General features: G+C 38.7%; 40 protein-coding genes, 1 pseudogene, 1 riboswitch and 1 other annotated feature (1 of these 43 running past the window's edge). Of the genes and pseudogenes, 35 read left to right on the plus strand and 6 right to left on the minus strand.

Annotated elements, in window-relative coordinates; all coding sequences use genetic code 11:
- Positions 1–294: IS200/IS605 family transposase (tnpA, locus tag LMB57_RS06770; protein WP_229278044.1), on the plus strand; the 294-nt coding region annotated here is incomplete at its 5' end.
- A 145-nt stretch (positions 295–439) separates the two neighbouring features.
- Here tnpA and hflX read toward each other — a convergent pair.
- From hflX to LMB57_RS06785, 3 genes are all read right to left on the minus strand, one after another.
- Positions 440–1,717 carry a GTPase HflX gene (gene hflX, locus LMB57_RS06775; RefSeq protein WP_229271347.1) on the minus strand — a complete coding sequence of 426 codons (1,278 nt, stop codon included), beginning with the start codon at positions 1,715–1,717 and terminating at the stop codon, positions 440–442.
- Between the two features lie 29 nt (positions 1,718–1,746).
- Positions 1,747–2,400, minus strand: a complete 654-nt coding sequence (locus tag LMB57_RS06780; RefSeq protein ID WP_229271346.1) for a histidine phosphatase family protein — start codon at positions 2,398–2,400, stop codon at positions 1,747–1,749.
- 72 nt (positions 2,401–2,472) lie between these two features.
- On the minus strand, positions 2,473–3,123 hold the full coding sequence (locus tag LMB57_RS06785) for a DedA family protein (protein ID WP_229278144.1): 651 nt from the start codon (positions 3,121–3,123) through the stop codon (positions 2,473–2,475).
- 219 nt (positions 3,124–3,342) lie between these two features.
- Between LMB57_RS06785 and helD the strand changes: the two genes are divergently transcribed.
- The 3 genes from helD (at position 3,343) to LMB57_RS06800 (ending at position 8,539) form a co-directional block, all read left to right on the plus strand.
- Positions 3,343–5,649, plus strand: a complete 2,307-nt coding sequence (gene helD / locus LMB57_RS06790) for an RNA polymerase recycling motor HelD (RefSeq protein ID WP_267493884.1) — start codon at positions 3,343–3,345, stop codon at positions 5,647–5,649.
- Between the two features lie 93 nt (positions 5,650–5,742).
- Positions 5,743–7,086 (plus strand): FAD-dependent oxidoreductase, encoded by a 1,344-nt coding sequence (locus LMB57_RS06795; protein ID WP_229271343.1) that lies wholly within the window; start codon positions 5,743–5,745, stop codon positions 7,084–7,086.
- A gap of 94 nt (positions 7,087–7,180) precedes the next feature.
- The gene (locus LMB57_RS06800; protein WP_229271342.1) at positions 7,181–8,539 is read left to right on the plus strand and encodes an FAD-dependent oxidoreductase; all 1,359 of its coding nucleotides are present in this window, start codon (positions 7,181–7,183) and stop codon (positions 8,537–8,539) included.
- 39 nt (positions 8,540–8,578) lie between these two features.
- On the opposite strand, the pseudogene LMB57_RS06805 reads toward LMB57_RS06800, so the two are convergent.
- A pseudogene (locus LMB57_RS06805) lies at positions 8,579–9,448 on the minus strand (DMT family transporter).
- A 210-nt stretch (positions 9,449–9,658) separates the two neighbouring features.
- Between LMB57_RS06805 and LMB57_RS06810 the strand changes: the two are divergent.
- Complete coding sequence (locus LMB57_RS06810) at positions 9,659–11,755, plus strand: LTA synthase family protein (RefSeq protein ID WP_229271341.1); 2,097 nt, start codon at positions 9,659–9,661, stop codon at positions 11,753–11,755.
- Between the two features lie 191 nt (positions 11,756–11,946).
- Positions 11,947–12,870 (plus strand): type I pantothenate kinase, encoded by a 924-nt coding sequence (gene coaA / locus LMB57_RS06815; protein ID WP_229271340.1) that lies wholly within the window; start codon positions 11,947–11,949, stop codon positions 12,868–12,870.
- On the opposite strand, the gene LMB57_RS06820 is transcribed toward coaA, so the two are convergent.
- Positions 12,852–14,057, minus strand: a complete 1,206-nt coding sequence (locus LMB57_RS06820; RefSeq protein WP_229278225.1) for an ATP-binding protein — start codon at positions 14,055–14,057, stop codon at positions 12,852–12,854. The genes coaA and LMB57_RS06820 overlap by 19 nt on opposite strands.
- A gap of 515 nt (positions 14,058–14,572) precedes the next feature.
- Between LMB57_RS06820 and guaA the strand changes: the two genes are divergently transcribed.
- The 15 genes from guaA to LMB57_RS06890 all read left to right on the plus strand — a co-directional run bounded on the left by guaA (position 14,573) and on the right by LMB57_RS06890 (position 30,848).
- Entirely contained in the window at positions 14,573–16,126 is a 1,554-nt protein-coding gene (gene guaA / locus LMB57_RS06825) for a glutamine-hydrolyzing GMP synthase (RefSeq protein WP_086879130.1), read from the plus strand.
- Between the two features lie 259 nt (positions 16,127–16,385).
- On the plus strand, positions 16,386–20,459 hold the full coding sequence (locus tag LMB57_RS06830; protein WP_229278147.1) for a type ISP restriction/modification enzyme: 4,074 nt from the start codon (positions 16,386–16,388) through the stop codon (positions 20,457–20,459).
- A 397-nt stretch (positions 20,460–20,856) separates the two neighbouring features.
- Complete coding sequence (locus LMB57_RS06835; RefSeq protein ID WP_229271337.1) at positions 20,857–21,207, plus strand: hypothetical protein; 351 nt, start codon at positions 20,857–20,859, stop codon at positions 21,205–21,207.
- Positions 21,204–21,773 carry a hypothetical protein gene (locus LMB57_RS06840; RefSeq protein WP_229271336.1) on the plus strand — a complete coding sequence of 190 codons (570 nt, stop codon included), beginning with the start codon at positions 21,204–21,206 and terminating at the stop codon, positions 21,771–21,773. Before LMB57_RS06835 ends, LMB57_RS06840 begins: the two co-directional genes overlap by 4 nt.
- A 242-nt stretch (positions 21,774–22,015) precedes the next feature.
- Positions 22,016–22,636, plus strand: coding sequence for a cell division protein FtsK (locus tag LMB57_RS06845; protein WP_229278148.1), 621 nt, complete (start codon positions 22,016–22,018; stop codon positions 22,634–22,636).
- A 103-nt stretch (positions 22,637–22,739) separates the two neighbouring features.
- Positions 22,740–23,609, plus strand: coding sequence for a rolling circle replication-associated protein (locus LMB57_RS06850; protein ID WP_229278149.1), 870 nt, complete (start codon positions 22,740–22,742; stop codon positions 23,607–23,609).
- Positions 23,587–23,802: a DUF3173 family protein gene (locus LMB57_RS06855; protein ID WP_229271333.1), complete on the plus strand. Its 216-nt coding sequence runs from the start codon at positions 23,587–23,589 to the stop codon at positions 23,800–23,802. The genes LMB57_RS06850 and LMB57_RS06855 overlap by 23 nt, the downstream gene beginning before the upstream one ends.
- Positions 23,789–24,943, plus strand: a complete 1,155-nt coding sequence (locus tag LMB57_RS06860) for a tyrosine-type recombinase/integrase (RefSeq protein ID WP_229271332.1) — start codon at positions 23,789–23,791, stop codon at positions 24,941–24,943. The genes LMB57_RS06855 and LMB57_RS06860 overlap by 14 nt, the downstream gene beginning before the upstream one ends.
- 338 nt (positions 24,944–25,281) lie before the next feature.
- On the plus strand, positions 25,282–25,413 hold the full coding sequence (locus tag LMB57_RS09820; RefSeq protein ID WP_267493885.1) for a hypothetical protein: 132 nt from the start codon (positions 25,282–25,284) through the stop codon (positions 25,411–25,413).
- A 70-nt stretch (positions 25,414–25,483) separates the two neighbouring features.
- Complete coding sequence (locus LMB57_RS06865; RefSeq protein WP_229271331.1) at positions 25,484–26,356, plus strand: TrmH family RNA methyltransferase; 873 nt, start codon at positions 25,484–25,486, stop codon at positions 26,354–26,356.
- A 416-nt stretch (positions 26,357–26,772) separates the two neighbouring features.
- Complete coding sequence (locus tag LMB57_RS06870; RefSeq protein WP_229271330.1) at positions 26,773–27,069, plus strand: hypothetical protein; 297 nt, start codon at positions 26,773–26,775, stop codon at positions 27,067–27,069.
- A 438-nt stretch (positions 27,070–27,507) separates the two neighbouring features.
- The gene (locus LMB57_RS06875) at positions 27,508–28,182 is read left to right on the plus strand and encodes a Crp/Fnr family transcriptional regulator (protein ID WP_229271217.1); all 675 of its coding nucleotides are present in this window, start codon (positions 27,508–27,510) and stop codon (positions 28,180–28,182) included.
- A gap of 5 nt (positions 28,183–28,187) precedes the next feature.
- Positions 28,188–28,922 (plus strand): nucleoside phosphorylase, encoded by a 735-nt coding sequence (locus LMB57_RS06880; protein ID WP_229271235.1) that lies wholly within the window; start codon positions 28,188–28,190, stop codon positions 28,920–28,922.
- Between the two features lies 1 nt (position 28,923).
- Entirely contained in the window at positions 28,924–29,649 is a 726-nt protein-coding gene (gene pnuC / locus LMB57_RS06885; RefSeq protein WP_229271218.1) for a nicotinamide riboside transporter PnuC, read from the plus strand.
- Positions 29,649–30,848 carry a phosphopentomutase gene (locus LMB57_RS06890; RefSeq protein ID WP_229278150.1) on the plus strand — a complete coding sequence of 400 codons (1,200 nt, stop codon included), beginning with the start codon at positions 29,649–29,651 and terminating at the stop codon, positions 30,846–30,848. The genes pnuC and LMB57_RS06890 overlap by 1 nt, the downstream gene beginning before the upstream one ends.
- A 125-nt stretch (positions 30,849–30,973) precedes the next feature.
- Here the strand turns inward: LMB57_RS06890 and LMB57_RS06895 are convergent, their stop codons facing one another.
- Complete coding sequence (locus LMB57_RS06895) at positions 30,974–31,552, minus strand: TIGR01440 family protein (protein WP_229271220.1); 579 nt, start codon at positions 31,550–31,552, stop codon at positions 30,974–30,976.
- Between the two features lie 383 nt (positions 31,553–31,935).
- Between LMB57_RS06895 and LMB57_RS06900 the strand changes: the two genes are divergently transcribed.
- The 14 genes from LMB57_RS06900 to LMB57_RS06955 form a co-directional block, all read left to right on the plus strand.
- Positions 31,936–33,096, plus strand: a complete 1,161-nt coding sequence (locus LMB57_RS06900) for an MFS transporter (RefSeq protein ID WP_229271221.1) — start codon at positions 31,936–31,938, stop codon at positions 33,094–33,096.
- Between the two features lie 91 nt (positions 33,097–33,187).
- Positions 33,188–34,252 (plus strand): LysM peptidoglycan-binding domain-containing protein, encoded by a 1,065-nt coding sequence (locus tag LMB57_RS06905; RefSeq protein ID WP_229271222.1) that lies wholly within the window; start codon positions 33,188–33,190, stop codon positions 34,250–34,252.
- A gap of 12 nt (positions 34,253–34,264) precedes the next feature.
- Complete coding sequence (locus LMB57_RS06910) at positions 34,265–34,729, plus strand: hypothetical protein (RefSeq protein ID WP_229271224.1); 465 nt, start codon at positions 34,265–34,267, stop codon at positions 34,727–34,729.
- 215 nt (positions 34,730–34,944) lie between these two features.
- Positions 34,945–35,466: a GNAT family N-acetyltransferase gene (locus tag LMB57_RS06915; RefSeq protein ID WP_229271226.1), complete on the plus strand. Its 522-nt coding sequence runs from the start codon at positions 34,945–34,947 to the stop codon at positions 35,464–35,466.
- A gap of 360 nt (positions 35,467–35,826) precedes the next feature.
- A riboswitch (TPP riboswitch) is annotated at positions 35,827–35,935 on the minus strand.
- A gap of 311 nt (positions 35,936–36,246) precedes the next feature.
- Positions 36,247–36,828 (plus strand): DUF4767 domain-containing protein, encoded by a 582-nt coding sequence (locus LMB57_RS06920; RefSeq protein WP_229271236.1) that lies wholly within the window; start codon positions 36,247–36,249, stop codon positions 36,826–36,828.
- A gap of 93 nt (positions 36,829–36,921) precedes the next feature.
- Positions 36,922–37,047 carry a hypothetical protein gene (locus tag LMB57_RS09825; protein ID WP_267493886.1) on the plus strand — a complete coding sequence of 42 codons (126 nt, stop codon included), beginning with the start codon at positions 36,922–36,924 and terminating at the stop codon, positions 37,045–37,047.
- A 212-nt stretch (positions 37,048–37,259) separates the two neighbouring features.
- The gene (locus tag LMB57_RS06925; RefSeq protein WP_229271228.1) at positions 37,260–38,315 is read left to right on the plus strand and encodes a zinc-dependent alcohol dehydrogenase family protein; all 1,056 of its coding nucleotides are present in this window, start codon (positions 37,260–37,262) and stop codon (positions 38,313–38,315) included.
- A 315-nt stretch (positions 38,316–38,630) separates the two neighbouring features.
- Positions 38,631–39,245, plus strand: coding sequence for a DUF6198 family protein (locus tag LMB57_RS06930; RefSeq protein ID WP_229271229.1), 615 nt, complete (start codon positions 38,631–38,633; stop codon positions 39,243–39,245).
- 23 nt (positions 39,246–39,268) lie between these two features.
- Positions 39,269–39,955, plus strand: a complete 687-nt coding sequence (locus tag LMB57_RS06935; RefSeq protein ID WP_229271230.1) for a matrixin family metalloprotease — start codon at positions 39,269–39,271, stop codon at positions 39,953–39,955.
- Positions 39,956–40,014: 59 nt separating this feature from the next.
- Positions 40,015–40,264, plus strand: a binding site (T-box leader).
- 78 nt (positions 40,265–40,342) lie between these two features.
- The gene (locus tag LMB57_RS06940; RefSeq protein WP_229271231.1) at positions 40,343–40,819 is read left to right on the plus strand and encodes an S-ribosylhomocysteine lyase; all 477 of its coding nucleotides are present in this window, start codon (positions 40,343–40,345) and stop codon (positions 40,817–40,819) included.
- Between the two features lie 114 nt (positions 40,820–40,933).
- The gene (locus LMB57_RS06945) at positions 40,934–41,797 is read left to right on the plus strand and encodes a MetQ/NlpA family ABC transporter substrate-binding protein (protein ID WP_229271232.1); all 864 of its coding nucleotides are present in this window, start codon (positions 40,934–40,936) and stop codon (positions 41,795–41,797) included.
- Positions 41,798–42,049: 252 nt separating this feature from the next.
- The gene (locus LMB57_RS09830) at positions 42,050–42,175 is read left to right on the plus strand and encodes a hypothetical protein (RefSeq protein ID WP_267493660.1); all 126 of its coding nucleotides are present in this window, start codon (positions 42,050–42,052) and stop codon (positions 42,173–42,175) included.
- A 192-nt stretch (positions 42,176–42,367) separates the two neighbouring features.
- On the plus strand, positions 42,368–56,377 hold the full coding sequence (locus LMB57_RS06950; RefSeq protein WP_229271233.1) for an MBG domain-containing protein: 14,010 nt from the start codon (positions 42,368–42,370) through the stop codon (positions 56,375–56,377).
- Between the two features lie 445 nt (positions 56,378–56,822).
- Positions 56,823–57,671: the beginning of a mucin-binding protein gene (locus tag LMB57_RS06955; RefSeq protein WP_267493661.1), read on the plus strand. 14,034 nt of this gene lie beyond the right edge of the window; only the first 849 of its 14,883 coding nucleotides appear in the window; its start codon is at positions 56,823–56,825; its stop codon lies off the right edge, out of view.

Genomic DNA, 57,671 nt, shown 5'->3' on the forward strand with positions numbered 1-57,671 from the left:
GGTCATATGATGCCAGATCATGTGCACTTGTTAGTAAGTATTCCGCCGAAGCTAAGTGTATCGCAGTTTATGGGATACTTAAAAGGGAAAAGTGCATTAATGATGTTTGATCGACATGCAAACTTAAAATACAAATATGGGAACCGACATTTTTGGGCTGAAGGCTACTACGTAAGTACAGTTGGATTGAATGAATCCACGATAAAGAAGTATATCCGAGATCAAGAGAAACATGATATAGCAATGGATAAGCTAACAAGTGTGGAATATTCGGACCCTTTTAAGGGTAAGTGAAGTAGTACAAACACCGCTTAAAGCGGTGGCAAAGTAGTCAGAGCATTTTGGCTTGAGCAAAGCGAAAGCCAGCGCCTTGAGACGCCGGCTTTTATTATCGGCTTATAGCCGATGTGCAAACCACCCGTTTGACGGGTGGTTATGATTAGTTTTTCTCATATTTTCCAAACCGTTGATAATCTTGAACTGACATTTCTACCGTTAATAATGTCCCATTACTTTCATAAGTAGTATCTAAAATATTAGTGTGTTCATTAAGGTAAGAAACAACATGACCATCAGTAAATGGAATTAGAAGAGTAGTAGTGACATAGTCCTTAAATAAGTGTTTCTTAATAACTTCAACAAGAAGGTCTAATGAAGCATCTTGTTTAGCTGAAATCACAACTTGATCGTCACCTTCAAGAATAGGAAATTCAATTTCAGTTTTATCTGCTTTGTTAAATACGTTGATCATTGGAATATCAGTAATCCCAATTTGTTTTAAGGTTTCGTTAGTTGTTTCCATCATTTCCTTGTAATGTGGATCAGAATAATCAATAACTTGGATTAGTAAGTCAGCATTAGCGGCTTCTGCAAGTGTTGATTTAAATGATTCAACAAGGTGAGTAGGTAATTTACTAACGAACCCAACCGTATCACTTAGTAAGAAACGTTTTTGATCTGGAAGTGTTAGCTGCCGGACACTTGTATCAAGAGTGGCGAATAACATATTCTTTTCAAAAACGGTTTTTTCTTCAGCAGCTCCATATCTTCTTACAAGGCCATTCATAATAGTTGATTTACCAGCATTGGTATAGCCAACGAGAGCCGCTGTTGGAATGGCACTTTTTACGCGTTGTTTCCGCTTGGTTTGTTCGGATTTATCAATATCTGCCAATTCTTGACGAAGATGGGAAATTTGGTGTTGGATAGTTCGCCGATCCATTTCAAGTTTGGTTTCCCCGGCACCCCGGTTAGTAAAACCACTTCCTCCACCAGTTTGTTGATCTAACCGCTCACTTGCAGTAGTTTGCAAGCGTGGTAAACGGTATTGCAGTTCAGCGATCTGTACTTGAAGTTTGGCTTCTTTAGATTGAGCGCGGGTTGCGAAAATCTCTAAAATAAGAGCGGTTCGATCTAGAATACGACATCCAGTTCCTTCTTCAAGATTACGCAATTGGCTTGGTGATAATTCATCATTAGTAATAACAGTAGGAACGTGATTAGCATCAGCCACCTTACGAATTTCTTCGACTTTGCCTTTTCCAAAGTAGGTAGCAGGATTAGGACGATCGATGACTTGATCAATCCGATCGATAACTTCCATGTGATTTGCTTGTGCTAATTCAGCCAGTTCAACCATTGAGTAGTCAAAGTCTTCTTGACCGGTATTTAAACCAGTGATAATTACTGGTTCTGTAGTTTGTATGTTAGTCTCCATTGAAGAATAGTGTTCCCCCTTGATGGATATTATTCTGGTAATTCAAGTTTATTGTAAAAATCAACACTAGTATTATTCTTATCTAAAGTCAATTTAGTAATGCTTCCGTTACGTGGTGAGTCACCTGGATCGTAAGCGTCAGAATAGCGTTGGACGATAGAGCGAATAGTGGCTCCATGCGAAACTACTAGTACATCTGATCCGTCTGGTAATGCTCGTAAGCGATCAAAACCTTTATCCACCCGTTTCCAGAAAGCAACATGGTCTTCGGCAGTACCATAATTGTCCGCTGCTGCAATCTTATCTTTTAATTTATCTGGTCCCCAACCAGCAACCATTTCTGCAAAACTGTGATAACCATCTGGGCCGCCAAGGAAGTCAGCGAAATGTTGACCATCTTCTCCTTCAAAGTAGCCAAAGAATTCTTCGCGAAATGCTGGCTCTGGAATTGGCTTTGAATTATTACCAGGGTGTTCAGCAAGTAAGAAACGGGTAGTTGAAACTGTTCGTGCAAGGTCGCTGCAAAATACATAATCAAATTGAATAGGAGCAAGCGCCCGTCCTACTCGTTTGGCGTCTTCTTCACCCTTTGGCGTTAGCGGACCATCAGCCCAACCTTGCATCCGATTGTAGAGATTAAGATAGGTTTGTCCGTGGCGTACAAAATAAACATTGATTGCCATAGTTACAGCACTCCTTTATGCGAAATAAAATACTTATTATATTTTAACATGATTTTGCTGAAGAAGAAGCAATTATAGCATTCGGTTTCGCTTAATAATTCGTTGACGAATCGCTTTGATAAGTGCTAACAGGCCAACTCCTAACAGTGAGCATACAACAAATGCTAAGATGATAAGTGAGAAGTGCTGACGAACAAACGGAATTGTTCCAAAGTAATATCCGCATCCAGCACCAATTGCTACCCATAATGTAACGCCAATAATATTACCAACGGTGAATCGCTGGAACGGAAACTGCATTGTTCCAGCAATGAGGGGGACGAACGTTCGAATGAGTGGAACAAATCGTCCTAACGCAACAGCTTTAATTCCATGATGTGTTAAAAAATCTTGTGCTTTCTCAAAACGCGGGCCGCCCATTCTTTTTTTGAGCCATTGCCAATGAGAAAGGGAGTGACCGATATAATAATTAACTGTATCACCGATTAACGCTGCAAAGAAAAAGACGGGAATAACGATTTCCATTTTTAAGATTGGGTTAAAAGCAATGAAAGAACAAGTTAAAAAGACGAGTGATTCACCTGGAAGCCAAGGAAAAATCACTAATCCGGTTTCCATAAAAATTAGGATAAAAAGGAGAACATAGCTCCAAGCGCCCATCCGCTCAAACATTGGAATGATTGTTTCCGCAATATGAGTTAGAAGATAAAAAATATGGCTCATTGTTGTTTTCCTCCTCCTGTAGCATGGTTTCAATATATTGTAGCGTTATTATTAGTTATTTTGATGATCTTAGGATTAAAATTAAGCGACACTTAATAATTGAAAAAATAGAAGGTGGAAAATTAACAGACTAATTGGCGAAAATGATATAATAATTGGATAATTTTAAGATAGATTATTAAGTAAGTCGACCTGAAGATGAAAGGTAGGGAGTATGGAATGTCTACAAAAACTGAAAAAGAACTAGAACAAAAGTACCTTGATAATGTGATTGATAAAGTAAAACAGGCCGAACAAAAAGCGGAAAAAAAGATTAAAACGGCTCAACATGATATTAAGGGCATCAATAAGCAAATTGATGATATCCACTTAAATACCACTACTTATTCAGGCATGATGGATACGGCCATGTCTTTTCGTGCCCAACAGCAGATGTTAGATGAACGTCAAAATAGTTGGCAACATGCGGCAGATCGGCTAGCGACTTTGCAACGACTTGAAAAAAAACCTTACTTTGCTCGCATTGATTTTCGTGAAAAAGGAGCCGATGAAGCTGAAAGGGTATATATCGGGCTTGCATCCTTTACCGATAAGCCAGATCACTTTCTTGTTTATGACTGGCGAGCACCGATTTCGTCTGTTTACTATGAAGGAAAGCTTGGGAAAGTTAAGTACCAGACTCCAGTAGGTGAACAAGAGGTTGACCTTACTCTTAAGCGCCAATTTCAAATTAAAGATGGGGTGATTGTAACCATCTTTGATACCGACGAACAAGTAGGTGACCAGATGCTCCTTGATGCTCTTGGCAACCATTCAAGCACCAAAATGAAGAGCATTGTAACGACGATTCAACGGAAACAAAATGAAATTATTCGTGACACGAAAAATGAATTGTTGTTTGTTCAGGGGGCTGCTGGATCAGGTAAGACAGCGGCAGTTCTCCAACGGGTTGCCTGGCTCCTTTACCGTTACCGGGGTAATTTGACATCTTCACAAGTTGTTTTATTTTCGCCTAACCAATTATTTAATGACTACATTGACCAAGTCTTGCCAGAATTGGGTGAGCATAATATGGTCCAGATGACTTACTTCCAGTTTGCTAATCGCCGGGTACCAAAACTGCACGTTCAGAACTTAGAACAACGGTTTGAAAGTCACCAAGATGAAACGGCTAAGAATGCACAACAACTATTAACAAGCTTGCAATATTTTAAAGCAACAGAGCGTTATGCCAACCATCTTGGTCATGCTAATATGCGTTTCCGCAACCTTATGTTTAATGGTAAAGTCTTTTTGAGCAAAAAGAAGATTAAAGAAATTTACTATTCATTTAACAATAACTATAACCTGGGAAATAGGTTGGATGGAACGAAAGAAGCCCTTATTAAATACCTTAATCACCGTGTCGGATCTGAAATGCGTAATAAATGGGTTGAAGATGAGATCCAAAGTTTAAGCAAAGAAGAAATTGATAACCTCTTTAATAACCAGCCACGTGAATTTGAGGATGAAGATAAAGAGTACAAGTTCCTTGCGCGCCAAATTGTTATGCGGGCATTTATACCAATAAAAAAAGCCATCGATCATAATCAGTGGCTTAACATCAATGGACAATTTTTACACCTTCTCCGAGTAACTCCAAAACTTGTTAATATTGCTGAATATGGCATTTCTGCAGAACAGTGGAAAGATTACGTGGATGGAGTGAAAGAAGAACTAAAGAAGGGCAATATTAGTGCCAACGGAATTACTATTTACCTGTACCTGTATGATTTGATTACTGGAAAACATGGTCAACGTGATATTCGTTACGTTTTTGTTGATGAAGTCCAAGATTATGATGCTTACCAGTTAGCTTACCTTAAATACCGTTTCCCCCGTGCTAAATTCACATTGTTAGGGGACCTTAACCAGGCAATTTTCACTCATGAGAATAGTCGGTCACTATTAAAGCAGTTGGGCACGATGTTTGATCCTGAAAAGACGAAGGTTGTCCAATTAACTAAGTCTTACCGTTCTACGAAACAAATTACCGACTTTACTAAACATATTTTAATTGACGGTGAAGCAATTGAAGCCTTTGAACGTGAAGGCAATAAGCCACAAGTTTATCAAACTAAGGATGAACAAGAAGGGGTAGCGGCAGTTATTGATATCCTTAATAAGTATCAGAACGACCATGATGCCGTTGCAATTATTGGGAAAGATCTCAAAGACAGTGAAGATTTATATCAAAAGTTAAATGCTAACAACATTAAGACCACCCTTATTCGGACAGAAAATCAACGGTTAGTAAAGGGACCAATTGTTGTGCCATCATATCTAGCAAAAGGGTTGGAATTTGATGCGGTTATTGTTTGGAATGCGAATAATCAGCAATACCATGGTAATGATGAGCGACAATTGCTATATACAATTTGTTCTCGAGCAATGCATGAGTTGAGTTTAGTATCAATTGGCAGTCCAACTAGTTTACTAGACCAAGTGCCGACAGGTGAATATGAAAAAGTTAATGTTGACAAATAAATGGTAAGAGTAATATTGCACTTTATTATATTAGATTTATAATTTAATTGTGTATAAAAAAGTGAAGAATAAGTTCGATGAGGAGTAGTTTATATGAGGGTTATTATTATCGGTTGTACCTTTGCGGGGATGACAGCCGCGTCGCAAATTTTAAGAAGTCATCCGGAGACAGAGGTTACGATTTATGACCGCAATGCAGTCGTTCCCTCAATAACGTATGACATCAATGACTATGATGACCAAGATGCGGAACAACCTCGTTTACGAACTGAATTAAGCTCGGATCAATTATCGATTAAGGGTGCTGACATAAAAATGGGGTCCCTTGTAATGGGTGTAGATCCGGCGCAAAAAACGATCAAAGTTATGGGGATGCTAGATGATGCTACTTCCGAAGAGCATTATGATAAGCTGATTATTGCTACTGACTCAAGAAGTGAAGCACCCGCTTTAAAGGGAATTGACAGTAGCAATGTAACCTTAATCAAGGACCAACAAGATGCTAAGGCTGCTCTTTTATTATCTACTATTGACCAGCAAATTGCTGTGATTGGTAACGATCCTCTTAGCTTGGGACTAGTCGATGCATATCGGCAAAAAGGGAAAGAAGTGACTCTTTTTACAAACGGTGAGCCAATTTTGCATCACAATTTTGAAGGAGAGTATTCTAGACGAGCCCTTGAGATTTTAACGGCAGATAATATTAAAGTTGTTACTGATGAACATGTTACCGAATTAGATGATAATGGGATTGGCATCACGGTTGCTACTGATAAGAGCTCATACAGTGTTAGTCGGGCAATTGTTGCTGCAGGTCAAAAGCCAGATACATCTATTTTTGAGGGGATAGTAGAGATGGATGAAAATGGGGTAATTGCTGTTAATGAATTTATCCAAACATCTGATCCGGATATATATGCAATTGGGGGATCAACGACGATTCACTATAATCCAACCGGTAAGGACGTTTATAAACCTCAGCCAACTGAAGGCGTTCGTCAAGCAGCAATTGTTGCCCATAATATCCATGGAAAGCAGATGAAAGATTCGGGAACGCAACTTGCTATGAGTCTAAACCTTGACGGAACATATATGGCTTCTTTAGGATTGACCTTTGAAAGAGCTAAGGCAGCTGGCTTTGATGCTGATGTAGTAACAATTGAGGATAACTATCGTCCAGAATTTATGCCAACTACCACGCCAGTCCTGATGTCATTGGTTTGGGATAAGGATACTCAACGGATTTTGGGAGCACAAATGATGAGTAAGCACGATATTTCAGAAACTTTAAGTTTAGTTTCGTTATGTATTCAGAACCAAAACACAATTGAGTTTCTTGGAATGTACGATACGATGTTCCAGCCCAACTTTGATCGCCCCTTTAATTACGTTAATATTTTGGGACAAGCAGCAATGGCTAAAGCAGGAACGGAATAATCTGTTAAAATATAGGTAGGCAATTAGTCGATTGATTATGGGAGTAAAAAGGCTTATCCTTATGAATAGTAAGCAAATAAAATGAGGTGTAGATATGAAAGTAGTTATTGTTGGCTGTACGCACGCGGGCACGATAGCAGCAACCCAGATTTTAAATGCACATCCAGACACTGAGGTAGTAATTTATGAACGGAATGATAGTGTTTCCTTCCTTTCTTGTGGGATTGCCGTTTATTTGAGTGGTGAAATTGGGAATCCAGATGCGATGTTCTACTCTAGCCCTAAGCAACTAGAAGAGATGGGGGCTACTGTTAAAGTTAAGCATAATGTCTTAAGCGTTGACCCTAATACAAAGACACTTGAAGTTGAAAACCAGGAAACTGGTGAATTGACTGCGGATTATTATGATAAATTGATTGTTACTACTGGATCATGGCCTGTTATTCCACCAGTTTCTGGACTAGAAAATAAGAATTTATACTTGTGTAAAACTTATTACCACGCCAAGAAACTTTTCAATGTCGCCAAGGACTCGAAAAAGATTGTTGTCGTTGGTGGAGGATATATTGGTGTTGAATTAGTAGAAGCATATCTTCGTCAGGGACGGGATGTAACATTAATCGATAGTTCAGATCAAATGTTGATTAAGTATTTTGATAAACAATATTCTGATCGAATTGGTCGTATTTTCAAAGACCACAACGCTCATCTTGAATTGCAACAACGGGTTACTGGATTTGAAGACGATGGTAATGGCGGTGTTAAAGTTCTTACCAATCAAGGTAAAGTTTATGATGCTGACATGGCTGTTCTTTGTGTTGGATTCCGACCAAACAGTGACCTAGTTCGTGGAAAAATTGACCTTCATCCTGATGGTACAATTAAGACCAACGCTTATATGCAAACATCTAATCCTGATATCTATGCTGGTGGGGATGTAACGTCCGTCCACTTTAATCCTACTAATACTGACCGTTACGTTCCGTTAGCCACTAATGCTGTTCGTCAAGGAACGATTGCCGGTGTTAATGTTTTTGGCAATACCATGAAGTATATGGGGACACAGTCAACAACGGGTCTCCACTTGTTTGGTAATACAATGGTATGTACTGGTTTAACATTACGGCGAGCAAAAGAAATGGGAATTGATGCCGATTCAGTTACAATCGAAGATAATTATCGTCCAGAATTTATGCCAACTACTACGCCAGTCTTTATGACCCTGGTATGGGAAAAAGGAACGCGACGAATTCTCGGGGCACAATTTATGAGTAAGCATGATGTTTCGCAATCTGCGAACCTTGTATCTGTATGTATTCAAAATCGTAATTCAATTGATTTCCTTGCTTATGTTGATACATTATTCCAGCCAAACTTTGATCGACCATTTAACTATGTCAATTTGTTGGCTCAAGCAGCAGTTGCTAAGGAAGATAAGAAAGTAAATAAATAAAAATAACGAGGATGAAAAACCTTTTCATCCTCGTTATTTTTAGTGTTGTTTTCTTAAGAATGGTACATCTTGGAAATTAACTTGCATAATTGCATTGGCAAGAAGTAAGATCAGGCCACCCCAAATTAATTGTGGTGTAAGAGGGTCATAGCCCATGATAACTGACATGGTGCTGGCAAAAAATGATTCCAACATTAACAATAATCCAGCTGATGTGGCATCAGTATATTGTTGAGCTGTAATTTGCATTCCCTGCGCTAAGAAAGTTACGACGATAGCTAAGATAGCTAGGGGAATCAAAGCTTGGACCCAATGGATTTGTGTAAGGTTGGTACGTTCAAATAATCCAGTCGTAATCCAGCCGAACGTGCCTTGACATAAACCAATCATGAAGATTACCACCCACGGACTGGAAACTTTCGGCGCGTACTTTCCAAAGAAGATTAATTGTAAGGCCCAAAAAATAGCAGAAACAACAGTTAGAAAGTCACCAAAATTTAATTGAAGACCGGTATTAGCAACATTAGTGATGACAGCCATTCCGATAATAGCGAGGGCGACCGCAAAATATGTCTTTCGCTGGGGACGTTCATGCCAAAACAACTACAAGATCAAGGGAGCAATTGCAACATATAAGGTTGTCAAGAAGGCATTCTTAGCCGGAGTAGTATAACGGAGGGCATCAGTCTGCAAAAAATAACCTAGGAAATTAATTGTTCCCATAAGGATTCCTAGTTTAAAATCCAGCCAAGTCATTTTGTTGATCTGTTTATGGAAGATAATATAACCAGCAATTACACACATTGTTCCCCGGCAAGCGTTGATGACTCCAGAATGCATTCCAGCTTGTATTGTTAGTTTGGCAAATACGTAGCTGCTTCCCCATAAAATAGCAACTAGCAGTAACATTAAATTCGCTTTTTTCTTTGAAATGGTGCTCAGTCCCTTCTGTTAATTAACGACACTCAATCATAACATTTAAGATCTATTTTCTAAAGGTTAACTACGACAAAAAAGTGACAGAATTTTTAACTTTTTGGAAAAATAAAATTGTACGGTTGCGGTTAGCTAGTTAGTGTATTATTGTTAATAATGATATTTTTTTATGGAGGAACGACTATGAAAACAGCGTTGCAGAAGCTCCGCCGTGTCTTGAACACCAAGCTCGGTTTTTTTCTGCTTGTTGTACTTTTATTTTGTTTAAAGAGCTACTGGGCTTATCAAAATGAATTTAATTTAGGTGTAAAAGGAAGCATGCAACAATTCCTTTTAGCATTTAATACGATTCCAAGTGCCCTTGTATTTTTGGGAATTGCATTATATTTCCGCGGGCGATTGTCCTATTGGATGATGTTGATAATTAATGCGGCATTATCGACATGGCTTTTTGCAAATATTTTGTACTATCGAGAATTTTCAGATTTCATTACCTTTAACGTAATAAAGGGATCTGGAGCGGCTTCAAATAATCTTGGTAAAAGTTTAATGGGGATATTACGTCCCGAAGACTTTTTAGTTTACTTGGATGTTGTAATTTTAGCTCTCATCTTACTTTTCCACTTTGTTCGTGTTGATATGCGGCGATTTAAGGTTAGATATGCGATGACGATTACTGCCCTTGGCTTTGTACTATTTGGAGTTAACTTAGGAATGGCAGAAAGTGATCGTTCACAATTACTTACGCGAACTTTTGATAATAATTATATTGTTAAGTATCTAGGGCTCGAAGCATATACAATTTATGATGGGGTTAAGACGACTAATAACAGTGTAGTAAAAGCGCGTGCTAATCGTGACGAATTAAAGCCAGTTTTGCATTTCATCCATAGTAATTATGCTGCGCCAAATGTTGAATATTACGGTAAGGCTAAAGGAAAGAATATTTTTATCATTCATCTTGAAAGTCTCCAGCAATTTATGATCGACTATAAGCAGGATGGTCAAGAAGTAATGCCAAATCTGAATAAGTTGTACCATGCTAATGATACTTTGGCATTTGATAACTTCTTCCACCAAGTTGGTCAAGGAAAGACGGCGGATGCTGAAACAATGCTCGAAAACTCGCTCTTTGGTCTTCCAGAAGGATCAGCAATGGTTACTGATGGGACAACTAATACCTTCCAATCTGCGCCAGCGCTTCTTCATCAAAAACTAGGTTATACGACAGCCTCATTCCACGGGGACGTTCCTAGTTTCTGGAACCGTGATAATGCTTATAAGTCTTTTGGTTACCAATACTTCATTAGTAAAGAGTATTATCCAAAGACCAAGGATTATGATGCTGGATATGGAATGAAGGACAAGATCTTCATGAAAGAATCAGCCCACTATATTGAGCAGCTTCCACAACCATTCTATGCAAAGATCATTACAGTTACTAACCACTATCCATATATCCTCGATAAAAAGAATAAGGATATCGAAGCGTGGAAGACTGGCGATGACACGGTCGATCCTTATATTCAAACTGCACGATACTTAGATGAATCACTTGGCGAATTTCTTGATTACCTTGATAAGACTGGGTTACGGCAAAACAGTGTGTTAGTCCTTTATGGTGACCACTATGGAATTTCTAACAACCACCAACCAGCCATTGCGCAAATCTTAGGTAAGAAGAAAGTAACTAATTATGATCTAGCAATGTTCCAAAAAGTGCCATTTATGATTAATATGCCTGGCCTAAAAGGTGGGATTAATCACACTTATGGTGGTGAAATTGATGTCTTACCTACTCTTGAGGACCTCTTAGGAATTAGCTCTAAGAATTATATTCAATTCGGACAAGACTTGCTTTCACCTGAGAATAAGCAAATTGTACCGTTTAGAAATGGTGATTGGGTAACGCCAAAATACACTAAGTATAATGGCGACTACTATTACACTAAGAATGGTAAGCAAATTACTCACCAAACAGCGACGCAACGTAAAGAAATTGGCAAGATTCAAAAATATGTTACAACTGATCTTGGATTATCAGATAAAGTTGTGAACGGTGACTTGCTTCGGTTCTACAAACTCCCAGGATTTAAGAAAGTTGATAAAAAACAATATACTTATAACCTTAAGAAGAGCTTGAAGAATTTACAGAAACAGCAAAAGAAACAAAAGACAAGTTTGAAGTCGGAAAATAATAACCAGAGTACCTTCGATGATTACACAACCGATGCACCCGAGTTAAAGAATTATCCGAAATTAAACTTCCCTAAACCATAGTAAGATAAAAATGGAGGCCAGTAGAAATACTAGTCTCCATTTCTTATATCGAATAGTTGCGTTACACTAATTATCTGGTAAAATGTTTAGGTGTTCACAAACCAGACTGTGCTTTAATTATGTGTATAATATGTTACTATTAAACGTGAGTAACCGTTTTCATTGACGGATGAAACAAAGGATTTTGCGTAATGGATGAATGGATGAACTACGAACAATTTGATCGACAAACATGGCATGGCTTTTTCCCGACAGATTCAGTACGATTAACTCAAGGGAACTTGGATGAAATTAAATCGTTGAATGATCGAATTTCAATTGAGGATGTACAGGATGTATATTTGCCGCTAATAAAATTAATTCAACTGCGCTACCAGAATTTTTTAGAATGGCAGATGCAAAAGGCAAACTTTTTACAACGTTCCACGATTCGCATTCCATATATTATTGGAATTGCGGGTTCAGTTGCGGTTGGGAAGAGCACCATTGCTCGGTTGATTAGTATTTTACTAAATAAGATGTTGCCTGATAAACGGGTAGAATTAATGACAACGGATGGGTTCTTATATCCTAATGCAGAATTAAAACGGCGAGGAATCATGGATCGGAAAGGCTTCCCGGAATCCTATGACATGGAAAAACTTCTTAAGTTTCTTAATGATGCCAAAGCAGGGGAACCAGTTGTTAAGGCACCTACGTACTCGCACCAGGTTTATGATGTTCAACTGGATAAACCCTTGGTAATTGATCGCCCAGACATATTGATTGTAGAAGGGATCAACACGTTGCAATTGCCAAGTAACCAACAATTGTATGTTAGTGATTACTTCGATTGGTCATTGTACGTTGACGCAGATCCAGACTTGATTGAGCATTGGTATCTTCAACGGTTTGGGATGTTGTTAGAGACTGCTTTTACTGATCCATCAAATTATTACTATCCTTATTCAAAAGGTGACCGCCAAGAAGCTTTCAAGATGGCTAAAGATGTTTGGCAACGTGTTGATCTTCCTAATTTACGGGAGTTTATTCTGCCAACGAAAAGTCGCGCCGACGTAATTTTGCATAAAACTACGGGGCACCTCGTGGATAAGCTTTACTTGCGACGGGGGTAATTGGTTAGCCAGCTATATAAGTCAATAATTTCAATATCAGGATCTAAGCCAGCGTAATTGAGCGCTGGCTTTACTGTAATCAGAAACTTTTTATATTTTGAGGAAAGTTGCCGTAAGCCACTGGTTGCCCGACGATAAGCGCCATCATCGGCAAGAGAATAGGCAATTTGAATACAGGTAAAGATATCGTTTTTTACCGCTACAAAAGTAATCTCATTATCTTTAATTCGTCCACTATATACCTGGTATCCTTGACTTAATAGATCAATAAAGACAATATTTTCAAGGATTCGTTGCGAAAGGACATTCTTTTTCAGTGTGAGAGCTTGCCGAATACTAGGATCTACCGGATAATAACGAATGTTGGTACTTTTAACGTGGTGACGAGAAAGATCATATTCTTTGCATGGGTAAAAGATAAAGGACGTTTGTAAGAACTGTAAATAGAAATCAACTGTCTTATTGGAAGTAGTGATGTGGTGACGTTTAAGACTGTCAACAATCTGGGAGATATTTTGCGTGGTCCCAGCATGATGAGCTAAGTGATGAGCAAGTTGCTTAGTTAGGCCTGGATTACAAAGGGTCGCTTGTTGGGTGAAATCGGTAATGATAATCGTATTAATGATCCCATTCACATAATTGCGGAGGTTGATCGGACCGTGGATTTCGTGAGTATAGGGGAAACCGCCCTCATTTAAATATTGATATAACGTTTGGGAATCAGCTTCTTGTTGGTTCCTTTTTATGTATTCACGGAAGCTGCAAGGAAAAACGGGGATGATAGTATGAGGGACCATTTGCTGAAGATTTTCTTTCTCCAGAATAGTTTTGTTGGAACTTGTAATATAGATATCAGTATTGGAGAGTGAATTTAGGGCATTTACAACGCGGGCAAACTGGGGAACCACTTCGACCTCATCGAGGAAGATATAATTCATCTGATGTTTACTAAGCCGATCAAGGATAAATTGTAGGAGATATTCTGGATTGCATAATTCATTTTCTAGGAGATATTCAAAGTTAATCACTTGGATTTGACTTGAGGAAATTTCTTGGCGCCGGAGAGTTGCCCGGAACTGGTCAAGGATAGTTGTTTTACCACACCGCCGAACTCCTACAAGAATCTTAATTATTGGCTGGTCCATGTTGTTTATTAGTTGGTTAAGATATTTTGTCCGAATAAACATATTGCACCTCAAGTAAAAAATAACTAACTAAATTTTATCAAATGCAGAAAGCGCATTCAAACTAACTGAATTTGGAATAGATTACAAATCCTGCATTAGAAAATCTAGTTAAATTCCTTAGTAAAAGTAAAAAAATAAATCTTTTTAATCCTAATGTATCAATGTTCGAAACGGTTGCGCATGATATTTATGCCTCATTTTTATTGACAATTACTGCCAGACCACTTAAGAAGGATACAGATTAAATGAGATGAGGAGGCTGTCGAAATGATAAAAACTGATAAAGATACTAAAACACTTGAAGCACAAGCGGTTGATGAAGAATTACGGCTATTAAATATTGATTTAGAACACTAATTAAATATCCTCAATAAAATTCCATCTAACGAAAAAGACGTGAGAAAATTTGGCTCCCGTCTTTTTTGTTATGGAAAATTAAATAATCATTGACCATGCCATGTTCAGCCTGTAAACTAGCCTTTAAGAATAAAAATTTGAACAAAGGAAGTGTCATTGTGGCAAACATCAATTTAGATGCGTTTGATAAGATCATTGTCTTGGATTTTGGTAGTCAATACAATCAATTGATTACTCGTCGGCTTCGTGATTTCGGTATTTATTCCGAATTGCTTTCTCACAAGTTAACTGCGGACGAGATCAAAGAGATTAATCCTAAGGGGATCATTTTCTCTGGTGGCCCTAACAGTGTTTATGATCCAAATGCATTCAAGGTCGATCCAGAAATCTTTAAGCTTGGTATCCCGATCTTAGGTATTTGTTATGGAATGCAATTAATGTCATACGACCTTGGCGGAAAAGTTGAAAAAGCTGACAACTCCGAATATGGACGAGCAGATATTGAAGTACTTGATGACGAGGCTGTATTATTCAAAGGTTTGCCAAAGAAGCAATATGTATGGATGAGTCATGGTGACTTAGTAACTCAAGCCCCAGCTGGCTTTGAAGTTACTGCTACTAGTAAGAACTGTCCGATCGCATCAATTGCTGATAATGACCGTAAATTCTATGGCGTTCAATTCCACCCAGAAGTTCGTAATTCCGAATATGGGTTAGATATTTTACGTCGCTTCGCTTTTGATGTTTGTGGCGCTAAAGCAAACTGGACGATGGATGACTTTATCGATATGCAGATTGATGAAATCCGCAAAGAAGTCGGTGACAAGAAGGTTATCTTGGGTCTTTCTGGTGGTGTTGACTCTAGTGTTACCGCCGTTTTGATTCATAAGGCAATTGGTGACCAACTTACTTGTATCTTTGTTGACCACGGATTGTTACGGAAAAACGAAGCTGACCAAGTAATGGATGCGTTGAGTCGCGACCTTGGTGTTAACATCATTAAAGTTGACGCTGCAGATCGCTTCTTAGGCAAGCTTGAAGGGGTTACCGATCCAGAACAAAAGCGGAAGATTATCGGTAAGGAATTTATCGAAGTCTTTAACGAAGAGGCCAAGAAGATTAAAGACGCTGATTTCTTAGCTCAAGGTACGCTTTATACTGACGTAATTGAATCTGGAACCGACACTGCACAGACAATTAAGTCTCACCATAATGTTGGTGGTTTGCCAAAGAAGCTTGGTTTCAAGTTAATTGAACCATTACGCAAGCTCTTTAAAGATGAAACTCGTGAATTGGGTGAAAAACTCGGGATCCCACATGAATTGGTATGGCGTCAACCATTCCCAGGCCCAGGTCTTGGAATTCGGGTTATTGGCGAAATTACTCCTGAAAAGCTTGAGATTGTTCGTGAAAGTGATGCAATCCTTCGTGAAGAAATCAAGAAAGCAGGTCTTGATGAAGAAATCTGGCAATACTTTACTGTTTTACCAGGTATTCGTTCAGTTGGTGTTATGGGTGATGGCCGGACATATGACTATGCAGTTGCTATTCGGGCCGTTACTTCAATTGATGGAATGACAGCCGATTTCGCTAAGATTCCATGGGATGTCCTTCAAAAGATCTCAGTCCGGATCGTAAATGAAGTTGACCACGTTAACCGCATTCTTTATGATGTCACGAGTAAGCCACCTTCGACGATTGAATACGAATAAAAGCATAGGACAACATGAAGCGGGAAGCCTAATTTGACGGCATTTGGAGAAACCATAAATTAGCAAAAAAGACGGATTTTAGACAAGTTGTCTACCGTTTTTCTACCGTTTTGTGTAGTAGGAATTGGGTAATATATAAGGGATTAGAGGTATTTATATACTTTTAGTCCCTATTTATTTTCTACCAAGATTATTGAATTGAACTGCGCTAATGTAAGATAATTATTATTAAAGTTGTTGAGTAGGTTAGGAGTATATAATGGCGACATTTAATGAACTAATAAAACAGGTAAACGATCATATCAAAGGAACTCGTGATCGGGGAACTGCATTTGAAGAAATTGTAGTGGCTTATTTGAAGAACGAGCCGACTTATCACAATAAATTCAGTCATGTTTGGATGTTAAATGAAGTACCGGATGAACTAGGTATTCCCAAGAAGGATACTGGTGTTGATATTGTTGCTCAGGATCGAATTACGGGTGGGCTTACCGCAGTCCAGGCTAAGTTTTATACCGGCAAAGTTGGCAAAGATACCATTAATTCATTCATTGCTGAATTTAGTAAGAATTACTATGAAGCTGGTATTTTAGTTAGCACAACTGACCAGTGGAATAGGAATGCGGAACAGGCTTTAGAGAAATTATCTAAACCTATGACGAGGATAGGTTTATCACAGTTAGAGCATGCTAGTATCAATTGGCAGCTTTTTGACTTTGATCAACCTAACGATCACTTACGACAGAAGCCTAAGGAGTTACGTGATTATCAACAAGAAGCTATTGATAAATCGCTGAGCTACTTTAAACAACACGATCGTGGCAAACTAATTATGGCGCCAGGAACGGGTAAAACCTTTACTAGTCTTAAAATTGCTGAAGCTTTGATGAAAGACCAGGATAAAAGTAATTTCAACGTTTTGTACCTGGTACCAAGTATTCAGCTTTTGTCTCAAACACTGTTTAACTGGAATGATGACCATGATGAACAGATTTACATGAACTCATTTTCGGTGGTCTCGGATGCTAAAGCTACCAAGAAGAAACATGGGGATGATGATTTAAGTGCTAAGGATATTGGTTTTCCAGCCACTACTAATGTCAATCAATTGATGGATAACTATCAAAAAATAAAATCAAATACTGGGAAACAAATGAATGTTATCTTTAGTACCTACCAATCTATTGATGTCATTCATAAAGCACAGGAAATTGGACTCCCTGAATTTGACTTGATTGTTGCGGATGAAGCTCATCGAACAACTGGTGCTAATGAAATGGGCGACCCTAGCGTTTTTACTAAGGTTCATTCAAACAAGAATGTAAGTAGTAAACTGCGATTGTATCAAACAGCTACTCCTAAGGTTTATGGGGTTGATGCAAAGAAGAAGGCTAAGGAACAGAGTGTTGTTATATCCTCTATGGATGACGAAAAAACGTATGGTGATGTGATCTTCCATCTGGGCTTTGGCGATGCCGTTAATCGTGGCTACTTAACGGATTACAAAGTCTCAGTTTTGGCGGTCAGTGAGCAGTACGTTAATAAAGCTATGCAGGAAACCTTGGCTTCAGACAATGAGTTAAAGACGGATGACCCTGGTAAGATCATTGGTGTTTGGAATGCAATGGTTAAGCGAAACGGCTTAAACGGCGAGATTAAGGGTGCTCCTATGAAACGAGCCATTGCCTTTACAGACACTATTGCCCACTCTAAAGAGATTGCCAAGGAATTTAATAATGTAGTTAATGACTATTTAGGCAAAGAAGCGGATGACAGCTTTACCGTTGATGTCAAACATGTTGACGGATCATTGAACGCACTTCAGAAGAAGAATGCGTTGGACTGGCTGGCTAACGACATGGAGGATAATCACGCACGTGTTTTGTCCAATGTTCGCTTCTTAACCGAAGGTATTGATGTACCAAGCCTGGATGCAGTAATATTCTTTAGCCCAAAAAAGTCCCAAGTTGACATTGTGCAGGCTGTTGGGCGGATTATGCGTCGTTATGAAGGTAAAGATTATGGATATATTATTCTGCCAGTGGTAATTGACGCAGGAGCTAAACCTGAAGATGTGTTAGATAACAACAAGCGTTATCGTGAAGTTTGGCAGGTTTTGAACGCTTTACGTTCTACAGATGAGCGCTTTGAAGCTGAGATTAATAAGCTGCAATTAAATAAGAAAAAATCTGGGAAGATTAACTTTATCGGTACGGATACTAGTCCAAGCAAGCCGGTTACTGAAGAGCGAGGAAAAGAAGCCGAGTCGGTTCAAGAAGAACCTGCTACATACCAAACTAGCTTAGCTCTGAAATGGGGTGAAATTGAACAAGCCTTTTACGGACGTGTAGTTCAAAAGGTTGGTGATCGTCGTTATCTTGAAGATTGGTCATCAGATGTTGCCAATATTGCCCATAAGCACATTCAACGAATTAATGACTTGATCGATTCAAATGTGGAAGCTAAGCAGGCCTTTGATAGCTTTCTAAAGAGCCTGCACTATAACATTAATGACGGTATCGACCGAGACCAGGCCGTGCAGATGTTAGCACAGCATTTGATTACTCAGCCAGTATTTGAAGCCCTATTTGCCGGTTACAGTTTTGTAAAGGATAATCCTGTTTCTCAAGCAATTAATAGCGTGGTTGCGGTATTTGAGAAGTATGGTTTTGATAATGGTCAGCAATCATTAAAGCCGTTTTATGATTCCGTAAAGGCACGTGCACAAGGAATTGATAATGCAGCTGCTAAGCAACGCATAATTAAGACTCTGTATGAAAACTTCTTTAGAAAGGGGTTTGAAAAGACTACTGATGCCATGGGTATCGTCTTTACCCCTGTTGAGGTTGTGGACTTTATTATTCATTCGGTGGATGACGCTTTGCAGAAATACTTTGGTAAACGTCTTTCAGACCAAAATGTCCATGTTTTAGATCCGTTTACCGGTACAGGTACGTTCATCACCCGAACTCTTCAGTATTTCAAGCAAGAGATGGATGCTGGAAAAATCACTTATCAAGACATTTTACGCAAATACATGCATGAGCTACATGCTAAAGATAATTCCGATAACCATGAGTTGTTCTATCATGACATAGGTAACTATCTTTCTAGAAAAGAGAAATTAGAGCTTATTCAATCGTTTGGCAGCATCACCAACATTCCTTGGAAAAAACTATTGCCAGATATTAATAGTGACTGGATAAACCCAAGAGACCCAAATTATCAAAAATTCCCAAGTATTTCTGGAGAAGCCAAGTCTCCCTTTTATGAAAATGCTCCAGGCATTAACACCAATCGTGATGGTTGGGCAGTTTCATTTTCTAAACATAACTTATATACTAATATGGAAAGGATGATTGCCAATTATAATCAGTCCTTAGATGAAAAAAAGGATGATAAAAATGTGGACAATGTTAAATGGTCTGCCGGATTACGAAGAACATATCGTAAGGGTGAGAAAATAACTTTTAATCCTAATCATATTGTTCTAAGCTTATATAGACCGTTCGCAAAAAAATGGCTATATTTTGATCGAAAATTAACAGAACGTCCCGGAAAATATATTAAGCAATGGGGTAATCACAATATAGTCATTCTTACTTCCGGTAGAGGATCTAGTAGGTTCTCTTCTCTTGTTTCTGGATTAATACCTAACCTTAACTGTTTAACTGCAACTCAAGGATTCATGATGTACAACAATACTGAAAGTTCGAATGAACTTATCAAACAAAATAAAGACAACATCACCACTTACTTTTCTAAAAAAATAGGTTTAACTAAAGATGATACGTTTGCATATATTTACGGTTTGCTCAATTCAAAAGAATATCGAGATAAATATGCCAATGATCTGAAAAAAGACCTGGCAAGAATACCTGTTGTAAAAGATAAAGATAAATATGTTGAAATCGGTAAGAAATTAATTGATCTTCATTTAAATTACGAAAAGGTAGAACCTTATGATGATGTAAATATCACTGTCAAAGGTGAACCCAATTATCGAGTAAAGAAAATGAAGTTCGCTAAAAAACTCAATTCTGATACTGGTAAGCGTGAAAAAGATTATTCTACAATCATCTTTAATGATACGATTACGATCAGTAATATTCCGCTGAAGGCTTACAGCTATATTATTGATGATAAATCAGCAATCGAATGGATCATGGATCAGTACCAAGTTAAAACGGATAAGAAATCTGGTATTACAGATGATCCTAACGACTATAGCGATGATCAGAAGTATATTTTCAATTTGCTTCTGCGGATAATTAATGTTTCAATTCAGACAGTTGATTTAGTCAATAAATTACCTGATTTAACTATTGATTAATTTAGATTGTTGTGTAAAATGATTATATAAGCTGATGTATCTCTGAATGTCGGATAGGCTTACGTTTTTATTTGATAGAATTAGGCATTCTACCTGACTTTTCATATGCTAAGGTCAATGTTCCGCCTCAGCGAAGGGTTTAGGGAGCTATTTTGGTAAAAATGGACAGGTTAAGCGGTATAGAATGCTTAACTGATTAATTCGTGTTTAAAAATAACGAACGGGATTAGTGTGTACTTTTCCTGATCAATTAAATATATAGAGGATTAATTTACTTAATGGTAATTTAATCCTCTTTTTTTATTTTCAAAATATTAATTATCACACACATCAGGTTGGAAGAGCGCTTGCTGTTTGTGAAGGGATTTCGAAGCTCGGCACAAAAAAGGAGAATAGTATGTCGTTTAAGAAATTATCTGCATTTAAACAATTTGACAACCAAGGTTTTTTTGGACCCAAGATTTTGATGGCTATGTCAGAAGAGCCATGGTTAGACTTTGACTCTGGCAAAAAGCTTGGGACAAAACTCAACGTCGTTGTCTGGCAAGACCACTCTGATTATGGTGATCCTACTATTACAAATGTAGGACAAACTTTGTCCGTCAAAATTGCTGGACGAGAACCGCAACAGATTATTACACCACACTTAGTACGTCTGATTAATCCAGAAGCAACAATTTACGGCGAATATCAAAATCAATTATCAGTTCGAGCGGATGACGTCGAGGATATTGAAGGCGGTGAATGATGTTGCTAAAAAATAAAAACGTTAACGGTCGAACCATTAATGCACCGCAAGCAAATGGACGATGGGACACCAAAAACGTTTGTCTCATTCTGAGTGGCTTATCTTTATTAGTCACATATATTTGCGCTAGTACAGCTTATACGCCGATCTTTGGTGGCTTTTTACGTATTATCGGTTGGTTGTTTTTCTTAATATCAATAGCCTTACTCATGCCAGTTATTCGTTTTGTAATCAAGTATAAGCTAATTAATCAGCCAAGTTTGACAGAACTGCTACATTCAAGCAGTTTTGACCAGTGGCTTATCGGCGAAGGAATTTTCGCACTGGATATGTCAGATTCGACCAAGTATCATTTGCCGATGGTTAATGGTACTAATCACCTAATTAAAATCCAAGTTATTGGTGGTATTGTCAATAAATTAAAATCAGATAATACTACTCAAAGTTTGCAGGCGTGGCTTAACAACCAGGGGTTTCGAGTTTACATCAAAAACAAGTACGTAAAAGATGGCTGGATTTTTTACATACTCGGCGATGATTTGAAACGTGATCAATTGCGCTACTGATTAAGGGGATGTTAAGTATGAAATTGAGTCAATATTACGTACCCATATCTCGAACTATCGGATATGATGCGATGGATCAACCTTTCACTTTAGTCTTCGGGCCTACTCAATCAGGTAAGAGTTTCTTAACCATACACTTAATAAACATGCTAGCGTCCTTACCTCTCGATAATATCAATGGATTGCACGGATTAGCTAGCTGTCCAACTCAGCTGTTTATAATCGATTTAAAAAATGCTGAAATGGCCAGGTTAGGTAGGCTATTACCACCTGATCGGGTAGCGACTAACAAGACTGAAGCTTTAAAGCTTCTTAATCAGTTTGTAGCTCTGAAAAGAAAAAGGGCCAATTTTATTGCTGATAAGACCAGCTTCGGAGCAACGGCAAGTACGTTACATATGCCTTTATTTTGTTTAATACTGGAGGAATACGCAACTACTAACGCAGTTTTTAATGAAGGATTGTCTAAAAAAGATAAGAATGATCGGTATAAGTGGGATGCACTAATTAGGGAACTATTTCTAACTGGTGCTGGATTAGGATTTGTCGCCATAATTATTACTCAGCAACCATCAGTTGGGAATGCAGGTCTTAGTACGATTATTACTGAACAGGTCAGCGTTAAGTTAGGGATGGGTTCAATGACCTCAACTCAATTACGCCTTGGATTTGGTAACGATACTGATATTCCAGAATATCATTTAACTAAAGGTGAGGGGCTAGCATGGATTAACGGTAGTAATGATGAGCTTTTAATGCCATTTAGGGCGCCAAAAATTGAGCCGGAAAAGATATGGCAGATTTTGAAGTTATCTCTAACTAATCAGGATACTGATCGTTACCTTACGAGAACAAATACATGAGTATTGGTTAGCGACGAGCAGGTCGTTAGACTGTCGTCGCGAGGGTAGTTGCTTGTGCAACTGCCCTTTAACTTGATTATCGTGACACAACAGCGGTGAAATTATGAAAGCTGATAGTGAGATTGACAAGAACGCAGTGGTTAAAGCTTATTTGTACGGTGACACTGTTGAACTTTCAACTAGTAATATCAATAATCATCAACAATCCATTCTAGTGATTTCGGATCATCGATATGTAGATTTGACCACTGGCGAAATAAAACAGATGAATACAAATGCTAATAGTCGTGTCGGTAATCTATCTTCAGTAAAAAGGACTATGCATTCTTTGAGGAGATTAATAGCTAATAATTTTGATGGCGGAAACGATCAGTTATGGATTACTTTGACTTATGGAGTAGATATTAATGCCCATAATTTGAACGACACAAAAGTGGTGTATCAGGACTTTAAAAACTTTATTAGCAAACTGCGTAAGGTAAAAGGTCGTTTAGAATATATTGCTGTGATTGAGCCTCAACTGAGCGGACGTTGGCACTTGCACTTGTTACTTAAAACCCTTGATGGTGAGGAATTATATATTCCCAACAATATTGTACAGAAATTGTGGTGCAAAGGATTTACTAAGACAAAACGCTTATTTAATTCAGACAATGTGGCTTCATATGTGATGGCTTATCTATCAGATCTGAAAGTTAATAGTGGTAATCAAAAGGTTAATGCAAAGGGTGCCCGCTTATATATGTATCCCAAGGGCATTAGAATTTATCGAAGATCCAAGGGGATAAAGGATCCAGTAATGAAAACAGACATTAAGCAACGGTTGTTAAATCAATATGATTTAAGTGATAAAGATAGACGAGCTACTTACGAACGATCTTTCAGCACTAAAGATGGGAAGAAAATTGTTAACAAAAATGAATTTTATAACAAGAAAGGGGGAAACGATGATGACAAGGTCAACAGTGACTAAGCAAGAACTTGAGGATCTAGGCTTTAAAACGAACCAGGCCAAGACGATTCTGCGGGAAGCAAGACAAATAATGGTTAAACGTGGCAAGACTTTCTGGGCGAATCCTCGTCTCGAAGTTGCTCCTCGTGCTATAATTGAGGATGTCATTCTGGGTGTCCCGCTTAATAAGGGTGATAAGGATGGCAAGAACTAAGTATCAATCGGTTTACTATCAACCAGCAAAAGACGGCCATAAAGGTTACTACTATTATTCTATCTATCTTGGAAAAGACCCGTTAACTGGGAAAAAGATAATTAAGAAAGCACGCCGTGATCGTTTGGGTAATCGTTTTAAAACAGCAAGGGCGGCGCATTTAGAAGTTCAACGAGTTCTGGGCGAAATTGGCGATGGGACTAGTGTTCATTCATCGCAAATAAGTTTGGAAAATTTCATGAGCAATGTCTATATACCTAATTATCGTCGTGAAGTTGAGAACAGTACTTGGAGCTCACGTAAGTCAATTTTTAAGCTTATTAAAGAAAGACTAGGTGCTAAATCTTTAAAAGACATTACCCCTAAAGATTGCTTTGATTTTAGATCATGGTTACTTTCATCAGAAGCTGGTTACTCTCAATCTTTTGCATCCATTGTATATGGTATATTCCGACAAGTATTAGATACTGCCGTTGATTTAGATTATTTGTTAAGAAATCCCTCACGGGTAAAGAAAGCTACTCGAGCTATTGCAAAGGGACCTCATATTATCAATTATTGGACCCTTGAAGAGTTCAAGGAGGTAGTGTCTAAGTGTTATTTGGGGGATATTGAGGGTGCTCTAGCTTATGTAATGCTTAACCTGTACTATTTTACTGGTTTACGGGTCTCCGAAGGGTTAGCGCTCTGGTGGTCTGATATTAATCTGCATGATGGGTATATTAGGGTAAATCACACGCTAACTAACAGTATCGACCCAGATAAGAAACGCAAGAATTATACTAAAACCATGAGTAGTATGCGCACAATCGATATACCGAACGATTTGGTAAAATTGCTTAAGTGGTGGAAGCAGGAACAATACGATAACCTACCACAAAATGGTAATGATCATTATGTTTTAAGTGCAACTGATCGTCCTCTACACCGTTCAAGTGTTAATAACACAATTAACCGATACGCAAAGCTAGCAGGGGTACACCATATTCAAGCACGAGAATTAAGAACTTCGCATGTTTGCTTACTTATTAATAAATATAATGTAGACATCTTGGCGGTATCACAACGACTTGGGCACGCTAAACCAACACCTACTTGCAGTATTATTCTGAACTATGGCGAGGACGTAATCGGACGGTAGCCGACCAAATGAATGGTGCCATGGGGCATATTGATCACCCTGATCATTCACTGGTCAACTTCACTGGGAATCAGTTCGTCAAGGTGTAGTTGTCTACCGTTTTTCTACCACGTTGATATTTAAGTTGCCAAATTCCTTGTGACACAAGCGATTATCTGATGGCTTCAACAAGTGATGGGGAATAAAATGACAATGTCACTTAGAGTTGGAACTGCGATATAGCAGCATGTTGATAGTTTTAAAACTAAGCCCACTCATCAAAAATAACATATTTGCCAATGGGAAGCATCCAGTGTAAAAGCTGGGTGTTTTTTGCTACTAAAGGTTTTTTTGTTGTAATGCTGGTTGCTGCTCAAGTTCTCCATAATTACTATATCACCCTAATTATTGATGCCTTAGCAATGATTGTTTCTCTTTTGATTCAACGTGATTTTGTTACTCATCGGCAACCGAAGCTCGTTATAAAATAGCCGTCGTGAAAAAGAGCGAAAATAAGAGTATACTAAACTAATTCAGTTTTTAAGATAAGGTAAATTCAATATGCATAATTTAATTCTTCTTACAGATCTCACAGGATCAGACTTAGATCCTTATATGCGACTTAATGAAGCACAACTTTTTCATGCTCTTGAACCTAATCCGGGTTTATTTATTGCGGAAAGTCCCAAAGTGATTGAACGGGCTTTGCGAGCAGGCTATCGGCCAGCGTCTCTTTTAATAGAAGAAAAGGAACTAGAGCGTGACTTGGCTGATTTGGATCATGAAATGGCAATTAACCAAACTAGGGGATTAGAACAAACGCCAATCTACGTAGTCAATAGTAATTTACTTCGGCAATTGGCTGGTGGTGGTTATAATCTTTTACGCGGAGCATTAGCGGCGATGCACCGCGTCGAACGGCCAAGTCTAGACAGCTTTTTGGCTACTATGCCCAGTGACCATCCACGCATCGCAATTCTGGAAAGTGTTGTGAATCCCACTAACATTGGGGCGATTTTTCGCTCAGCCGCGGCGCTCGGAATCGATGGGGTAATTGTAACGAGTGATTCAGCTGATCCCCTTTATCGCCGGGCCTCGCGGGTAGCTATGGGAACGGTTTTCCAAGTACCATGGACCTATGTTGATGCTAAAGTTTGGCGATCAAAGGGAATTGACCTTCTTCATCAGGCAGGGTATAAAACAGCAGCGATGGCGCTCCGTCATAATACGGTTGATATTGATGATCCTCAGTTAGCTGAAGTAGATAGATTAGCAATTATCCTTGGTTCAGAAGGCCCGGGATTAAGAGAACAGACAATTACGCAGAGTGATTTTACAATTAAGATCCCGATGGCGCCGGGCGTTGATTCCTTAAATGTGGCGGCTGCCTCGGCTCTCGCTTTTTGGGAACTAGGTAATCGAAAAGTTAAATGATTGAACAAACTTGAGCAGTAATTGAGTATCCGATCATGTAAAGCGTTGTTGATACTTTAGTGTCGAAGTGTAGGGGAAAATCCAAGAACAAAGTTGATTCTGGAGCATGAAGTAATTTAATGAAGAGAACGCCAAGTGAGTTCGCAACTAATCAATATTCTCCAATCGGGATAACTAATAATTAATAATGTTTTACAAACATCAATCTTTTCTCGTTTATCAGAAATAATAATTTATTTCGTCCTTTAATGAAATTAATCATTGAGGGACGTTTTATTTTGTACTCTAGCATTAACAAAAAGTTCTAAAAAACAAAATTACAACAGCTAGTAGAGGAATTAGGACTAAAATTTATTAATTTCAAAGCTTTAAGTTTTAATTTCAGATGGGAATAAAACTGCTGAAGTTGCTAAAAAATGATGGAGAATGTTCAAAAAAATAGCCATTATGTATTGGTAGTAATTGATGAAGTAGATAATAGTCAACCTATTCGTAGTTTTGCGCAAATATTTAATGAATTAAAACGACATGGTTTTCCTATTTTTGTTCTTATGACAGGATTGCCGGACCTAATTTATGTGTCCCAATATCGTAGGAGAGCAATTGCACGTCACCTTGTACGGTCAGGATCATATGGACATGTTCAGTATATCTTGCAATTTATTCGGGCAACGCAAGATCCTGACTCAATTTATTTTTATGGGCTTGAGTAAAGCTTATATAAAATGAAATTGACTTAATGAGTATTAGTTTTATCAGATTAGTTGCCGGTATGCCAGCCAAGGTAATTAAGACGCATTAACTGAATAAAGTAATAATTTAAATCCCAAACCATAGGGGACTGTGACATAAGTTACTTTCATAAAAAAAGCAAATACGCAGTACAACAATGGCCTCTAACGTCCGGCAAAACCGAACGTTAGAGGCCTATTGTTGCTTGCGGGGGCTCCCAGAGGCTAGCTTCGCGTCGAAAAACGAAGTCACAAGTGCCTTCTGTCTCGCTCCCTTATGGTTTGCTTTTTTATTTCCAAGACAAATGTCCTCGAAATTACACTTTGAGATAGCAAAATCCCAATTTTCATGTATATTAAGAGACAAGTGACATAGAAAATTGTAAGCGCTAACCAATATAATAGTGATAAAGAGTGAGGGTGATACTCTTGAATATTAATGAAGTATACAAAGCAATTAATTCAAACGAGCGGGTTCGCCAGCTAGTAAAAACAGCACCACTAAACATTATTGAACAAATGGACGTGAAAAAGTTTGATACAAAGCAGTTTGTTCTGCATCAAGGAGAGAGATATCAAAACACCTATTTGCTTGTTAAGGGGCGGGTAAAAGTTTTTTTGAATTCGCCTAGTGGGAAACAGGTAGTTTTGGACGTTTATGATTCTGGGATGTTTCTGGGTGAACAAGAAGCAATTATCAATCGTCCTTACAGTGCATCAATTATCAATATTTCACCAATTACGGTTCTAAGTATTCGGAATAGTGATTTCGTTGAGTGGACACAAAAGGATCATTGGTTTGCTGATAGGCTGATTCATAATCTTTCTGAGCAGATTTATCATCTTACAAAAAGGATGGAGCGTTATAGTATGCACTCTGCATTACAGCAAATTGGATTATTTCTACTTTACTGTGCTCATGAACATATTCCAATTACTCGAGAAAAAATCACTTATGAAGTTGATACCTCATACCGGAATATAAATCGTGTTTTAAAAAAGTTAGCTGACATTAATGTAATTCAAATTAATCGCTCAATTATTAAAATCACCGACTTGCAAACTTTACAACAGATTGTGGAAACGGAGGATTAATTATGATGGAAGAACAACAACCACATACACAATTAACCACAGAAATTAATACCGATAGCGCGGTAATTGTTGGTGATCCTGCACGAGTAGATAAAGCAACTGAGTTTTTGGAAAATGTTCAAGGATGGGCATTTAACCGGGAATATAAGTCGATAATTGGTACTTACCGAAATAAACGAATTTTAGTAATGTCAACTGGGATCGGGGCCCCGTCTGCGGGAATCGGAGTTGAAGAACTTCATAACGTTAATGTTAAAAAACTGATCCGTGTGGGGTCTGCTGGTGCAATGCAAAAAGGAATTGGCTTAGGCGAATTAATTATTAGCGAAGGAGTAGTCCGCGATGATGGATTAACTAAGAAGTATGTCCCGGGAAATTATCCTGCTGTCCCTTCATTTAAATTAATGGCCTTAGCACATAAATATGCTCCTAAAGCAGTTTATGGGATCATCCGTTCACATGATGGCTTTTACATGGATGATAATGCAGAACAAGAAGCGTTTTGGTCTGGTAAGGGGATCGTTGGCGCCGATATGGAATCAAGTACCTTGTTAACTATTGGTCGTCAACGTGGAATGGAAACTTTATCGATTCTTAATAATGTTGTCCTATACGAAGGAGATCTCGCAACAGGGGTTAATGATCTAGTTAGTGGGGATGACCTCATGATTCAAGGGGAAATGGCTTCACTCAAACTTGCATTCGATATCTTAAGTGATCAAAGTCTGGAGGAAAATTAATATGATAAATGCAACTAATGATCATGGCTGGCTTTTTACGCAGCTTTTTAGTAATTGGAAGAAGTTTGAGATAATTTACGTGACAATTTTGCTCTTACTCCAAGTAGGTGTTTATTTGATTGCACCGGATAGTTGGATCGGCATGCTTTCTGGAGTCTTTGGAACAATTGCCCTTGTTTATGGGATGAAAGGGCGAAAGGTAACTTTTATTTTTGGTTTCATTCAGTGTGTTGCGATGACTTATATTGCTTGGCAAAGCCACACGTGGGGAACATTTGTCATGGACATTTTTTACGTAATTTCTCAACCAATCGGCTGGTTTATGTGGGGTCACGATGATGCAACTAAACGTTTTAGTCCGCAAGCGCGGCGCTGGGTTTTTGCGGGTGTGGTAGTTGCTTATTTCATCGGCTGGTATGTTATTAGCCTCTTTCACGGACAACTTCCATATTTTGATTCATTTAATTTAGTGGTTAGCTTTATTGCGCAATTGCTTTATATTCTTAAATATCAGGAAAATTGGTCACTATGGATTTGGGTCAATACAGCAAACATTATTTACTGGATTATTTTGGCAATTCGGTTCCAAATGGGTATCCACATTGGAACTTTCGGTGGTGACTTATCGCAAATCGCTTTGCAAGCTGCTTTATTGTTTAATTCGATTTATGCAACTAAAGTATGGGCTAGTGGTGAAGCTGATAATGAAGGAGGCACAACAGATTAATGAGGAATTACAAAAAATATCAACGTATCTTTGGGATTGTGTTAGATTCAGTCGGAACTGGTGCAGCGATTGATGCGGATAAGTTTAATGACACGGGGGCAGATACGTTAGGTCACGTTGGTGCGGCTTATAAGAGGAGTTTGTCATTACCTAATCTTGGGCGACTCGGGCTCAGTAATTTACGCAAAGAAGCAATTTCAGGGATTCCTAACGCTCCTCATCCTTTAGCTTATTATGGCAAGATGATTGAAATTTCGGCTGGTAAAGATAGTATGGATGGCCATTGGGAGATGATGGGACTACCTGTTTTTAAACCGTTGTCGACATTCCCGCAAGGCTTTCCTCAATCACTTATCGACCAGATTGCAGAATTTTCTGGACGGAAAGTAATTGTCAATCAGCCATATTCTGGTACCGCTGTAATTCATGATTACGGTGAACGACAAATGGACACTGGCGAACTGATTATCTATACTTCTGGCGATTCAGTCATGCAAATTGCTGCACATGAGGATGTAATTCCTGTCGAAGAACTTTATAAAATTTGTCGCTTTGCTCGAACACTGTTGAATGGACCTGATTATCAGGTTGGTCGGGTGATTGCACGCCCTTATATTGGCCCAGATAAAGATCATTTTATCCGAACTGCTAATCGCTGTGATTTCACCTTAGAACCGCCGACGCCAACAGTTATCGACCAGCTTCATCAAGCAGGCTATACGACGATTGCGATTGGTAAAACTAATGATATTTTTTCAGGACATGGATTTACCCAAACTTATCATAATGAAAGTAATATGGATGGAATGGATCATGTTGATGAGGTGATGAAACAGAACTTCACTGGTTTTTGTTTTATCAATCTAGTTGACTTTGATACGATGTATGGACATCGTCGTGATCCGCAAGGTTTTGGACAGGCGTTAATGGATTTTGATCGGCGGCTAGGAAAAGTTTTGCATAATCTTAAAAGCAATGATTTATTAATTATTACTGCCGACCATGGAAATGATCCTGGTTTTCGTGGCACAGACCATACTCGTGAAAACGTCCCATTACTGGTTTATTCTCCGTCAATGCTAAAAAGCGGGCCGTTGGGTACTCGTCCGACATTTGCTGACTTTGGTGCAACTGTGCTGGATAACTTTAATTTGGCGCGTGGTGAATATGGGACTAGTTTTTTAGAGCAATTGATATAAATAAAAAGAGATTAAAAAATATCAACAAGGGAGACTAAGCTAGTTCCGCGTTATCTGACTATTGTTCATAAAAGTAGTTGAGGCTGGGAGAGAACGAATGTTTTCTCCCAGCCTCATAATTAAACTTAATTATTATCAAACGGATCCCATTCGTATTTTGCACGCGCACCGCCAATCAATTTTGGCCGATTGCGGAGATAAGTTGTATGAGCCAGTCCAATTTGTTTTATAGAAGTACGAACTGGGACTTGGACAAATTTAACATGCATGCCAATTGAGGTGTCGCCGATGTCCATCCCAGCTTCAGCAGTAATGTGTTCAACTTCAATCGGATCGTTAAAGTTTTCAAAAGCAGCAATTTGTCCTGCACCCCCTGCATGGAGCGAAGGGAAGACAGTAACTTGATCAAAGCCGCGCTCCTTAGCTACACTTCGTTCGACAACTAGTGCTCGGTTAAGGTGTTCGCAACCTTGGACTGCTAAATGGAGTTGGTGTTTTCGTAAGATGTTAACAACTGTCGAAACAATCGCCCGGGCAATCTCAATGTTAGAGTTCTTTCCGATTATTCCGCCATGGACTTCACTAGTTGAAAGGCCCAACACGACGAGGTCATCTTTTTCTAACTGAGCTTGATCTAATAATTCTGTTAAACCTGTTGCTGTTTGTTCTTTAATTTTATCAAGGTTAATTCTTTCTACTGTCATTAATTATCATTCCTTTATTATGAATAATATATCTAATTATCCACATTATACTAGGAAAAACCTTTGTGTAGCTAATAGTTGCCTGCTCTATTTATGAGCCTAAAAGAGATTAATGCCCAATTTCTTGACGATTATTACCAGTTAGTTCAGTTTTTATTGACATCTTTATCCTAGAAAGATGTATATTTTAGGCGATCTATGAAAATTTGACAGATACTGTCTTTCAATAGGAATTGAAACTCAAATAATCCTTTGCTATACTACAATTTGTAGATATGCCTTTTATCTTTCAAAAGGCACGTTCGAAGGTAGGTTGCTGGAAAAATACTGATTTTATCGGTGTTTTTCCAGTATTTTTTATTTATACGATAGGAGTTCAGGATATGTCTAAATTTCGCTTGCAATCCGTTGTCTTTGTCTTAACCGCATTTTTATTAGGATGTAATGAATTTATGGTTGTGGGGGTTATTTCTGATATTGCCAAAAGTTACCATGCCTCATTATCAACGGTTGGCTTTTTAGTTACTAGTTTTGCAATTATTTATGCTGTCTGCACGCCTTTAATTACCACTTTGACAGGGAAGTTTGATCGTTTCAAGGTTTTAATGGTGTTGATGTTAGTCTTTTTAATCGGCAACACTTTAACCGCAGTTGCGCCTAACCTGTTCTGGCTATTTGTTTCGCGGATTGTAACAGCTGCGGTCGCGGGGACGATTATTTCACTGATTCTTGTATTTGTAAGTATGATTGCACCCATTGAAAAACGGGCAATGCTGGTCGCTTCAACTTTCGCTGGTTTTAGTATTGCTACAATTGTAGGGGTCCCCGTTGGAACGGCAATTAGTAATGCTTTTTCTTGGCGGGATAGTTTTGCCTTAATTTCGGTTTTAACTGTAATTATTTGTGGCTTCTTGTATTGGCTAATACCGCGTAATAGCCGTCAAGCGAACGCGTCATTGAGTAACCAAGTTCAACTTTTTAAGGATCGACGAATAGTTCTTGGGGTTATCGTAATGGTAACTTTAATGTCTGCTGAATATACATTCTATACTTATGTTCGTCCGATTATTACTACTGTCCTCGGCTTTAGTACGACTAACTTAACATGGTTATTAGGACTTATTGGAATTACGTTTATTCTTGGTAATATATGTGCCGGAGTAATTGCAAACCGTTTTGGAATCACTAAACTTACTATTATTAGTAGTACCGTCCTTATTTGTTTATTGTTGATGAATGCAATGTTCCATGTAGCATGGTTAGGGATCCTTTTATTGTGTGTCATTTGTTTTGTTCTAGGAATGCCCGGTTCAATTCTGCAAGTAATGTTTCTGAACATTGCTGATCGGGAATATCCAGAAGCAATGAATCTGGCTTCTTCATTAAACCCGATTTGTACTAATGTGGGAGTATCGATTGGTTCTTTAACGGCATCGATTAGTATCAATTTTGTTCAAATTAACCAGATTGGATACGTTGGGGCAATCTATGCCTTAATCGCAGTTTTTGGTTCGCTTTATCTGATTAAAATAAGCGCCAATTAGAAATGATTATATGCATTTGAAGAATTATTCCAATAGCAGTAAAATTATTTTTGTATTAATAGGTTTAAGTACTATTAGGGAGGATAATTTTATGAAGTTAAGTAAGCAGCAACTAGCAGCTGCCTTGATGACTGTTGTTTTAGCAGGGTCAGTAATGATTGGCTCGGTAGCGATTGCGGAGGCTGATAATGCCAGTGGATCACCAGAAGAGCAGGCTGATATTACTAATTGGATTGCTAATACCCCCGAACAAATTTCTAATAATATGGCAATGCAACACATTAATACTAATAACCTTAATGGCACTCGTTATATTATTCAATGGGGTGACACTTTATCGGGGATCTCAGCCGCAACTGGAATTTCTGTGGCTAAACTTTGCTATGATAATAACATTCAAAATGCTAATTTAATTTTTGCTGGGGATGTTCTTATTTTAAGCCGTGAAGGGAGCGTTCCTGCTGGATATGATCCTAATGTAAATCCAAATGTTGTTGCCCAAACAAAAATTACAATCAATAATGGACCAACAACAGTAAATATTACCGTTCAACCACAATCAGTTGTTAAGAACTATGATAATTCCGACAATTCTGATCATTCGACAACAATTTACAAGGCTGGTGCGGTAAATTCATTTAACAACAACGACAATGATAATGAACAAAGCGCTAGCCAATCCAGCTCAACTAAGTCTCCTAAGCATAAAAAACATCAGTCTTCATCAATCGATGCTTCTGACATTGTGAGCGGCTTAAATGATGCTAATAATAATAACAAGCTGTCCTTTGACGAAGGTGATGGCGGTAGTGACGCCGATGAACTTAATGTTGATTCAGCAGCTATTTTAAAGGACGCAAAGAATGATGACTATGATGCGATTCTTAGTGAAATCAAAAGTGCACTAGGTTCAAAAGCCAAGAAGGATACGACAGTTTACATTGAAAAAGACGGCAACAAGATCCATATCTACGCTAGTGTTGATGATGACGCCGATAGCAGCAATAGTAGCAGCACTAAGGATGATGAAGATAGCAGCAGTAGTAGCGAAAGTGAAAGCAGCGATGACAGCAGTCAAAGCAGCAGTGATGATGCAGATAGCAACAGTCAAGCTACTACAAGTGATCACGACACTGACACTTCTGACGATGAGTAATAGGGGATAAAAATGCAAAAAAATGCAAAAATTATTATTTCTGTTTTAGTAGCAGTAATGGTTGTTATTGGCGGCTTTTATCTCTATGCTAGTCGAACAGTGGCTAAACGCCTTCCTGGTCACGTTTATGAATATACATCAGTGTCAGGCAATCAGAATGCTTATATGACCTTTGCCACAAGTGGGGATCAAGTTGTTGTTACTCCCGACAAAGATACAGCGATCAAAGCAAGTAATAGTGCCAGTGATTTCCAGCAAGCTTACCAAGACAATGCCAAAGATGGTAAGTGGAATTATAAGGTGCAAGGGAATCGGTTAACACTTTCAAAACTGCAAGATGGGAAAGTCTCAATGTGGCAGTATAACCATATGTTAGCATTAGGCAAAAAGATGCGGTCTGGTAATTTTACTTATCAGATTGCTAATGCTGGTCAAGGAATTGATCATAAAGCGACTAAGTTTGAACAAATTCGATGATATAAAGTTAAATAAAAGGGTCTCCCAATTCTAAAGGAGACCTTTTTATTATGGATAAATATGAGATTCCCTCCTTAAAATGAAAACGCTGTGACAAAACACTTAAACTTAGCTAAAGCACCATCAGTTTAATAATTAATCGTGATAAAATGACCATACATTAATATATTAGAATTTTGTTGTTAGGAATGAGAGATGATTAAGGAGAAAAGATAATGGCAATTTACTTACGACGAGCAACGCTGGATGATCTTCAAAGTGTGATGACAATTATTGAACAGGCACGAGCACAATTAAAAGAAAAGGGTAATCCACAATGGCAAGACGGTCATCCTTTCCAGAAAACGATGGAAAATGATATTAAAGCTGGCTATAACTGGGTGCTAATTGATAATCAAAAAATTGTTGGGACGGCTACCTTACAACTAACTCCGGAACAAACGTATGAAGAGATTAAAAATGGATCATGGCTAAAGCCAAATGAGCCATATGCGATCATTCATCGATTAGCAGTTCTTCCTTCCCGCAATGGCCAAGGCTTTGGAAAATATATCTTCTCCAATCTACTTACGGTTGGGTATTTGCAGGGAGTAAGGAATTTCCGTTATGATACTCATTACAAAAATATTCCTGTTCAAAAAATAGGCCAAGATATTGGTTTTATAAAACGCGGAACGATTTATATTGATGACAAAATTGACAATAAACATATGGGGTTTGAATTGAATTTAAAGTAAAAAGTTCAATTATCCTAAATGGTTATTAGGGCAAATGGAACTTAATATTAATTTTCAATAAGGATATTATCTTTCTGTAATTATTCAACTTAGCTATTTTGCTTTAACTAATTTTACAACGAGACTGGTGCCCCATGTCATTGCGATGATGATAATGATTGTGGTAACGATCCTGCCAAGCGGAAATGAATAAATTAGCAGGATTCGATAAATGATAAAATCGATTAACCAGAGAATTAGGTTAGTCCATTGGTAATTTTGTTTACGATAATCTGCTTTTAAAATAAAGTAACATGCTATTTTAGGTAATTGTTGTCTGTTTTCGCATAGTAAAAAGCGACCAGTAATTACTATGATCCTAGTCGTCCTTTATTAATCCTTCCTACGTTGGCATTATCCAAATCAGGTTCATTGGGTCGAGACGCATAGTCCCCTCTCAGCCTGTCTGCAAGCTCCCCGTTTATGCAATTCAATGTTAATCTTAGCAAATCTCGGTTGAATGTCCAATTAATGATCTTAATTTACTGATTAAACCAGACACGTCTCCTTTGATGTGATATAGTAAGGGTGTAATTTTTTAAGTAAAGCGAGGGAAGATCATGGCTAAATACACTGTTGAATTAAGTGAAGAAGATATCCAAATGATCAAGGATTGTCATTCAAAGAATCCTTCTATCATGAAGGCAATGAACGACGCTAAAAAAGTTGAAGATTAATAGCTAGACTGGAAAGAATAGGGAAGCATTCTTTCTGGTCTTTATTTACGTTTCGGAGGATAAAATTGAAAAAATAATAGGAGTTCTTGCGATTGCGGGCTTAAGCGTTGCCTTGGCTGGTTGTGGAAACCAAAACACGCAAAGCAGTAGCAATACCGCAAAGACTAATTCAGAAGCTAGCAGCAGTCAAAGTACTACCACTACTAATAATACAAGCAGTAGTAGTGAGTCACGCCACGATAGTTCATTATGGAATAATCAAAAGAATAAGCAGTTGGCATCATTTATGCAAAAATGGGGACCAACAATGCACCAATCCTATGAACAATATGATGGGCAAAATGAGTTGAAGGTTTCAACAGGAATAACATACCCAGATGGCTTGAGTAAAGAGTTAGTGGAAGGACAGTCTGGTTTGATTGGCTGGGCACCATCAGGCAAGGGTGACTATGAATATAATGTTGTTGCTATCTATAATCATGACGGAACAGAGCCGCCACTACCGAACCGGATTACGTACTTTTTTGCCTTCCATAATGGTAAACCAGTTGTGTTAGTTGACCAATCGAATAATGGTGATCCGGACTGTCACCCAACGACTAATACAGATCTAGAAAGTAACTTTGAACGAATTGCAAATGAATAATAAAAACAATCCCACCATAACGTCAGATGGTGGGATTGTCATTCGGTTGGAAAAGCTGTCTCTAAATAGAGATTGTTTTGTAACTGTGTATTAATGAATATCCTATCTAGAAAACAACGAATCCTTTTTGAAAAGAATGGCGTCATCAAGCAACGCAAAGATTATTACTGTGCGCTTAACGATGCAATTAAATCGCCAGCTAGTGACTCCACTCCCTAAAAAAGAAAGTGATAAGTAAAGCTAAGACCATACTAATAACTTTATTTATCACCTCTATATTAACACATTATAAAATATTTTATAGTGCGGAAATGATAAAATTAGATTGGAATAGATATTCAAAAACTGAATGGAAAAGAATGAAATTTAAATATTGGATTTTGAAATTAGATAGTTCTAAACTGTTTTTTAGAATAAAGGAGGCAATTTCAATGAAAAAAGCGATTTTTGAAAAAGCAGGTCAAATGAAGATTGTTGATGTCGATCGCCCAACAATCGAAAAAACTGATGATGTCATTATTAAGGTAGTGCGGACCTGTGTTTGTGGTTCCGACTTATGGAACTTCCGGGGAATTAATTCAGTTGAAAAAGATTCTGAAAACTCTGGTCATGAAGCAATTGGAATTGTTGAAGAAGTTGGTGAAGATATTACTACTGTCAAGCCGGGTGACTTTGTGATTGCTCCATTTACTCATGGATGTGGACACTGTGCTGCTTGTCGTGCGGGCTTCGATGGCTCTTGCCAAAGTCACAGTGATAACTTTAGCTCTGGTGTTCAAGCTCAATATATCCGGTTCCAACACGGTCAATGGGCGCTTGTTAAAGTTCCCGGTAAGCCAAGTAACTACAGTGAAGGAATGCTTAAGTCCCTCTTAACGCTTGCTGACGTTATGGCTACTGGTTATCACGCCGCACGAGTTGCTAATGTTAGCGATGGCGATACGGTTGTTGTAATGGGTGACGGTGCTGTTGGTCTTTGTGCGATTATTGCTGCCAAGATGCGGGGCGCCAAGAAGATCATCTCTACTAGTCGGCACGCTGATCGTCAAGCTCTTGCTAAGGAATTTGGTGCTACGGACAATGTTGCTGAGCGTGGTGACGAAGCAGTTCAAAAGATCATGGAACTCACAAATGGTGCCGGTGCCGACGCTGTTCTTGAATGTGTCGGTACAGAACAATCAACTGATACTGCCATGAAAGTTGGTCGTCCGGGTGCCATCGTTGGCCGAGTTGGCTTACCTCATACGCCAAAGATGGACATGACAGCACCATTCTATAACAACACTATTGTCGGCGGTGGCCCAGCATCAGTAACCACTTACGATAAGGATGTGTTGTTGAAGGCAGTGCTTGATGGCGACATTAATCCTGGGAAGGTCTTTACCAAGAGTTTCGACCTTGACCAAATTCAAGAAGCTTATGAAGCAATGGATAAGCGTGAAGCAATTAAATCTTACATTATTATGGATGGCTTTGAACGCGATTAATGTTTAAAACTGATTGAAACAATAGTGAGTGGAAATTAACCCTCTCGACAAGGCGGTGTAAGGATAGAATGGTGATTAGCACGGCATGGGCTGATTATCGTTCGGACTTAGTGTAGTTACGACGCGAAGCTAGCCTACGAGGATTTTCACAATATCGTAACACTATTCGTATAAAAAACGAGGCTGTTGAAAAAACAAAAGTTTTTTCTCAGCCTCTTTGTGTACTTACAAAAATTCAGGACAAGATAAACGCATAAAATCAATAAGCGTGCTAAAATACTGTGATAGAGAATAAGCGTAAACGGGATGATAAAAATGCGTCGGTATGTATTTTTAGCACTGGCAATTGTTTTAAACTCAATTGGTCATTCAATGACGATTGTAACAAATTTAGGGAGTATGCCTTGGCCAGCCTCCATCGTCAATATTATGCATATGATGGGTTGGAACATGACAGAGACGATTTTTACAGAAGGACTATTTGTCATTGGCCTTAATATTATTTTGGTTGGCGAATTTGTTCCTAAAGAATTTGGCTGGGAATTGACGTTTTTAGTTCCCTACAGTATTTTAATGCAACTCTTTGCGAATTTATGGCGATTTTGGGGAATCGATACAATGAATATTTTCTTGCGCTTCGGTTTTGATCTGCTCGGTTTAGTGATTGCCTTTGCTGGTTATGCTCTTTACCAGCAGTGTGATTGTTGTTTTCATCCACACGATAAGTTAACGGTCTACCTAAAACGCCGCGCCAGTCTTAAATTCACGAAATATTTTAACATTGTCTTGCCCGTTATCATTATCTTATTATGTTCTCTGAAAAATCATGCGATTTTTGCTTTTAATATTGGAACGGTGATCGGCTTTTTCGCTCAGAATTGGATTGTCAGTTTTTGGCAGGAACGCCTTGAACCGTGTTGTCATTTCTAACTTTATAGAATGGGGATGATTAAATGCGTCGATTTTTAGTAGCACTCTTAGTCGCTGGAATAATTGGAATTGGCGATTATCAGGTCCTTGCTGATGCAGATGCGCCTTCCCAACCTTTCCAGTCATCATTTTTTAGTCAGGATTCTTCTGATAGTAATGATTTTCAGTTTTCTAATGGTGGACAACGACCGACTGCAGATCGGCTAAGAATTCCAGAAAACACACCAACACCGCTTGAAGGTTTTAGGTGGAAGAAAAAGAATATTACTATTTATATGGGAACGGCTGATCCAAAATTAAAATGGGCTTTTCGTGATGCGGTCAAAAAGTGGAACAAGACGAAAGCAGTTCATATCCGCTGGACTAAGAACGAAGATAAGGCCAATATTATTGCGGCCGATGGTGATCTAGCACGAAATAATACGGGAAACAATGGTGTTGGCTATACAACATCTGAACTCGGCTCAACTCGGACTGAATATGATCCGACTACGAATATCTTGCATAAGGCAACCTCAACTTTGGATCCTAATCAGTTAGACTATACTAATAAAGAATTTCGAAGTGAGGTTGCTCAACACGAACTGGGTCATGCCCTTGGATTGGCTCACGCTCCAGAATATGAACATAGTGTAATGATCCCACGAAACATCAAAAATGGAATAACTAAAAATGATGCTAAAACGTTAAGGATGTTATATCATGAATAATTTTGCAATAGGTGTTGACAATTAGTAAGGATAAGGATATTATAATTACAATTAAATTAGAAATTGCTTAGAAAAGATGAGTAATTATTTAATGCCATTACAGAGAGCTAGGAAAGATGAGAACTAGTATGGTAATGAATAATGAAGATGGTCTTGGAGCAGACTGATGCTGTGAGCATACGTGTTAGCAGCAAGCGATTAGCACCCGTTACTGTGCTGGAGTATTTTTATGTACTTCTTGCGGGTCTTATTGTGAGATAAGGCTAAATTAGGGTGGTATCACGTTAATGAAGATTAAACGTCCCTAGGAATTGGCTAGATTGTCGTTCCTAGGGATTTTTTAGTTCCAAGATTCATTCTCATCAGGCAGAAAAGGAGTGTTTTATTATGGCTAAGGTTGAAAGTTTTACATTAGATCACACAAAGGTTAAGGCACCTTACGTTCGTTTAATTACCGTTGAAGAAGGGGCAAAGGGAGACAAGATTAGTAACTATGATTTACGGTTAGTTCAACCAAATGAAAATGCAATTCCAACTGCTGGTTTGCATACGATTGAACACTTGCTTGCTGGCTTGCTTCGTGACCGTTTGGATGGTGTAATTGATTGTTCTCCATTTGGTTGCCGGACTGGCTTTCACTTAATTACATGGGGTGAACATTCAACTACTGAAGTTGCCAAGGCATTGAAGTCTTCACTTGAAGAAATTGCCTACAAGACTAAGTGGGAAGATGTTCAGGGAACAACGATTGAATCTTGCGGTAACTACCGTGATCATTCATTATTCTCTGCTAAGGAATGGTCAAAGAAGATTCTTGATGAAGGTATTTCAGACAAGCCATTTGAACGGCACTTGGTTGACTAATAATAATTTTGGTAAACGCTGACTAAGGATTTCTCGAGAATAACGACATGTCGGGTCCCGTTGGCTATTGCGATTAGTTATTTTAATAGCGAAAACAAAAGTAAAGGGGTAGTTATGATGAGAAAGAAAAAGCATACCGGTTGGTGGATTGTTGGTATTGTAGTAGTGATTTTAGTTGCGGCTGGACTTAGTGTGGGCGCTAATGGTGGGTTTACTCGCAACGATGAGATTACTGTTGGAACGATTGGCCCGGATGTGCAGGTTTGGCAACACATTGCAAATAGTAAGCAAGCCAAAAGTGAAGGTTTGAGGATTAAGGTCAAGAGTTTTACTGATCCCGTAGCCTTAAACCGGGCGACTGCTAGTGGTGAAATTGACGTTAATGCTTTTCAATCATGGTCATATCTGCAAGCTTATAATAAGGAAAATAAGAAGGCACAGCTAGCAGCGATTGGAACTACCTATTTAGAACCAATGGGCTTATATTCAGATAAATATAAGAGTGTTAAAGACATTCCGAATGGTGCAACAGTTGCGATCGCTAATAATCCAGCAAACACGGCGCGTGGTTTATTGCTTCTGCAAAGTGCAGGTTTGATTAAGCTAAAACCCGGCTTTAGTGCGACTAGCGGAACAAACGAAATTGCGTCTAATCCAAAGAACCTTCAATTTAAAGAAATTGATGATACCACCGGGCCACGGGTATTAAAGTCAACTGATTTAGTATTGATTGGAAATACGATTGCTTTGACCGGTCACTTGAATGTTTTGAAAGATTCTATTTATCATGAAAAGGTTAATCAAAGCACAAAGAACAACATTAATGTTTTAGCAACTGCTAAGAAGAACCGTGATAACAAGGAATATAAGAAGTTAGTTAAGCTTTACCATGATAAGCAAATTCAACAATGGATTGCTAAAAAGTATCAAGGAACAAAGATTAATGTTGATAAGTCATTAAACTATTTTGAAAATTAATCATAAAATTATAATTAGCTAAAAGATTATATTATGCTAATATAAAGCCTTTTTTATTCATGATTTTCGAATAAAAAGGGCTTTTTGCGTGCTTGTATTGGGGAATTAAAAATTATTATGAATAATTTTTAATTTTATTCGATGTGAGGATAAATGATTCTATTAAACAAATTAATAAGAAGCGAGTATAATTAAATTGATAGAAGCTTAGATTTAACTACAAGGTATGATTTGAATAAGGGAGCTAAAATTATGAAATGGGAAAGAAAACTTGCGCAAAGCGTAGTCACGATTGTTTTACAAGCATTGGTTGCACGACTCGTATATCACTTATTTGCAAAGAAACAACCGAAAGAAACAACGAAGGGCAATAACTGATGCGTTGTGGTAACGGATGGTATTAAGCGTAAAGCGACCATTCGTTTTTTTAGTAATTTTGCTCCTAACAATACCAATGGATAAATTCTACTGGCCTGCAAATTAAATCGGATGATGAAAAATTGATTTAAAAGGATTTAGATTAGGATATAATTATAGGAAGATAAATGACTAAGAGATGGGGGATATCTTATGGGTAAAAATAATCCTTTACGGAGCATGACTCCCAAAAATAAGAATTATAAATTATACAAAGCAAAGAAACAGTGGATTACTGCCTGTGCTACTTTTATGCTGGCTTTTGGGGCAACTGCGGTAGTAAATGCCAATGTCCAAGCAGATACGACTACCCCAGCAACAACTCAAGTAAGTGGCAGTAATGCAACTGAATCGGCGCAACTGAAAAGTTCAGCGGCTGAGAGTGCTCAAAATACTGATGAAACGAAGAGAAATGTTGTAGATAATACTACCGACACTTCTAAAACCGGTGAACAAAAGACTACAACTGCTCAGGATACTGAAAATTCAAGTTCCGCTTTTTCTGCAAATAAAACTAATAGTGAAGAAGAAAATAAAAATGCTTTTCTTGCTCTCAATGTAAATACTGTTGACGCCCCTGCCAATGAAGCACTTCAAGAAAATAAGATTACTGCAACAGCTACTACTAACGGTGGCTATGATTCTGCAACTTGGGGGACATTAGATACTTCTAAGTGGACGGGGCAGAGTACGACATTTAATGGAACTGACTACTACCAATTAACTGGCTATACTGGTGATACAACCCATATTATTGTGCCTAATGAAGCTGACTTTGCGGCAGCTGGCACATCAACTAATGGCCTGCAAGTAGCAATTTCTAACAATTTACTGAATCAATGGAAGAATGCCACTACAATTGCTTTTAGCAAGACTGATGATAAGAAAGTTAAGCTTGCAAGTACTAACTTAAACAATACATTCCAAAAGAACACTACTTTGACTGATTTAGATGCCAATAGTTTAGACACCAGTAGCGTTATTTCGATGCAAAATACTTTTAACAGTGCTTCTAAGCTAACCTCTTTGACTGGAATCAGTGATTGGGATGTTTCAAATGTTACAGATATGTCTGCCTTGTTCCAAAATGCAACTAGCTTGACTAGCTTAACTGGTTTGGAAAATTGGGATGTCCAAAAGGTTACGAACATGACTCGGATATTTAACAATGTCAGTAAAGTTTCGGATCTTTCGCCTCTTAGCAATTGGAAGACTGACAGTTTACAAAAACTCAACACTGCATTTGCTAATAATAGTTTTACGACCTTACAAGGTCTAGAAAATTGGAATGTAAGCCATGTAACTGACATGGGTGTCATTTTTATGAGTGATGCTAATCTGACAGACATTAGTGCCTTAGCTAATTGGGATACTAGCAATGTAACTGATTTGAATCGGGCATTTAATATTAACCAATCACTAACTAGTCTTCATGGTTTGGAAAACTGGAATACCAGTAAGGTAACTAATCTTTACGCAACTTTTGCCAATGAAGGATCATTGGTTGATGCAAGTGCGATTGCTAACTGGAACACGAGCAATGCTACCAATATGTCAGTTTTGTTTGCTGGTTCAAGTGCTCAGTATGTTGATTTTTCTAATTGGGATTTTAGTAAGGTGACTAGTGCATCGAATGTCATAAATAATACTAAGTCAGTCGTTTATCTTGGTAATAACTCCACACTTACTGCTGATAAGTTAAACACTTTGGGTATTGCCAATGGTGGCTTTACTCAGCCAATCATTTTAGCTAGTGGTAATCTCTACACTCTTTTGTCTAATAAAAACAATAATACACATAATATTACTATTAATAATGCAAAGGGTGGGCAAAGTACAACCATTTCTGTACCCGTTGTTTATGATGCAGCTGGCGCAAGTAACATGACCGATGCCATTAATAGTTACAAAAACATGATTGATCAAAAGCTTGAGGATTATGTTACTGAACATAACTATGTACTAAAGAGAGTTTCAAGTGCCCCTGTTGATGATGTAACTGGTCACAATAATCATCTAGTTAACTATGCGGACGCTACATACCAAGTTGTTACTATTCCTACAGACCAAAAGAAAAATCTTCAGATTCAAGATAAGACTACCTATAAGGGGAAGACTTTAACAGCTAAAGATTTAGTTACTAATGTTGCTGATTTTCCATCAGGCACTACATTTGAATTTGTTGATAATAGTGAACCAAATTGGAATCAATTAGGAACCTATGATGTTAAAGTTATTGCAACTTATCCAGTTTCTGTGAATGGTCAGCAATATACTGCCATAACTACTCCAGCTACTGCTAAGGTAACGGTGACTGATCAAATGCAGTTTACCATTACTTACTGGGATAATACGGAAAAGAAGGAACTTGTTCAGTTTGATATTCAAAATCCCGATAATGGTGGATATAGCAATAATCTTAAGTTTCCAGTAGACGTCAATACAAGAAAATATAAATCTGTTAGTGTAACGGGGGTGCCGGACGGTGTCAGTTTTACCGCTAGCTATGGTAAACCTTTTACCGATCCAGATTGTGATTGGACAGTGCCAAATTATAAGTGGGATGCTACGGCAGCTCCTTCATTATATGGTGCTAACATTGTTATTCATTTAGCCCACAGAACCCAAGATGTAACTAACACTGATCCACAAGCACAAGCAACTCGAACTGTGACAGTAAATTATATTAAGACTAAGGTTAATGAAGATGGTACTTACACCGAGGCTGGTAATGCCTTTACTTCTGCGGTTTTAGATGTTTACTATACTCGTCAAGCTACAAAAGATTTGGTAACTGGAGATATTACTTATGGCCCATGGCAATGGAATACTAAGAAAGGTGATAGTAGTACACCTGGCTACCATGTGGTTTCTGGTACATGGACTAATTTACCGCAGAAGTGGGCGAATGTAACTGCAGATGTACCAACCTTAACGGGATATACAGCTTATACGGGGGGACCTGCTTCAAACACTAATAAAATTCCAGCTAATCAATTTGTTTTCCCTACTTGGAATGGTAGTGATGGTAGTACCAGTGATAATTCTAAAGGCTCAAGTGCTTATACGACTGCTGTATCTCTTTACGAAGCTCAGCCGGTGCATACTATCTTCTATGTTCCAAATAAAACTGAAGCTAGAACCATAACCGCTAAATTTGTGATTGCTGGTGGGGATAAGAATGGAGACTCATTTAGACCAGATGCACAAGTTCAAGTCTTTTATGCCCAAACTGGTACAATTGATCCTACAACCAATAAAGTTGTCTATAGCGGCAATTGGCAATGGGATCAAAATGAAGGGGACACAGCAAATCCAGGTTTTCATGTGATTTCTGGTTCATGGAATTTGCCAAAGAGTAATCAACCTTTTAGTGTAAATGTTCCAGATGCTGGCAACGACTATGTTGTGGTTACTATACAATTGCAGGGTATATATGCTACCAATACTTTTGCTTCTCCCAATTTTAATCCAGGAATAGTATTTACGAATGCAACGGATCCAACTTGGTATGTTCGTAACGATTTAACCACTTACTATGTCCCTAAATCGTTAACCGAAAAAACAATTAACCGCGTAATTAACGTCACACCACCAAATCAGCCGGGCCAACCGTCAGTTACCCAAACCATAACACAATCAGCTACGCTTACTAGACCTGTACGTGTAAATGCTGATGATAGTGGTGTAGTATTTGATGGCTTTACTGGAAGTGGCTGGACGACAGGTCAGTGGGGACAGTTCCGTAATATCCCAACTCCTAACAACTACACGAGAATCATCAAACAAGTTGTTACTAATCCTGATGGGACAACTACTGAAACAACGCTAAATCTTCCATTCCCTAAATGGATTCCAGCTCAGACTGTTAATGGTGATACGCCTGATACGGTGATCAATATAACTTATACCACAGTTGCAACAGCAACTTTGTCGGGCACTAATGAATCAACCTATACTGGCAATCCAATTACTCTTAATGACCTTAATAATGGTAATGGTCCTGGTGATGACCCAATCTATGCTACAGTTACAGGACCTACAGCTAATCTCTATAGCTTACAAGCTGGAGATGTTGAATTCTCATCTGATAATGGTCAAACTTGGTCGATTGCTTTGCCAACTAATGCTGGTACATATGAGTTACGTTGGACAGCTCAAGGTAAACAAAATATTATAAAAGCATATGGTAATAACAGTATTAAGTGGGTAGATGCTGATGGTAATTCAACGATTACTGGTACGGCTACTTATATTATTAGTCCTAAGCCAATTACTAGTGTTACTATTTCTGGTAATGACCAACGCAAGACTTACGATGGGCACGAAGCTAGCTTAGCGGTGGCCGATTTAACAATTAGCGGTAACGGTACTATTGCTAATACTCCACTATCGCTGACAGGACTTACAGCTAGTGACTTTGATTGGTATGATGCTAATGGGAATAAAATGGCAACATCGCCAATTAATGCAGGGACTTATGAAGCACGTTTGAATTCTTCTGCTTTGCAAACATTAAAAGCTGACAATCATAACTACAGTTTCGATAGTGTAAGCAGCACGATTAAGTATACGATTAATGCGGCTGAAAATACTGTCAGTGTAGACGGAACGCAAACTGAAACTTACACAGGCCAACCAATTAACGTTAACTACAATCCTAGTGGCAATAACAGTGTTCAGGTAAGTATTAGTAGTAAAGATGGTGCAACGGCTAGCTTAAGCAATGTCCAATTAGATTCTGGTGACTTCCAAATTGTTGATATCAGCGGAAATCCGATCACGGCAACGAATACTGGTGTTTACCACATTGTCTTGGCTGATGCCGGGGTTGCGAAGATTCAAAATGTAGTTGGTGGTAACTACAAGATTAGTCAAGGTACTAGCTTTGGGACTTTAGTCATCAACAAGGCTCAAGCATCCGCAGAATTCAGTGGTAATAATTCATCCACTTACACAGGAAGTGCTAATACCGATTACTTAAATGGTTTCTCAATTAAGTTGAATGAACCAAATAACCCAACTTATAACTTAGTTGCTGGCGATATTGAGTTCAATGTGAATGGTACTTGGACTACTAATGTTCCAATTAACGTTGGACAATATGAAGTTCGCTTGTCACAAGCCGGTTTGGACCATATCAAAGAGATTAATAGTGATAATATAACTTGGTCTGCAACACCTGTTAGCGGAATGGGTACCTATACCATTACGGCAGCGACTGCTAATGCTGAGCTTAGCGGGCACAATTCGATGAGTTACAATGGTAATTTCGTAACAACAGCTGATTTGTATACTGACGGTTCGACAATCAAGGTATCAATTAATGGTAATAATATTGTGAACTTACCAACCAGCTTTACTCTTGAAGATGGGGACTACACTTGGAATACGCAAGATGGTAACGCACCTGTTAATGCCGGTAAGTATACGCTGACTCTCTCTGCTGCTGGCCTTAAGAAGATCCAAGCGGCGATTGATACGGCTGTTGGTCAAGACAATGTCATCTTATCTAATGACAACACAGGCAGCGCTACTTTCCAAATTGAGCAAGCGGTCTCACCAAATGTTCAATTAACGGGGAACGAAAAGAGTGAATATAATGGTCAAGCAGTTAGCTTTGATCCAACTAATGAAGAAACTAAGAAGAACTTTGGCTTTAATAATGTTCAGGGCCTAACCATTCCCAACTTAACTGCCGATGACTTTGAATGGGTTGATCAAGATGGTAATCAAATTAGTGCTCCAACTAATGCGGGTTATTACTACTTACAATTAAATGAAAAGGGTAAATCAGCCTTTGCAACAGCTAACCCGAACTACACATTTGTTAAGGATGGAAATAGTACCATTTCAGGGCGCATCACTTACCAAATTTATCCTGCAAGTTTGATTATCGGCGTAACTGGAACGGCATCAGAAGTTTATAATGGTCAAGATGCAGCTATTACCCAAACACAGCTTGATAATGGTGATATTAAACTAGTGTGGGGTAACTCAACTGACGAACCAAGCGGATTAGAAAGTTTCACTTTGACCCCAGATGATCTCGAAGTAGTCGATAGCGACGGTAAGCCAGTCAGCCATGCTAATGCGCAAGAAAACGATAAAACAGGTAATCCAACTTATTATGTTCGTCTAACTAATTCTGCACTTAATAAGATTAAGGCCTTAACAGGTGCAAGTAATTATGACATTAGTTTAGGTGATACTACTGGTAATTTCTTAATCTATGCTCGCAAGGCTCAAGTTACTTTAAGCGGTAATCAAACGACCACTTACGGGACGGATTTAGATCTCGATCCAAGCGCCTACCACATTGAACTAACTAATTGGAATAGCAGTGTTTCTGTGCCAACTGATGCTGAAATTATTCAAGCAATTGGTGGGTTGAAGTCTGGGGATGTCTATATTAGTGGCTTTACTAATGGTCAAATGCCAGTCAATGTCGGCACTTATCAAGTTAAAATTGCTGATCAACTGCTAAAAAGACTCCAGTCAGCTTTTCCAGATTATGATTGGGACGCTGTTAGTGGGACTAATAGTCCTGGTAGAAGTGGTTCATCTGATTTGTATTCTGGTGATGGCAAGCATGAACCAGCTACTTATGTCATTACACCTGCTGATACTACCGTTACGATTAATGGCGCAGAACATATTAAATATGGTGAAAATTCGACGATTCAATATGGGGGCGAGAATGGCTACACTATAACCATTACTGCACCTGTTAAGAATGCGACAATTGATAATGAACATGAGCCAATCTATACCAATGTGAAGCTTGAAGCAGGCGATTTAGAGTTTGTAACTACTCCAGGTAATGTTGGCATTTATGAAGTAAGATTATCTCCTCAAGGGTTGAAGAAGTTCCAAGCTTTAACTGGCTCAACCAACTATAATTGGACGCAAGCTTCTGCAGCACGGGCCAACTTCTTTGTTGATCAAATGCCAGTAACGATTACTGTCGGTGGCAATGAGCAAAGTGTAACTTATGGTTCTAATGAGTGGTTAAGTGCTATTAAGAAGAACCTTCAAGGCTACACTCTAACTGTGATGACCGAAAATGATACTACATTAAATTACCAAGCTAAAGATGGCGACTTGATTTTTAGTCAAACACCAGGCAATGTTGGTAGTTACCAAGTTGTCTTATCATCTCAAGGCCTGGATAATATCAAGAGTGCATTGGGTACTAACTATGCATATCCACAAGCTGCGAGCGATGTAACTACTTATGGCACCTTTAACGTGAGCCAAGGCGAAGTCACGATCAGCTTAGACGGTAGTGATAGTAAGATCTATGACGGGAAAACTACTACGCCAAGTGATTTGAACACTGGTAAGTATAATTTGACTTATTCAGCCACTGTTTATGCCCCAGACGGCACGGCGCAAACAATTCAATTGACTACTGATGATTTACAGTTTGCTAATGGCGATCCTATTAACGCTGGTAGCTATACGGTCGAATTATCACCAGCTGGGCAAGCTAAGTTGAAGAACTTAACTGGCAACAATGGCGATAACTACAAGTGGACATTTAATACCACTGCAACTTACACGATTAATGCGGCCACCGATGCTAGTGCAAGCTTGTCAGGTTCTAACCAGAAGGTATTTGATGGCACAGTAGTCACAACCGCTGAAATCAACAATGGTGGTGACATTATTGTTAACTTGACCTTCCCTGATAGCACTGAAAATAGTATTTATCACTTACAAGATGGTGACTACACGTGGGCTAATGGCAATGCGCCAACCAATGCTGGTACTTATACTATTGAATTAACGTCAGCTGGCTTAGCTCATTTGCAAGCGGCAATTGATCAGTATGCTGGCAAAGGCAATGTAATAATTAGTGCTGATAATGTGACTGGCTCAGCAACCTTTAAAATCGTTCCTAAGCCGATTACTGATGTCACCATCTCTGGCAAGGGCCAAGAAAAGACTTACAATGGTCAAGAAGCTAGCTTAGATGTCAATGACTTATCGATTAGTGGTAACGACCTTGTTGCTAACACCCCATTATCAATGAAGGATATTACTGCTAGTGACTTTGATTGGTATGATACGGACGGGAATAAGCTTGATGCGGTTCCAACCGATGCTGGTACTTATGAAGCTCGTTTGAAGTCTTCTGCTTTGCAAACATTGCAAAAGGACAATCCTAACTACAGCTTTAATGCCGCAAGTGGCACGATCAAGTACACGATTAATCAAAAGGCCGCTACTGACACTTTAAGCGGTAATGATGAGAAAGTTTACAATGGTCAAGGTACTACCGCTAGCGATGTCCTTAACTCAATTACTTGGACGCCAAGTGGCTTAGTTGATGGCCAAAGCCTAGACCTTGCTGATTTGACCGAAGCTGACTATGCTTGGTACACCAAGAATGCGGATGGCACTTATACTGAGATGACTAGTTTGCCAACTGACACGGGCACTTACTACTTGAAACTTAAGGATAGTTCGATCGCTAAGATTCAGGCCGCCAACCCTAACTACAGTTTTGCTGCTGACGCAATTAGCGGTGAGTACACTTATGTGATCAAGCAAGCACCAGCAGGTGGGGTATTAACTGGCGCCAACTCACGTGCTTATAACGGTCAAGCTACAACTACGGCAGAAGTAAACAGCAATGGGCAGATTGAAGTATCTGTAAGTTTCCCTGGTGTTACTGATGCTAATAAGACTTATCTTCTTAAAGACGGGGACTACACTTGGAATACTCCGGATGGGAGCGCCCCAACTAATGTGGGAGAGTACACCATTACATTAACGGCTGATGGGATTTCTAATATCAAGAATTACATTATCAGTTTAGCTGGTCGCGGTCAAAATGACGTGCCAAATGTCGCCTTTGCTGACGATGCCTTTACGGGTAGTGCTATTTACACCATTAATAAGGCGGAAGCGACCGTTACCATTAGCGGCAAGGTCGAACAAACGTATAATGGTCAGGCGCTTAACGATGCGACGATCTATGGCCAAATTGTTTGGTCTGCTTATGACACAACTAATGACAAATCTTTCACTTTGACTCATGATATTTCGACGAGTGACTACTCTTGGTACACCAAGAATGGGGATCAGTATGTAAAATTTGCAGGTCAACCAGTTAATGCTGGAACTTACTACTTGATTTTGAACAAGGATTATACTGATAAATTGAATCAAGAAAATCCAAATTATGACTTTACTAGTGTTAATGGTGCCTTTACTTATGTAATTAACAAAGCAACGGTTACGCTTAATATTGCTGGTAGTCAAAGCACTGACTACAATGGCCAACCAGTCACGATCGATTACAGTAACTTCCCATTATCAATTACCACCAATAATGGCGTAACGGTCGACCTGCCAGCAGGTGTCAGCTTAGGGGCGGACGATGTAATAATCACTAATGCCGCCGGACAAGTAGTAGCACAACCAACTGCTATTGGTACTTATACGATTACCTTAACAGATAACGGTTTGAAGAAGTTTGCATCACAAACTGACAACTATGATTGGACAACTGCTGGTAGTGCTACTTTATCAATTACGAGAAATGCCAATGTTTCCGTAACCCTTTCTGGAAATGAAAAGGTTGTTTACACCGGTGCTGTTGCGGTGATTAATCCGGCTGACTTTAAGATCACGTTAGGTAACGGCTTAACTTATGAATTGCAAGCTGGTGATCTCCAGTTTGTTAATACTGCCGCGGGTGCTAATACCAATGTTGGTACTTATGAGGTGGAATTATCTGACCAAGGCCGCGCCAACATCGCTAAAGTTCAAGCTGATAATTATGGTTATGACTTTAGTAAGGCAGGACTAGGAACAGTAACTATTACTAAAGCTACGCCAAGTGCCGCCCTCAGCGGGGATGCTGAAAAGTCCTATGATGGCACGCCAATCAGTGGCTATACTCCAGTAGTTACGATTACCGCTCCGGGAAATAATTCCGTAAGCTTGACTGCCGGTGACTATGAATGGGTTAAGGATGGTCAAACTTATCCTACCGCCCCAAGTGATGCCGGTACCTACACTGTTCAATTGACGCAGAGTGGTATTGCTAAAGTTAAGGCTGTAAATGTCGCTAACTTGGACTGGTCAAATGTCCAGATTACTGGTAGTGGCAGCTACACTATTAATCAAGCTAACGCGTTGATCACTTTACCAGCTACTAGTACGCAAACGATTCCTTGGACTGGTGATCTGGCAACGATTGATCCTTCTAACTTTATTCCCGAAATCACTACTAATAATCCAAATGAAAAGACAATTGCTTTGCCAAGTACATTACAATTAACGGCAAGTGATTATGAGTTCCTGCAAGATGGAAAAGTGATTTCGACACCGAGTGAAGTTGGCACTTACCACGTTCGGTTAACCCAAGCTGGTTGGCAAAAAGTGCAAAATGCGATTGCTGGAAATAACAACTACACTTGGAATTACCAAGGTAAAGGTAATTATCATATTGAAAAGGCTACTGCAAGCATTACTCTTGATGGTTCAGCTTCATCAATTTACACCGCAAGCCCAGTAGTCATTCCAGCCACTAATGGTGTCGTTAACGGCATTAGCGTGAAGTTATCAAATGGCCAAACTTATGTCTTAAAACCTGAAGATCTTGAATTTATAAATGAGCAAGGCAATCAAATTCCTGCCCCAACTAATGCGGGCAGTTACAAGGTAAGATTAACTGAGGAAGCCTTAGATCAGATTCGAAATCTTGAAAGTAATCATTATGACTATACTTACAATAATGATGCGGTAGCCTTTACAATTGAAAAGGCTAGTGCTGATGTAACTACTTCAGGTTCATATGATGTGGTTTACAACGGCCAAACTCCTGAAATTAAGGTGGACAAGATTGCTAACGCTATTAATACTAACAATGGTGTAAATCTTACTGCCCCAACTTTATCTGCTGACGATTATGAATGGGTGGATAAAGATGGAAAAGTAATCGCTAACCCAGTAAATGTTGGTACTTACTACTTGAAGCTTAAGGATTCTAGCCAAAGTAAGATTGCCACTAACAATAATTACACTTGGAACTTCAATGGTTTAGCTAGTGTCACAATTAGTAAGGCGAATGCAACGATTGGCTTTAATGGTAGCCAAGAAACTCCTTATACAGGAAGTGTAGTAGCATTAGATCCTGATAAATTTGAAGTTAAGCTTTCTAATGGTCAAACTTACCAATTAACTGACAAAGACATTCAAGTTATCGGTAATCCAATAAATGTTGGTACTTACCAAGTTGAACTAAGCCAAGCTGGTATCGCTGCAATCAAGGCAGCTGATAGTAACTATAATTATAGTTATGACGGCAGTAAAGGATCATTAACAATTGTGCCAGCTAAGGCGACGGCAACGCTAAGTGGTTCTCAAACTACGCAAGACTTAGAAATTGATCCTAGTCACTACACGGTGGTGGTAAATGGTCAAACGATTACAGGGTTGACGGTAAGTGATTTTATCTTTAGTAAAGATGGTCATCCAGCTCAGTTAACTGAAGCTGGAACTTATGACGTTGAGCTTAGTGGGGATGCAATCAGTAAGATTCGTCAAGAAAATCCAAATTACAATATTGACTTCATTTCAACTGCGACATTTACTTTGGAAAATAGTAGCCAAACTATTAACTATGTTGATACTGATAACCAAATAATTAGTTCAACTAATATTAGCGGTCACCTTAAGGGAACTAAACTTCCATTTACTCCTGAAATTCCTGCTGGTTGGGTAGCAAGTGATCCAAGCAGTGTGCCAAGTGAAATTACTCTTGAAAATGGAATTACTACTATCAAGATTAAGCATGGCATAACCAATGTTGATCATACAAACCCAGTTCCAGACGGTGAAAAAACGGTAACCGGTGAAGTAATTGATGGCGCACATGAAAATGATTTGAACCAGACGATTACGAGAACGATTGTTGTAACGAAGCCAGATGGAACAAAGCAGACCATTACCCAAGAAGGTAAGATTTACCGTGACGCTACTTACGACAATGTCACAGGTGAAGTAACTTATGGTGAATGGTCAACAGCTAAATGGGATGCATACACGCCAGAAACAATTCCTGGGTATACGGTAAGTGAAAGCGTTGTGCCAGAGGCTGAAGTTAAGAACGGTCAACAAAATGAGACAGTCAACATCACTTACACTGCTAATGAACAAAGTGGGATTATTTCCTACCAAGACAAAGCAGGTAAGGAAATTGGGACAACACCACTTAGTGGAAAGACTGGCGAAACTATAACTATTACTCCAAAAGTACCAGCAGGTTGGCAATTAGTTCCAGCTCAAGGAATTCCAAAGACTGTTACTGCTACAGCGGAAGGAATTCCAACGATAATAGTTAAGGTTGAGCATAAGACGGTTGTTGTTACTCCAGAAACTCCTGCGCCTGACATTCCGACTGGTAAAGTTCCAGGTGATCCATCCAAGAATTACCCGATAATGGAACAACTAACGGTTACCCCAACAAGGACAATCAATGTGAAATACCCAAGTGGCAAGGAAGAGTCGATTCCACAAAAAGTTACATTTACCCGGACAGCGATCTTTGATGAAGTAACAGGGGAAATTAAGTACACTGAATGGCTTCCTCAAGGCACTGTGCAATGGGCTAGTTACCAACCTACGACTGTTACGGGCTATGTTCCTAGTCAAAAGATCGTTCCAGCAATGACGGTAAATCCTGAGACACCAAATGAAACGGTCGACATCACATACGATAAGATTCCGGAACCACAAGAAGGCCAAGAGATTATTAGTTACCAAGATGTCAATGGTCAAGTAATCCATACACAGACTGTTACTGGCGAAGAAAATAGTGATGTTTCTTTTAAGCCAGAAGTTCCGACCAATTGGCAACCAACTGCTGAACTTCCGCAGTCCGTGAAGATTACTGGTGGGACAACTGTGATCGTGATCGAGCCAGTTACTGCGCCAGTTCAAGAGCATAAGACGGTAACGCGGACAATCGTAGAGCACCTGCCAAGTGGTGACGAACAAACCATGCAAACAGTTGTCTTAATCGGAACTGGGACAAAGAACTTGGTCACTGGTGAAGTTACTGATGTTAAATGGAATCGTGGCAAATTTGCGGCCTTTACTCCTACGACCGTACCAGGGTACACGACAAATATGAGTATTGTTCCTGAGATGGATGTCACAGCAGCCAGTGGTGACAGTAATGTCGAAATTAACTACATTCCTAATGAGCAGACGGGGATGATTATTTACCGCGACGCAAATGGTAGTGATATCAGTCAAACTGTTCTTCAAGGTAAAACAGGTGCGACAGTGGAGGTCAACTTAACCATGCCAGCTGGTTGGCAACTTGTCCCTGGTCAATCAATTCCAGCAACGGTCATGGCTACTCCTGATGGGATTCCAGATATTGTCGTTTTGATCAAACATCAAACGATCATTGTAAAGCCAGGCGAAGACGCACCAACAGGAAAAGTTCCTGGTAATCCATCAACAACTTACGAGAAGATGGAATCCCTAACCAAAGAGGTAACACGAACTATTATCGTTAAGCTGCCGGATGGACAACGCCAGATAATTACACAAGCTGTTAATTTTACCCGGACGGCAACATTTGACGCAGTTACTGGTAAGGCAACTTATAGTGCTTGGCAAGTTGATGGCAGTAATGAATGGCCAGCATATACGGCACCAGAAATTAATGGTTATACCGCTAGTCAGGTCTCTATTCCAGCTGAAATGGTTATTCCTAGTGATGAAGATCGGAGTATTGAGATTGAATACACTAACAATAATCAACCAGCAGAACCTGATAAGCCAATCACGCCTGAGCAGCCAACGACCCCACCTAATCCTGATCAACCGGTAAGGCCAGTTCAACCGGCACAACCGATTGAACCATTAGTCCCAACAAATGATGGTAACAAGTTAGTGCCTGATGATCAGTTGCCAACTAAGCCGCTTGAACAAGAAAAGCGACAAATTTCGAATAAACATTTTGTTTCACATCAATTAGCTCAAACCCGAACAGAGGGAAAGACAAAAGCTAATGTTCTTCCCCAGACTGGTAATGATCAAAGTAGTAATTCTGTGTTAGGATTTACATTCGCTGCTCTTGCAGGTATCTTTGGTTTAACTGGTTTGAAGAAGAAAAAACGAGAAAAGTAATTAAAAATATATAAAGCTAAACAAGCTCTCCACTATTCCAAAGAATAATGGGGAGCTTGCTTATGTGGTGATAAAGCAATAAAGATAATAAATGATTTATTTATATAATAAAGCTTTATTTTTATGATTAAATCAACGATTGTTTTTGTTATCTATCGATATGTTAAAAGTGAAATGATTAACGATTAACAAATGATGAAAACCTCATTTGTTTAAAAAAACTTAAACATTTTTATTTGATTTTGAAAACGCTTGAAAATGCTGTTATATAAACGTTTTATCGAACGATAAGGAAAAATCCGATTTTAAGTTTTAAAAAATCGACAAAAGAATAGTTGTGTTTTAAATTAAAACAAGTAATATAGAAAAAGTAAGCAAACAATTGTTACAGTCATTTGTTATATTTATTGCTGGCGTTATAAAAAATATTAAGGGGGAAAAGTTGATGTTATCACGGAATAATCATCAGGAACAAATTAAGAAGTATGAACCTAAAAAACAACGGTTCACCATTAAGAAGTTATCTGTTGGTGTAGCCTCTGTTCTTTTGGGGATTTCTTTTGCAAATGGTGTATCAGCTGATACAACCGATACTAATGCAGATGCAAATGCTAATAATGGGGATGGTTCAGAACAAACGGACCACAATTTAGTTTTAAATTCTGCTAATAATCAAACATTAAAAGAAGCAACTGTTGCTAATCAAGCAAGCGGTGCAACTGCAACTTCACAAAATCCAGCAGGCGACGTGCAAACGCCAGCCGCAAATGAATATGAGGCTGCAGTTAGTGCTGCTATGGCTAAGGAGGCCCAGAGCAGTAAGGTAGCCAGTACCACTACTGTAGCCGCAAGCTCAGCTAGTGATGTTGCGGTATCATCCGCTTCTGCTACAACTCAAGCTAACTCAACTGTGGCAAGTCAACAAGCAACGACTGCAAGTGCAACTTCAGAAAATTCAGTTGTTACCACTCAAACTTTTGATACACAGGCTTTTAATACTACTTCAATAAATGCTGCTAAGCTTGCACGGTTATATGGGGCTTCATTTATTGCACAACCGTCTGATAGTGGCCCTACTGACTTAGCTTCGTATAATCCTAACTTTAATATTTCTAATGGTAAGGATTATGAGAGCTACTTTGGACAATACGTGCCATCAAATCAAATCGGTTTTACACAATGGCGTGATAAAACTAATGGTAAGATTCTAACTGCAGCCACTGATAAGGATAATCCTGGAGAAAATATTTATTTCTATGTGGGTAATAAATTAGCGACTACGATTGGAAAAGAT

Origin of the sequence: Limosilactobacillus secundus, from assembly GCF_020784695.1 — a bacterium.
Taxonomy (GTDB): Bacteria; Bacillota; Bacilli; order Lactobacillales; family Lactobacillaceae; genus Limosilactobacillus; species Limosilactobacillus reuteri_F.

Coding starts and splice junctions, on each gene's coding strand:
- hflX (WP_229271347.1), bottom strand. CDS start 1,717: ATGGAGACTAACATACAAACTACAGAACCAGTAATTATCACTGGTTTA.
- LMB57_RS06780 (WP_229271346.1), bottom strand. CDS start 2,400: ATGGCAATCAATGTTTATTTTGTACGCCACGGACAAACCTATCTTAAT.
- LMB57_RS06785 (WP_229278144.1), bottom strand. CDS start 3,123: ATGAGCCATATTTTTTATCTTCTAACTCATATTGCGGAAACAATCATT.
- helD (WP_267493884.1), top strand. CDS start 3,343: ATGTCTACAAAAACTGAAAAAGAACTAGAACAAAAGTACCTTGATAAT.
- LMB57_RS06795 (WP_229271343.1), top strand. CDS start 5,743: ATGAGGGTTATTATTATCGGTTGTACCTTTGCGGGGATGACAGCCGCG.
- LMB57_RS06800 (WP_229271342.1), top strand. CDS start 7,181: ATGAAAGTAGTTATTGTTGGCTGTACGCACGCGGGCACGATAGCAGCA.
- LMB57_RS06810 (WP_229271341.1), top strand. CDS start 9,659: ATGAAAACAGCGTTGCAGAAGCTCCGCCGTGTCTTGAACACCAAGCTC.
- coaA (WP_229271340.1), top strand. CDS start 11,947: ATGGATGAATGGATGAACTACGAACAATTTGATCGACAAACATGGCAT.
- LMB57_RS06820 (WP_229278225.1), bottom strand. CDS start 14,057: ATGTTTATTCGGACAAAATATCTTAACCAACTAATAAACAACATGGAC.
- LMB57_RS06830 (WP_229278147.1), top strand. CDS start 16,386: ATGGCGACATTTAATGAACTAATAAAACAGGTAAACGATCATATCAAA.
- LMB57_RS06835 (WP_229271337.1), top strand. CDS start 20,857: ATGTCGTTTAAGAAATTATCTGCATTTAAACAATTTGACAACCAAGGT.
- LMB57_RS06840 (WP_229271336.1), top strand. CDS start 21,204: ATGATGTTGCTAAAAAATAAAAACGTTAACGGTCGAACCATTAATGCA.
- LMB57_RS06845 (WP_229278148.1), top strand. CDS start 22,016: ATGGCCAGGTTAGGTAGGCTATTACCACCTGATCGGGTAGCGACTAAC.
- LMB57_RS06850 (WP_229278149.1), top strand. CDS start 22,740: ATGAAAGCTGATAGTGAGATTGACAAGAACGCAGTGGTTAAAGCTTAT.
- LMB57_RS06855 (WP_229271333.1), top strand. CDS start 23,587: ATGACAAGGTCAACAGTGACTAAGCAAGAACTTGAGGATCTAGGCTTT.
- LMB57_RS06860 (WP_229271332.1), top strand. CDS start 23,789: ATGGCAAGAACTAAGTATCAATCGGTTTACTATCAACCAGCAAAAGAC.
- LMB57_RS09820 (WP_267493885.1), top strand. CDS start 25,282: ATGCTGGTTGCTGCTCAAGTTCTCCATAATTACTATATCACCCTAATT.
- LMB57_RS06865 (WP_229271331.1), top strand. CDS start 25,484: ATGCATAATTTAATTCTTCTTACAGATCTCACAGGATCAGACTTAGAT.
- LMB57_RS06870 (WP_229271330.1), top strand. CDS start 26,773: ATGATGGAGAATGTTCAAAAAAATAGCCATTATGTATTGGTAGTAATT.
- LMB57_RS06880 (WP_229271235.1), top strand. CDS start 28,188: ATGGAAGAACAACAACCACATACACAATTAACCACAGAAATTAATACC.
- pnuC (WP_229271218.1), top strand. CDS start 28,924: ATGATAAATGCAACTAATGATCATGGCTGGCTTTTTACGCAGCTTTTT.
- LMB57_RS06890 (WP_229278150.1), top strand. CDS start 29,649: ATGAGGAATTACAAAAAATATCAACGTATCTTTGGGATTGTGTTAGAT.
- LMB57_RS06895 (WP_229271220.1), bottom strand. CDS start 31,552: ATGACAGTAGAAAGAATTAACCTTGATAAAATTAAAGAACAAACAGCA.
- LMB57_RS06900 (WP_229271221.1), top strand. CDS start 31,936: ATGTCTAAATTTCGCTTGCAATCCGTTGTCTTTGTCTTAACCGCATTT.
- LMB57_RS06905 (WP_229271222.1), top strand. CDS start 33,188: ATGAAGTTAAGTAAGCAGCAACTAGCAGCTGCCTTGATGACTGTTGTT.
- LMB57_RS06910 (WP_229271224.1), top strand. CDS start 34,265: ATGCAAAAAAATGCAAAAATTATTATTTCTGTTTTAGTAGCAGTAATG.
- LMB57_RS06915 (WP_229271226.1), top strand. CDS start 34,945: ATGGCAATTTACTTACGACGAGCAACGCTGGATGATCTTCAAAGTGTG.
- LMB57_RS09825 (WP_267493886.1), top strand. CDS start 36,922: ATGAATATCCTATCTAGAAAACAACGAATCCTTTTTGAAAAGAATGGC.
- LMB57_RS06925 (WP_229271228.1), top strand. CDS start 37,260: ATGAAAAAAGCGATTTTTGAAAAAGCAGGTCAAATGAAGATTGTTGAT.
- LMB57_RS06930 (WP_229271229.1), top strand. CDS start 38,631: ATGCGTCGGTATGTATTTTTAGCACTGGCAATTGTTTTAAACTCAATT.
- LMB57_RS06935 (WP_229271230.1), top strand. CDS start 39,269: ATGCGTCGATTTTTAGTAGCACTCTTAGTCGCTGGAATAATTGGAATT.
- LMB57_RS06940 (WP_229271231.1), top strand. CDS start 40,343: ATGGCTAAGGTTGAAAGTTTTACATTAGATCACACAAAGGTTAAGGCA.
- LMB57_RS06945 (WP_229271232.1), top strand. CDS start 40,934: ATGATGAGAAAGAAAAAGCATACCGGTTGGTGGATTGTTGGTATTGTA.
- LMB57_RS09830 (WP_267493660.1), top strand. CDS start 42,050: ATGAAATGGGAAAGAAAACTTGCGCAAAGCGTAGTCACGATTGTTTTA.
- LMB57_RS06950 (WP_229271233.1), top strand. CDS start 42,368: ATGGGTAAAAATAATCCTTTACGGAGCATGACTCCCAAAAATAAGAAT.